The organism is Providencia sp. PROV197 (assembly GCF_028479625.1).
Classification (GTDB): Bacteria; Pseudomonadota; Gammaproteobacteria; order Enterobacterales; family Enterobacteriaceae; genus Providencia; species Providencia vermicola.
Genome location: NZ_JAMPNZ010000001.1, coordinates 1 through 57,671, shown reverse-complemented (window position 1 = coordinate 57,671; position 57,671 = coordinate 1). Strand labels below are relative to the sequence as shown.

Annotated in this window: 55 protein-coding genes and 1 pseudogene (1 of these 56 running past the window's edge); 36 read left to right on the top strand and 20 right to left on the bottom strand. The window is 40.1% G+C overall.

The window, feature by feature from the left end; all coding sequences use genetic code 11:
* The 3 genes in view from PR808_RS00280 to PR808_RS00270 are tightly spaced (at most 2 nt apart) and all read left to right on the top strand, a layout consistent with a single transcriptional unit that may run on beyond the window.
* Positions 1-173 carry the 3' portion of a DUF5682 family protein gene (locus tag PR808_RS00280; protein WP_272538515.1) on the top strand. It extends 2,374 nt beyond the left edge of the window, so the window shows 173 of its 2,547 coding nt (coding positions 2,375-2,547); its start codon lies off the left edge, out of view; its stop codon occupies positions 171-173.
* Between the two features lie 2 nt (positions 174-175).
* Positions 176-1,330 (top strand): VWA domain-containing protein, encoded by a 1,155-nt coding sequence (locus PR808_RS00275; protein ID WP_272538423.1) that lies wholly within the window; start codon positions 176-178, stop codon positions 1,328-1,330.
* On the top strand, positions 1,327-3,384 hold the full coding sequence (locus tag PR808_RS00270) for an SWIM zinc finger family protein (protein ID WP_272538422.1): 2,058 nt from the start codon (positions 1,327-1,329) through the stop codon (positions 3,382-3,384). The genes PR808_RS00275 and PR808_RS00270 overlap by 4 nt, the downstream gene beginning before the upstream one ends.
* Before the next feature lie 3 nt (positions 3,385-3,387).
* Here PR808_RS00270 and PR808_RS00265 read toward each other — a convergent pair whose 3' ends face one another.
* A complete protein-coding gene (locus PR808_RS00265; RefSeq protein WP_272538514.1) occupies positions 3,388-3,873 on the bottom strand; it encodes a MarR family winged helix-turn-helix transcriptional regulator in 486 nt (161 codons plus the stop codon).
* A gap of 84 nt (positions 3,874-3,957) precedes the next feature.
* On the opposite strand from PR808_RS00265, the gene PR808_RS00260 reads away from it, so the two are divergent.
* Both PR808_RS00260 and alkB read left to right on the top strand, forming a co-directional pair.
* Positions 3,958-4,815 carry an EamA family transporter gene (locus PR808_RS00260; protein ID WP_272538421.1) on the top strand — a complete coding sequence of 286 codons (858 nt, stop codon included), beginning with the start codon at positions 3,958-3,960 and terminating at the stop codon, positions 4,813-4,815.
* 60 nt (positions 4,816-4,875) lie between these two features.
* Complete coding sequence (alkB, locus tag PR808_RS00255; RefSeq protein WP_272538420.1) at positions 4,876-5,511, top strand: DNA oxidative demethylase AlkB; 636 nt, start codon at positions 4,876-4,878, stop codon at positions 5,509-5,511.
* Here alkB and PR808_RS00250 read toward each other — a convergent pair.
* Positions 5,480-5,644 (bottom strand): hypothetical protein, encoded by a 165-nt coding sequence (locus PR808_RS00250; RefSeq protein ID WP_272538419.1) that lies wholly within the window; start codon positions 5,642-5,644, stop codon positions 5,480-5,482. The two genes, alkB and PR808_RS00250, sit on opposite strands and share 32 nt — an antisense overlap.
* 501 nt (positions 5,645-6,145) lie before the next feature.
* On the opposite strand from PR808_RS00250, the gene PR808_RS00245 reads away from it, so the two are divergent.
* The gene (locus PR808_RS00245) at positions 6,146-7,171 is read left to right on the top strand and encodes a threonine aldolase family protein (RefSeq protein ID WP_272538418.1); all 1,026 of its coding nucleotides are present in this window, start codon (positions 6,146-6,148) and stop codon (positions 7,169-7,171) included.
* A gap of 120 nt (positions 7,172-7,291) precedes the next feature.
* Complete coding sequence (locus tag PR808_RS00240) at positions 7,292-8,053, top strand: DUF4184 family protein (protein ID WP_206086017.1); 762 nt, start codon at positions 7,292-7,294, stop codon at positions 8,051-8,053.
* Here the strand turns inward: PR808_RS00240 and PR808_RS00235 are convergent.
* Positions 8,050-8,631 carry a TetR/AcrR family transcriptional regulator gene (locus tag PR808_RS00235; protein WP_206086018.1) on the bottom strand — a complete coding sequence of 194 codons (582 nt, stop codon included), beginning with the start codon at positions 8,629-8,631 and terminating at the stop codon, positions 8,050-8,052. The two genes, PR808_RS00240 and PR808_RS00235, sit on opposite strands and share 4 nt — an antisense overlap.
* Before the next feature lie 109 nt (positions 8,632-8,740).
* Here PR808_RS00235 and PR808_RS00230 point away from each other — a divergent pair, with 109 nt between their 5' ends.
* The 4 genes from PR808_RS00230 to PR808_RS00215 all read left to right on the top strand — a co-directional run bounded on the left by PR808_RS00230 (position 8,741) and on the right by PR808_RS00215 (position 11,889).
* A complete protein-coding gene (locus PR808_RS00230) occupies positions 8,741-9,961 on the top strand; it encodes an MFS transporter (protein ID WP_272538417.1) in 1,221 nt (406 codons plus the stop codon).
* A 46-nt stretch (positions 9,962-10,007) separates the two neighbouring features.
* Positions 10,008-10,499 carry a GNAT family N-acetyltransferase gene (locus PR808_RS00225; RefSeq protein ID WP_206086020.1) on the top strand — a complete coding sequence of 164 codons (492 nt, stop codon included), beginning with the start codon at positions 10,008-10,010 and terminating at the stop codon, positions 10,497-10,499.
* A gap of 169 nt (positions 10,500-10,668) precedes the next feature.
* Complete coding sequence (locus tag PR808_RS00220; protein WP_272538416.1) at positions 10,669-11,127, top strand: YaiI/YqxD family protein; 459 nt, start codon at positions 10,669-10,671, stop codon at positions 11,125-11,127.
* A 117-nt stretch (positions 11,128-11,244) separates the two neighbouring features.
* Entirely contained in the window at positions 11,245-11,889 is a 645-nt protein-coding gene (locus PR808_RS00215; RefSeq protein ID WP_272538415.1) for a LysE family transporter, read from the top strand.
* A 252-nt stretch (positions 11,890-12,141) separates the two neighbouring features.
* Here PR808_RS00215 and PR808_RS00210 read toward each other — a convergent pair whose 3' ends face one another.
* From PR808_RS00210 to PR808_RS00185, 6 genes are all read right to left on the bottom strand, one after another.
* A complete protein-coding gene (locus PR808_RS00210) occupies positions 12,142-12,756 on the bottom strand; it encodes an ATP-binding cassette domain-containing protein (protein WP_272538414.1) in 615 nt (204 codons plus the stop codon).
* Positions 12,743-13,522 carry an ABC transporter permease gene (locus tag PR808_RS00205; protein ID WP_241016889.1) on the bottom strand — a complete coding sequence of 260 codons (780 nt, stop codon included), beginning with the start codon at positions 13,520-13,522 and terminating at the stop codon, positions 12,743-12,745. Before PR808_RS00205 ends, PR808_RS00210 begins: the two co-directional genes overlap by 14 nt.
* A gap of 17 nt (positions 13,523-13,539) precedes the next feature.
* Positions 13,540-14,289: a molybdate ABC transporter substrate-binding protein gene (modA, locus tag PR808_RS00200; RefSeq protein WP_272538413.1), complete on the bottom strand. Its 750-nt coding sequence runs from the start codon at positions 14,287-14,289 to the stop codon at positions 13,540-13,542.
* Between the two features lie 270 nt (positions 14,290-14,559).
* Positions 14,560-15,756 carry an MFS transporter gene (locus PR808_RS00195; protein WP_272538412.1) on the bottom strand — a complete coding sequence of 399 codons (1,197 nt, stop codon included), beginning with the start codon at positions 15,754-15,756 and terminating at the stop codon, positions 14,560-14,562.
* Positions 15,757-15,774: 18 nt separating this feature from the next.
* Positions 15,775-16,905 carry a cysteine desulfurase family protein gene (locus PR808_RS00190; protein WP_272538411.1) on the bottom strand — a complete coding sequence of 377 codons (1,131 nt, stop codon included), beginning with the start codon at positions 16,903-16,905 and terminating at the stop codon, positions 15,775-15,777.
* A 19-nt stretch (positions 16,906-16,924) separates the two neighbouring features.
* A complete protein-coding gene (locus PR808_RS00185; protein ID WP_272538410.1) occupies positions 16,925-17,281 on the bottom strand; it encodes a DsrE/DsrF/TusD sulfur relay family protein in 357 nt (118 codons plus the stop codon).
* A 193-nt stretch (positions 17,282-17,474) separates the two neighbouring features.
* Between PR808_RS00185 and PR808_RS00180 the strand changes: the two genes are divergently transcribed.
* Entirely contained in the window at positions 17,475-18,140 is a 666-nt protein-coding gene (locus PR808_RS00180; protein ID WP_206086029.1) for an ArsR/SmtB family transcription factor, read from the top strand.
* Positions 18,141-18,185: 45 nt separating this feature from the next.
* Here PR808_RS00180 and mnmH read toward each other — a convergent pair whose 3' ends face one another.
* Positions 18,186-19,274: a tRNA 2-selenouridine(34) synthase MnmH gene (mnmH, locus tag PR808_RS00175; RefSeq protein ID WP_272538513.1), complete on the bottom strand. Its 1,089-nt coding sequence runs from the start codon at positions 19,272-19,274 to the stop codon at positions 18,186-18,188.
* A 186-nt stretch (positions 19,275-19,460) separates the two neighbouring features.
* Between mnmH and PR808_RS00170 the strand changes: the two genes are divergently transcribed.
* The 5 genes and pseudogenes from PR808_RS00170 (at position 19,461) to PR808_RS00150 (ending at position 27,444) form a co-directional block, all read left to right on the top strand.
* Positions 19,461-19,724 carry a DUF3811 domain-containing protein gene (locus tag PR808_RS00170; protein ID WP_206086030.1) on the top strand — a complete coding sequence of 88 codons (264 nt, stop codon included), beginning with the start codon at positions 19,461-19,463 and terminating at the stop codon, positions 19,722-19,724.
* 104 nt (positions 19,725-19,828) lie between these two features.
* Positions 19,829-20,047, top strand: a pseudogene (locus PR808_RS00165) (RHS repeat-associated core domain-containing protein); the annotation flags it as partial.
* Positions 20,048-20,954: 907 nt separating this feature from the next.
* Positions 20,955-23,804 carry an RHS repeat-associated core domain-containing protein gene (locus PR808_RS00160; protein WP_272538409.1) on the top strand — a complete coding sequence of 950 codons (2,850 nt, stop codon included), beginning with the start codon at positions 20,955-20,957 and terminating at the stop codon, positions 23,802-23,804.
* 35 nt (positions 23,805-23,839) lie between these two features.
* The gene (locus PR808_RS00155; protein ID WP_272538408.1) at positions 23,840-26,695 is read left to right on the top strand and encodes an RHS repeat-associated core domain-containing protein; all 2,856 of its coding nucleotides are present in this window, start codon (positions 23,840-23,842) and stop codon (positions 26,693-26,695) included.
* 218 nt (positions 26,696-26,913) lie between these two features.
* Positions 26,914-27,444, top strand: a complete 531-nt coding sequence (locus tag PR808_RS00150) for a beta/gamma crystallin-related protein (RefSeq protein WP_206086049.1) — start codon at positions 26,914-26,916, stop codon at positions 27,442-27,444.
* 76 nt (positions 27,445-27,520) lie between these two features.
* On the opposite strand, the gene PR808_RS00145 is transcribed toward PR808_RS00150, so the two are convergent.
* Complete coding sequence (locus PR808_RS00145; protein ID WP_272538407.1) at positions 27,521-28,648, bottom strand: DNA alkylation repair protein; 1,128 nt, start codon at positions 28,646-28,648, stop codon at positions 27,521-27,523.
* A gap of 124 nt (positions 28,649-28,772) precedes the next feature.
* On the opposite strand from PR808_RS00145, the gene PR808_RS00140 reads away from it, so the two are divergent.
* Both PR808_RS00140 and PR808_RS00135 read left to right on the top strand, forming a co-directional pair.
* Positions 28,773-29,372, top strand: coding sequence for a TetR/AcrR family transcriptional regulator (locus tag PR808_RS00140; protein ID WP_272538406.1), 600 nt, complete (start codon positions 28,773-28,775; stop codon positions 29,370-29,372).
* Positions 29,373-29,425: 53 nt separating this feature from the next.
* Positions 29,426-30,526: an alkene reductase gene (locus PR808_RS00135; protein ID WP_206086052.1), complete on the top strand. Its 1,101-nt coding sequence runs from the start codon at positions 29,426-29,428 to the stop codon at positions 30,524-30,526.
* A 112-nt stretch (positions 30,527-30,638) separates the two neighbouring features.
* Here the strand turns inward: PR808_RS00135 and PR808_RS00130 are convergent, their stop codons facing one another.
* Positions 30,639-31,946, bottom strand: coding sequence for a type II toxin-antitoxin system HipA family toxin (locus PR808_RS00130; protein ID WP_206086053.1), 1,308 nt, complete (start codon positions 31,944-31,946; stop codon positions 30,639-30,641).
* On the bottom strand, positions 31,943-32,290 hold the full coding sequence (locus PR808_RS00125) for a helix-turn-helix domain-containing protein (protein ID WP_206086054.1): 348 nt from the start codon (positions 32,288-32,290) through the stop codon (positions 31,943-31,945). Before PR808_RS00125 ends, PR808_RS00130 begins: the two co-directional genes overlap by 4 nt.
* 188 nt (positions 32,291-32,478) lie before the next feature.
* On the opposite strand from PR808_RS00125, the gene PR808_RS00120 reads away from it, so the two are divergent.
* Complete coding sequence (locus PR808_RS00120) at positions 32,479-33,021, top strand: hypothetical protein (protein WP_206086055.1); 543 nt, start codon at positions 32,479-32,481, stop codon at positions 33,019-33,021.
* Positions 33,022-33,333: 312 nt separating this feature from the next.
* Here PR808_RS00120 and PR808_RS00115 read toward each other — a convergent pair whose 3' ends face one another.
* Complete coding sequence (locus PR808_RS00115) at positions 33,334-34,425, bottom strand: porin (RefSeq protein ID WP_272538405.1); 1,092 nt, start codon at positions 34,423-34,425, stop codon at positions 33,334-33,336.
* A 525-nt stretch (positions 34,426-34,950) separates the two neighbouring features.
* On the opposite strand from PR808_RS00115, the gene PR808_RS00110 reads away from it, so the two are divergent.
* Positions 34,951-36,096 carry a lactonase family protein gene (locus PR808_RS00110; protein WP_272538404.1) on the top strand — a complete coding sequence of 382 codons (1,146 nt, stop codon included), beginning with the start codon at positions 34,951-34,953 and terminating at the stop codon, positions 36,094-36,096.
* Positions 36,097-36,454: 358 nt separating this feature from the next.
* Here the strand turns inward: PR808_RS00110 and PR808_RS00105 are convergent, their stop codons facing one another.
* Entirely contained in the window at positions 36,455-36,862 is a 408-nt protein-coding gene (locus PR808_RS00105) for an ASCH domain-containing protein (protein ID WP_272538403.1), read from the bottom strand.
* A gap of 176 nt (positions 36,863-37,038) precedes the next feature.
* Between PR808_RS00105 and PR808_RS00100 the strand changes: the two genes are divergently transcribed.
* The 5 genes from PR808_RS00100 to PR808_RS00080 all read left to right on the top strand — a co-directional run bounded on the left by PR808_RS00100 (position 37,039) and on the right by PR808_RS00080 (position 40,739).
* A complete protein-coding gene (locus PR808_RS00100; protein ID WP_241016886.1) occupies positions 37,039-37,446 on the top strand; it encodes a hypothetical protein in 408 nt (135 codons plus the stop codon).
* 106 nt (positions 37,447-37,552) lie between these two features.
* A complete protein-coding gene (locus PR808_RS00095; protein WP_272538402.1) occupies positions 37,553-39,181 on the top strand; it encodes a DUF4139 domain-containing protein in 1,629 nt (542 codons plus the stop codon).
* Positions 39,182-39,255: 74 nt separating this feature from the next.
* Positions 39,256-40,005, top strand: a complete 750-nt coding sequence (gene ydfG, locus PR808_RS00090; protein ID WP_206086058.1) for a bifunctional NADP-dependent 3-hydroxy acid dehydrogenase/3-hydroxypropionate dehydrogenase YdfG — start codon at positions 39,256-39,258, stop codon at positions 40,003-40,005.
* Positions 40,006-40,086: 81 nt separating this feature from the next.
* The gene (locus tag PR808_RS00085) at positions 40,087-40,461 is read left to right on the top strand and encodes a DUF1283 family protein (protein WP_206086059.1); all 375 of its coding nucleotides are present in this window, start codon (positions 40,087-40,089) and stop codon (positions 40,459-40,461) included.
* Positions 40,462-40,505: 44 nt separating this feature from the next.
* Positions 40,506-40,739, top strand: coding sequence for a DUF1161 domain-containing protein (locus PR808_RS00080; protein ID WP_206086060.1), 234 nt, complete (start codon positions 40,506-40,508; stop codon positions 40,737-40,739).
* A gap of 64 nt (positions 40,740-40,803) precedes the next feature.
* On the opposite strand, the gene bioD is transcribed toward PR808_RS00080, so the two are convergent.
* The 3 genes from bioD to PR808_RS00065 all read right to left on the bottom strand — a co-directional run bounded on the left by bioD (position 40,804) and on the right by PR808_RS00065 (position 43,832).
* A complete protein-coding gene (gene bioD / locus PR808_RS00075) occupies positions 40,804-41,478 on the bottom strand; it encodes a dethiobiotin synthase (RefSeq protein WP_206086061.1) in 675 nt (224 codons plus the stop codon).
* Positions 41,479-41,618: 140 nt separating this feature from the next.
* Positions 41,619-42,830 carry an ROK family protein gene (locus PR808_RS00070; protein WP_272538401.1) on the bottom strand — a complete coding sequence of 404 codons (1,212 nt, stop codon included), beginning with the start codon at positions 42,828-42,830 and terminating at the stop codon, positions 41,619-41,621.
* Between the two features lie 96 nt (positions 42,831-42,926).
* Positions 42,927-43,832, bottom strand: a complete 906-nt coding sequence (locus PR808_RS00065; protein WP_206086063.1) for a LysR family transcriptional regulator — start codon at positions 43,830-43,832, stop codon at positions 42,927-42,929.
* Positions 43,833-43,947: 115 nt separating this feature from the next.
* Between PR808_RS00065 and PR808_RS00060 the strand changes: the two genes are divergently transcribed.
* The 3 genes from PR808_RS00060 (at position 43,948) to tus (ending at position 46,910) form a co-directional block, all read left to right on the top strand.
* Positions 43,948-45,219, top strand: coding sequence for an MFS transporter (locus PR808_RS00060; RefSeq protein WP_206086064.1), 1,272 nt, complete (start codon positions 43,948-43,950; stop codon positions 45,217-45,219).
* Between the two features lie 82 nt (positions 45,220-45,301).
* Positions 45,302-45,880 (top strand): lytic polysaccharide monooxygenase, encoded by a 579-nt coding sequence (locus PR808_RS00055; RefSeq protein ID WP_206086065.1) that lies wholly within the window; start codon positions 45,302-45,304, stop codon positions 45,878-45,880.
* Between the two features lie 121 nt (positions 45,881-46,001).
* Complete coding sequence (tus, locus tag PR808_RS00050; protein ID WP_272538400.1) at positions 46,002-46,910, top strand: DNA replication terminus site-binding protein; 909 nt, start codon at positions 46,002-46,004, stop codon at positions 46,908-46,910.
* A gap of 58 nt (positions 46,911-46,968) precedes the next feature.
* Here tus and fumC read toward each other — a convergent pair whose 3' ends face one another.
* Positions 46,969-48,366, bottom strand: coding sequence for a class II fumarate hydratase (fumC, locus tag PR808_RS00045; RefSeq protein WP_206086067.1), 1,398 nt, complete (start codon positions 48,364-48,366; stop codon positions 46,969-46,971).
* Positions 48,367-48,545: 179 nt separating this feature from the next.
* Between fumC and manA the strand changes: the two genes are divergently transcribed.
* From manA to add, 3 genes are all read left to right on the top strand, one after another.
* The gene (manA, locus tag PR808_RS00040) at positions 48,546-49,721 is read left to right on the top strand and encodes a mannose-6-phosphate isomerase (RefSeq protein WP_206086068.1); all 1,176 of its coding nucleotides are present in this window, start codon (positions 48,546-48,548) and stop codon (positions 49,719-49,721) included.
* A gap of 110 nt (positions 49,722-49,831) precedes the next feature.
* Positions 49,832-51,478: a YdgA family protein gene (locus tag PR808_RS00035; RefSeq protein ID WP_272538399.1), complete on the top strand. Its 1,647-nt coding sequence runs from the start codon at positions 49,832-49,834 to the stop codon at positions 51,476-51,478.
* 196 nt (positions 51,479-51,674) lie between these two features.
* The gene (add, locus tag PR808_RS00030) at positions 51,675-52,676 is read left to right on the top strand and encodes an adenosine deaminase (RefSeq protein ID WP_272538398.1); all 1,002 of its coding nucleotides are present in this window, start codon (positions 51,675-51,677) and stop codon (positions 52,674-52,676) included.
* A gap of 236 nt (positions 52,677-52,912) precedes the next feature.
* On the opposite strand, the gene PR808_RS00025 is transcribed toward add, so the two are convergent.
* On the bottom strand, positions 52,913-53,887 hold the full coding sequence (locus tag PR808_RS00025; RefSeq protein WP_206086071.1) for a bile acid:sodium symporter family protein: 975 nt from the start codon (positions 53,885-53,887) through the stop codon (positions 52,913-52,915).
* Positions 53,888-54,280: 393 nt separating this feature from the next.
* On the opposite strand from PR808_RS00025, the gene PR808_RS00020 reads away from it, so the two are divergent.
* From PR808_RS00020 to rsxC, 4 genes are all read left to right on the top strand, one after another.
* Positions 54,281-54,721, top strand: a complete 441-nt coding sequence (locus tag PR808_RS00020) for a DUF2569 domain-containing protein (protein ID WP_206086072.1) — start codon at positions 54,281-54,283, stop codon at positions 54,719-54,721.
* 88 nt (positions 54,722-54,809) lie between these two features.
* Positions 54,810-55,391, top strand: coding sequence for an electron transport complex subunit RsxA (gene rsxA / locus PR808_RS00015; protein WP_206086073.1), 582 nt, complete (start codon positions 54,810-54,812; stop codon positions 55,389-55,391).
* Entirely contained in the window at positions 55,391-56,005 is a 615-nt protein-coding gene (gene rsxB / locus PR808_RS00010) for an electron transport complex subunit RsxB (protein WP_206086074.1), read from the top strand. The genes rsxA and rsxB overlap by 1 nt, the downstream gene beginning before the upstream one ends.
* A partial coding sequence (rsxC, locus tag PR808_RS00005) for an electron transport complex subunit RsxC (RefSeq protein ID WP_272538397.1) occupies positions 55,998-57,671 on the top strand: 1,674 nt, incomplete at its 3' end. The genes rsxB and rsxC, both read left to right, overlap by 8 nt.

Genomic DNA, 57,671 nt, shown 5'->3' with positions numbered 1-57,671 from the left:
CACAGCATATCGCGCAAAACTTATCAATCGAAGCACAAGATTTGACGCTGCACCAAACAGAATTTAATGAGAAACAAATGCTGCAAGCGTTGCAATTAGAACAACGACTACAAAATCAGCTTGTTGAGCTTGGTCTACAACGTTGGTTCACTCACACGTCGGAGGCGAAATAACGATGAGCAAAAAAGAGATGCCATTGACGCCAGAACAACTGCAACTTGCTAAACGCTGGCGTTTAGTATTAGGCCAATATGCGGATAACGCGCTGGGGCAAGCGGCATTCAGTGCGGAAGAGTTAAAAATCGAGCGCTCATTGGATTTTTTATATCGCCGTGAATATCAACGGCGTGGACTGCGACAAGAAGGTGGTCGTCACGGTTCTTTAGATGCATCGCAACTTACCGCAGTGAATTGGTTAAACCAAGCGCGGAAGTTATTCCCAAATAGTACGTTTGAGCGCATGCAATCACAGGCGCTTGAGCGTTATGAAATCAGTAGCTTACTTAAAAACCCTGACGCATTGAATGCCATGGAACCCACGAAGGCATTAGCAAAAACGCTAATGAGTTTACGGGGAAAAATGAACGAAGATACGCGTGATGCAGTGAAAAATATCATTCGCAAAGTCGTGGATGATATTCTCAGCCAAATGCGTAATCAGTTCCGCCAAGCATTAACTGGGCGGAGGAACCGTTTTCGCCGTTCGTTAATTCCAAATAGCCGTAATTTCGATTGGCGTGCGACTATTGCTGCAAATTTAAAAAATTATGATCGGCAAAACCAACGGTTAGTCATCAAAACCCCGTATTTCAACTCGCGTCAACAGCAGCACTTGCCGTGGGATGTAATTTTGTGTGTTGACCAAAGTGGTTCGATGGCCAGTTCAATTATGTATGCGGCAGTCTGTGCCAGTATTTTAGCCGCATTGCCAACAGTCAGGGTTTCACTCGTGGTTTTTGATACGCAAGTTGTTGATTTAAGCCATTTAGCCCATGACCCTGTTGAGGTTTTAATGACGGTACAATTGGGCGGTGGAACCGATATTGCCAAAGCGATGCAGTACTGTGAAAGTTTGATCCGTAACCCTAAACGTACGGTTATCAGTTTGATAAGCGACTTTGAGGAAGGCGGGGCACTAAATCATCTACTTAACTGCACACAACGCCTACACGGTCAGCAAGTGAAACTTTTAGGCTTAGCCGCGTTAGATGACGATGCATTGCCTGTTTATGATCCTGAAATTGCCCAAAAATTGGCTGATAGAGGCATGCATGTCGCGGCATTAACCCCTGAGCACTTTGCTCAGTGGCTGGCGGAGGTGATGCAATGAGTTGGCAAACCATTTATTACCAATATGATGACGATGCGTTAGCGGTGTTTGCAAACGTGGGGTTATTACGCAGAGCGCGCAAAGATTTAGAGAACCAAAAGGTTAATCCTAGTGATCTGGTTGCTGGGCAGTTTGACAGTGATGGGCAAGCGGTGAAGTTAGATGCACAAGGTGTACAAAAAGCGACCTGTAATTGCAGTGCATCAGGTTGTTGTAAGCATATTTTGGCCGCAGTTCTTTGGGTTCAGAATAATGTGCCAGATGAAAATATTCAGGGTATTGAAGATAAGGGGATGCTTAGTGAGCCAGAACCATTATTGCCTGAATTACTCGTATTAGAACCGATGTCATTAATTAAACTCGCTTCTAAGCCAGATTGCCGCTTAGCTATCCGCTTGTTAGCTGAGTGGCAAGGGCGTGAGCTGACTTTTGATGATCAATGCAACCAGTTAAGAGTGATATTAGCCGAATATGATGAGCCAATCATTTACCTGAAAGGCAGTGGTTTTCAGGGGATGATCTCCTCGGTCCCCGAAAAACAGAAAAAAGCGGTTCACCTTGCGGTGATTGCTAAACTGTTGATGCAAAATGGTGTAGTTTGGCAATGGCCTGATGATTTAGCCCCTGCGCCTGATACTGCACTGTCATTAACTGATGATGATAAAATCGTTATCGCCACCATTGGGCAATTTATCCAAGATTTGTTGCGCCAAGGTTTGTCGCACATTAGCCAAAGTAGCGCCACGCAATTGCATCTGTTGAATATGTCGGCGAAAGCGGAAGGTTTACCTCGGTTAGCCAATTATTTGAAAAGGCTGAGCCAGCAGGTGAAACTGCTAGCAGGTAAGCACTTTACGATGGATGAAGGGCAAGTTTTGCGGTTAATCGCCGAAATTGCTGCCTATTTGCAGCAACTTTCAACGGCAGATGCAACACAGCTTGCAGTGCTTAAAGGTTTGCAGCGCCGCCAATACACTGACAAAATATCGGTACTTGATTTAACGCCAATTGATGCGAATTGGTGGCAAACCCAAAACGGCGCAATTGGTGCGACGTTTAGTTTTTGGGATAACCAAGAGAAAAAAATCATTCAATGTACACAAGGGCGTGCAAATAATCTGGACCCGATGTTCAACCGTTCAAGCCTCTGGCAAACGTTATCCATTTGGAAGCAAACTGCCGATAATTTGATGCGAACACCGTTTAAATTACATGATCCGCGGCTTTCGGACGAAGGTAAATTATCGGCCAGTGGTGACAGTTTTGCTGAAAAAAATAACCAAAAGCTGTTAGCAAACGATGATTACCAAACGCTTCAAAGAGAGTTGGGGTTTACCCACTGGCAAGAGGCTAGTGAATTTCTTTCAAACTTATCCAGCGAAAATGTTTATCAACCCGTTATCTTACACCTCGCTGATTATGAACAGTTATATTGGAATGAGACTGAACAATGTATTTTGTGGGCGATATCTGATAGTGAAAAAAATAGGGCGTTTTTGCGATTAAATTGGGAAGGGAATGAAAACCATAAAATCGAAGAGTTACGCTTTATTACCAAGGAAAAATGGCCTATTACCGCCGTGAGTGCTCTGGTCAATCATACTTCACAAGGTATTCAGTTAGTGCCTAAAACATTATGGTTGAAGAAAGAGCAAGGTATTGAACTGTTTTACCTTGATTTTGAATCAATCCCTCGCAAAAAACAACGTTCAGGTTTTTTTAGTAAGATAATGGAATATATGGAGAAAAAGCAGCAAACGAGCAATACTTTTGTGCCTGAAACAACGCTCGCAAGCCAATTGATTCGTCCAATTTTGTCAATACTGGAAACCCAGGCTTGTACGGGAAGGCAGCAGTTTTCTTCATCCCAACAAGCTGAAATTGGTTATGTCATACATGTCCTTGAGGATTTGGGCACGTTATGGTTAGCCAACCAGGTCAAATTGTTAACTGCTTCAGGGGAGATCCCCCCCGAAAACGTATTACGATTAGTGTACCTATGCGATAAATTTGAGCGCTTGCAAATGCCGTTACCGTTTCAATTTACACAATAGTACTTAAGATTCAAACGTCCCAAGAAATGTCCGTAATAGTTGGTTGAGCGCTTGTTGCTCTTCCAACGTTAATTTAGCGACTAGCCTTGCTTGGTTTTGCGTGTGAGCTTCAATGACTTGATTAATCAGATTCAGTCCTTCCTCAGTCAGTGACACTAAAAAGCCACGGCCATCATCTGGGTTAGTGTGGCGGGAGACTAACCCCGCTTTTTCCAGTTGATCAATGCGATTTGTCATAGTTCCTGACGTGACCATTAGCGTAGTTAGCATGTCCCCTGGGCTCAGGGTGTAAGGCGCACCAGAACGCCGCAAAGTTGCAAGCACATCAAAACTTGACCGATTAAGGCCAAATTCAGCGAAGACTTTTTCCATTTCACGAGTGAGATGATAGGCAACATTGCCTAACCGACCAATTAACCCCATTGGGCTAATATCAAGGTCTGGGCGCTCACGCTCCCATTGTTCAGTGATTTTATCGATTCTATCCATAGGTAAATAATGGGCGTTATTTATCTTGACGTCAAGGTAAATAAAAATTATCTTGATCTCAAGATAAATATTGAGAGTCATACTATGAATCGCTATGTTGTTTTAGGTTTAACAGCGTTAGCCCCCATTGTGTGGGGAAGCACTTATCTCGTTACAACCGAAATGCTACCTTCGGGCTTGCCGTTAACGTTGGCTGTTTTGCGTGCATTACCCGCAGGATTATTACTGATACTCTTTTTGCGCCAGTTGCCATCAGGGATTTGGTGGTTGCGTGTCGCCATTTTAGGGGCGTTGAATTTCTCACTGTTTTGGTGGTTATTATTTATTGCGGCTTATCGTCTGCCAGGCGGGGTTGCTGCAACCGTTGGCGCTGTGCAGCCGTTAATTGTGTTATTTTTAAGTCACTGGTTATTGAGTAACCGCTTATCAAGTGTTTCTGTCATTGCCTCACTCAGCGGTATTGTTGGTGTGGCGATTTTGCTGTTAACACCAACGGCTACCTTAGATTGGGTAGGGGTGATGGCTGGGTTGGCAGGGGCATTTTCAATGGCCGCTGGCACTGTATTAAGTCGACGTTGGCAACCTTCCGTAAGTGCATTGACCTTTACATCATGGCAATTAACCGCAGGTGGTTTGATTTTATTACCTTTTGCCTTGATCTTTGAGCCTGCATTACCCGCATTAACATCCGTGAATATTGTCGGTCTTAGCTATTTAACCTTAATTGGTGGGGCGTTAACATACGCGTTATGGTTCCGCGGATTGGCGTTATTAGGGCCGAGTTCAGTCGCATCCTTAGGTTTCCTTAGCCCTGTTAGTGCTGTGGTCTTAGGATGGTTTTACCTAGATCAGCAGCTGAGCACTTTACAATTTATTGGCATGATAGTGATCTTAGGGAGTGTTTGGGTGAGTCAGCGTGCAGAAGCACGTAAAGTACGGTGAAGTGGCATTTAATTGCGTATTATGCAAATTACCCTAGTTAAATTAATGAGATAAGCGCTTATGTTATTTTCTGATGACGAAAACATGATTGAGATAGCCCCTGATGCCTTCTTGCTAAAAGGTTTCTTACTGGGGAACAGTAAGGTGTTATTACAATCATTAAATAATATTTTTTCGCTATCCCCATTAAGAAATATGGAAACCCCAGGTGGGTATCGCATGTCAGTCGCGATGAGCAACTGTGGTGAGTGGGGTTGGGTGACTGACAAAACAGGGTATCGCTATATTAATAGTGACCCTGTCACTAATAAGCCCTGGCAGCCGATGCCTGGGATCTTTCGTCAATTAGCACAAGACGCAGCAGAAAGAGCGGGTTTTCTGGGGTTTGAACCCGATGCATGCTTGATTAACCGTTATGCAGTTGGGGCTAAAATGTCGCTTCATCAAGATAAAGATGAAGCGGATTTTTCACAACCGATTGTTTCGTTTTCATTAGGGTTGCCCTGCATATTTGATTTTGGCGGAGCCATACGTGAAGCGCCTAAAATAGCGCTGACACTGGAACATGGGGATGTGCTGGTTTGGGGAGGGAAGTCGCGTTTAAATTACCATGGTGTTCGAACCATCAAAGCGGGTGAACACCCATTGTTGGGGCCATACCGCTTTAATCTGACATTTCGCCGTTCGCAAAAATAACGCGTTTTTTACGTTGAGTTTGTTTACGTAATTTATACGTCAGGGCGAGTTCAATGCATATCCGTAAATCATTTTCTGGGGTTGGTTCATTGATTGGAGTGATAATTCCTCTGTTGCCTGAAAATTTGAGCATTGGAAATAACCCTCGGCACTCGTCAATTAATGTGGTCTGGCAATGTACAAATAATGCGACTTCATTTTTACTAAATTGATCAATGCGTACTGTCGTTCCTGATTGGCTGTGTGTTGCCAGGTAGCTAACTTGCCACCATTTTAACGGTTTCTTCTAATACAACTATGCTTGGGTGTTGCTGGGCAACGTCTACAATTAATGTTCGAAGTTGGATAAGTTTTGCTTTGATATCAGTGGAATAAGTATCAAAGCGTATTTGAACAAAATCAGGAATAGAATTATTCATTTTATGCATTAATTAATTGAGTGGTTGAAACAAATCTAATGCTTTTGAAGTAAACAAACCTTAAATAACTTTCTATTTGCCTTTTGCACAATCAAACCGCAGTTTGATTATATTGCATCCAATTTAGTGAGGGAAAATTTCCTTGAATAATAAATTAGTTACCCATATAACTATTGCCTAAGAATTTATATGACAGGGTATTGGTAGGTGAATTAATGTACAGCTTTACAAATGATTATAATGAAATTGCACATCCTGAAGTGATGAAAGCATTGAATGATTTAGCAGGGAAACGTTTTACAGGTTATGGTACAGATGGTCTATGTAAGAAAGTGGCAGATCAAATTAAACAACGTATTGGCCAGCCGAATGCAGATATCCATTTCTTTAATGGTGGGACGATCACCAATTTAACGACGATTTCTCATATTTTACGTCCACATCAAGCCGTTATTTCCGTTGTTGGTGGCCATATTGATGTTCACGAAACAGGGGCTATTGAAGCGTCAGGGCATAAAGTCATTACGGTAGAGTCTCCTTCGGGTAAGCTTACGCCTGTTCATATTAAAAAGGTGCTGGCCGAGCATCCAGATGAACATTCGGTTCAACCCAAATTAGTTTACATCAGTAACTCTACTGAAATTGGTACGGTGTATCGCAAAGCCGAATTGGTTGCTTTGCGTGAAATCTGTGACGCCCACGGTCTATTGCTATTTATGGATGGCGCACGTTTAGCATCCGGTTTGATGTCCACCGTGAGTGACTTAACCATTGAAGATATCGCACAACTAACGGATGTTTTCTATATTGGTGGAACAAAAATTGGCGCACTGACTGGGGAAATATTAGTGCTTTTAAACCCAGCAATAAAAACCGATTTTCGCTATAGCATTAAGCAAAAAGGCGGCTTGCAAGCCAAAGGCTGGTTATTAGCTGCGCAGTTTGAAGCATTATTTAATGATGACCTTTATTTCCAGTTAGGCCAACACATTAATGATACAGCAAACCAGCTTGCCGATTTCTTTACAGAAAAAGGATTCGGCTTTTTAGCGCCAGTGGAATCAAACCAAGTCTTCGTGATTTTACCTAATTCGCTGAGTGACAAGGTATTGAGTCATTATGTGGTCAGTAAAGTTTGTGAACCAACGGCAGATACAACGTGCTTACGTTTTTGTACCTCTTGGTCAACAACGTCACAAGATATTGAAAAGCTAAAACAAACTTTCAATTCGTTAATCTAATTTTCCTTAGATATATTGCCCGCATGAATTTGTGGGCAAATCTTTCCGATTTCTCGCATATCGTTTTCACAATTAAAACGGCACTATCCTGATATCTATTTAATTGTTCTGGTCGCGAGTATGCCTTGGACGTTTTCCCATCCTGCGGTGGTTTTTCCCATTAAACAGGCCAAATATTTTCGCTGGTTAAGTCTGCCTGCGCTTATTTTAGGTAGCTTGAGCCCAGATTTATACTATTCGTTGACGTGGTACCACGCTGCGTCACTGGCGCATGACTCTATTGGGTGGTTTTATACTGGGTTACCGCTATGTATATTGGTTTATTGTTTAACGCAAAAAATGGCACCAGCACTGAATAGAATAAGCCCTTTTATTATTCACACTATAAATGCACCATCTGTTCGACAAGGGGTAATTTTTGTTATTTCCTTGTATATAGGGGCATTAACCCATATTGTTTGGGACAGTTTTACGCATGAATCTGGGGCATTTGTCCGAGAAATTTCATTTTTGCAAATGAAATTATTTGCGATGTCTGACAGCCAAGAAATTGCTTTTTATAAATTATTACAGCACGTTGGCTCGGTGGGCGGCTTAGCCTACTTATGTTATCAATACTTTCAATTTCATCGTACGCTGCCCCATGAAATTAAAATCGAAAACAATAAAAAGCTAAAGCGATTAATCGTGCTTGGTGGCCTTGCATGTATATCGACGCTACCTTTGGCCTATTGGTTAACGCCGAAGACAAATGGTTTTAATTTCAATCGTTTTGTTTATTTAGAGTTAACACTAACGGTTCCTGTGTTTTTGATCATCGTATTGATCTTTGCATTTAGGCTCAATGTCTTATATCAACAAAACAGGGTAGATAGCGATTAGTTTTTTCGTAACCCATCAATCATTTTATCAATCGCATGAATGCTTTGCTGTAGGCGTTCTTGGCTATTGGCTTGAGAAATCCAATAAGCCGATTCGGCAAGTCCACCATTGATTAAAAAGGCAAGGGCGCGAGTATTAACATTGCCAATGATTTGCTTGCTCATTAATTCCTGTAACAAGAGGTCGACTTGCTCAGTACATTTAAGGTTTGATTTTGCAATGTCTTCAGCAATAACGGATTTGGCATCTCGTAAGATAATCTGTTGATAGTCAGTTTCTAACGCCATTTCTAAATAGGCATGACAGCGTAGGCGGAAGTTATTCCAAAGGTCAGTGGAATCAGCAGAAATTTTTTGTAATCGGCCATTCATTTGGTTATCAATTTGTTCGACAACAGCTGCAAATAAGCCTTTTTTATCGCCAAAATGATGATAAAGGGCACCTCGCGTTAAATCAACGCTTGCTGCAATTTCATCCATGGACGTTGCGGCAAACCCCAAACGGCTAAAATGTTCCCGTGCCGTGGTTAATAAAAGCTCGCGGGTCTCTTCCATTTGAGCTTGAGTTCTTCTTGCCATAAAACCTCTTACAAACACTGAATATAGTTATTTACATACACTATGTATGATTATATCATCATTATACATACTCGTTGTATGTATAATGAATTTATCACATGGAGCTTACATGCTAAGTCGCTATCAAGAACTCTTTCAAGCTGAAGGAAGCCAACGCTTTGTTATTGCAGGGTTACTGGCTCGTCTAGCGTTACCGATGATGGGCATTGGGATTATCACTATGCTGGCACAATTAAGGGATAGCTATACTTTAGCAGGGCTAATTTCGGCAACGTTTGTACTTACTTATGCATTATTATCACCACAAATTTCCCGATTAGTTGATAAACTTGGACAGTATCGCGTGTTACCTGTGGTCACGCTTATTAGTTTATCTGGGGTTTTGTTGCTCGTCACAACAACATGGTTTGCATTGCCCGATGCTGGGTTATTTATTGGTGCATTTTTAGCAGGTGCTATGCCCAGCATGTCTGCCATGATTAGGGCACGGTGGACGGAATTGTATAAAGGTCAGCCCATTTTACAAACGGCTTATTCCCTTGAAACTGTTTTTGATGATGCGACATTTATTGCAGGGCCTCCACTGTCTGTGGGATTGACGGTTATTTTGTTTCCACAAGCGGGCTTATTAGTTGCCGCTGTTTTATTATTGTTGGGTGTGATACTCCTTGTACAACAACGTAGTACGGAACCCAATGTTACCGTACATGAAACCTTATCACCGAAGCAAAAGCCGATTTTGTCGATGATAAGCTTACAACTGCTGATCGCATTAATGATTGCATTAGGGATCATTGTTGGGTCAGTGGACATCTTAAGTGTCACACTCGCGCAGATACAACAACAACCTGCTGCGGCAAGCGTAGTCTTGTCAGCTTATGCAATTGGTTCTTGTGCAATGGGGCTCGTTTTCGGGGCGCTCAATCTAAAAATATCGTTACCGCGTTTACTGGTTATTAGCGGGTTAATGACATTCTTATCTATTGTACCGATGTGGTGGGTGAGCGGCGTTTATTCCCTCGCAATTGTGGTGTTTATTTCAGGTTTATTCTTTGCACCAACAATGATTATTGCGATGTCATTAGTGGAAAATATCGTTCCACCAAATCGATTAACGGAAGGGATGACTTGGTTACTCGCCGGACTAAACATTGGTGTGGCTATTGGAGCCATGATGACGGGGAAAATGGTTGATACTTATGGGCTGAACGCGGGGTTTCTCGTGGCAATTGTTGGGGGCACTTTGGTCGTGTTATCCACCGCATTAAGTTACGTCCAACTCAATGCGCAACAAAAAATGACGAAAAAGTGCGAAACCGAGTGCCTATAGTACTAAAAGTTTAATAAAATAAGCATAAACAATAAGAGGTTATAAAATGCACAAGCCAATATTTAGGCAAGCAACACTTGGTGATGTCGATACGTGTTTCGCGATTGAAATTGAATCGTATGAAGGCGACGAGGCAGCGACAAAAGAAAAAATCGCAACACGTATAACACAGTATCCTCAAGGTTTTTTATGCATGGAAGTGGCTGGCGAAATCGTTGGCTTCATAAATGCAGGCTGCGCGTGGGATGTGGTGATGTCCGATGAAGAATTTAAAGAGCTTATCGGCCATGATGCACAGGCTCCGAATGTGGTCATTATGTCTGTTGTAGTTCACCCAAACCATCAAGGAAAGGGCTATTCATCCATGTTGATGACCGAATTTATTGCATTAATGCGAAAAAATAACAAAGAAACTATTCATCTAATGTGCAAAGAACGTCATGTGGATCTGTACAAGCATTTTGGCTACCAATATGTCAAACCTTCTGAGTCAGATCACGGTGGAATGACATGGCATGAAATGGTCATGGTGCTTTAGCTATCAAATGAAAACCAAGTTTATTTCAGATTAATTGTTAATATTATCAGTGATAAGCTTGGTTGATGTAACTTTAAATTAAACCCTACCAAAATCACTTCAGTACTGTTTCTTGCCGTTATCGTGTTATGATATCTCCATAATATACCGCTAAGTTTTGGATAAAATAATGGAAATATGGGTTGATGCGGATGCGTGTCCTAAGGTTATCAAAGAAGTTTTATATCGCGCAGCTGACAGAGAAAATGTGCAAATTACATTTGTTGCCAACCAACGCTTGTCGGTTCCGCCATCTCGTTTTTTAAAAACCTTACAAGTTCCTGCGGGCTTTGATGTCGCAGATAATGAAATCGTTCACCGTGCCCAAAAAGGGGATTTAGTGATTACTGCGGATATTCCCCTTGCTGCCGAAGTGATGGAAAAGGGGGCTTCTGCATTGAATCCTCGGGGTGAGCGTTACAGCGAGGCGACTATTCGCGAACGCCTGAATATTCGTGATTTTATGGATACGATGCGGGCAAGTGGTGTACAAACAGGCGGCCCTGCAAGCTTAAATCAACGGGATCGCCAACAATTTGCAAATGAATTAGATAAATGGTTATTGCAACGAAAAAAATCGTTAAGCTAAGCATATTTGATATCGACTAAATACCCTGATTTTGCGCAGTAAATCTGTATTTTAAAATAGAGTTGATAATAATTTCGTGTCTATAATAGAAAACCCTAAATTTTCGAAGACAAAATTATGGATCCGTTACATAGCATTATTATCACTCTATTTTTATTTATACTGACGTTTTTTAATCCTGGTGCCAATTTATTTATTGTTGTCCAAACCACACTTAGTTCAGGAAAAAAGGCAGGGCTCACTTGCGGTTATGGCGTCGTTTTAGGCAACGCTATCTATTCAGGGTTAGGATTATTTGGGCTTGTGACCTTAATGTCTGAATTTGGTGCTTTGTTTTCGTTAATTAAAATACTTGGCGGATTATATTTACTGTATTACGCGATTAGCGTTTTTAAAAATAAAACCCAACTAAATTTATCCACTGAGAATATGACTGAATACTTCCCTAAAGGTGTGTATTTTCGCCGTGGCTTAATTTCTGATCTTTCGAACCCGCAAACGGTGTTATTCTTCATGAGCATTTTCTCAACCACTATTTCCCCCTCAACGCCGCTATGGGCAAAATTGGTGATCTGGCTGGGGATCGTGTTGGCTTCATTGATATGGCGAATTATTCTCTGCCAAACATTTTCTCTTTCATCTGTTAGACGGCGCTATTCCCGTATTCATAAAGTGGTTGGGAAAGTGGTCGGGTTGATTTTAGGTACATTAGCAACAAGACTTATCTATCAAGGTGTTACAGAACTAATCATTAAAAAGTAGAGGGGATTAGGCTTCATTTGACTTTGCCTGATAATTGCATTTGCAATCATTGCAAGTGCAATTAAATAAGGCAAAGCGCTAATTTTACTTCGAGCCGCTTTATTTCCATTGATAAAAGCGTGTTTTGCAGGAAATAGTGATTTATTTTGGTATGTCAGCTCGTCCGTGTGTTTTGTGATGGGGATGCTGTATTTAGTCGGTGTGGTTTTTATCTAATCGAGAAAGACAAAAAGAGGCTTAAGCCTCTTTTTGCTAACTCTGGAGTATATTGCCGTTTTCTATGGCAACGTGGTATTCCGCCAACGCTGCCGCTTCTTTCGGTTCATGAGTGACTAATAAAATAGTGACACCATCGCGTTTTAATTGATTCACTTGCGACCAAAGTTGCTCTCTTGTTTGCCAATCTAAGCTGGAAAACGGTTCATCTAATAAGAGCAAAGATGGCGATGAAATCATCGCGCGAGCAAGTGCAACCCGTTGTTGTTCACCTCCTGATATTTCATGGGGGTAACGCTTGGCCAAGTGAGCAATATTCATCTTATCTAACAAAGCGATAATGTGTTGCTTATCTCTGGGGATTTTAGCCGCGTACTGGGCTAAACGGAGGTTGTTCATTACGTTCAACCACGGAAATAAATACAAACGCTGATTGAGATAACGGCAGGGGCGCTGCCATATGGGCAATTTATTCAATATGTTACCTTGGTAATAAATATCGCCTTGATAATGTTGGTAACCTGCAATGCAATTGAGCAGCGTGGTTTTCCCGCTACCAGAAGGGCCACAAATCGCGGTACAGCATCCCTCTCTAAGTGACAGTGTCACGTTCTTTAAAATCCCTGCATGAATATTCTCAAGATTTAGCATGGGTTTTCCGCCTTTTTAAACGGTGAAGTGCTAGCAACAGCACAACCGCTAATGCCATTAAAATTAGAGCACACCCGAGCGCGAGTGAAAAATCACCGCTGGCAATATTCAAATAAATTGCCATGGGCAAAGTTTCTGTTTTAAAGCGAGTTGCGCCAGCCAACATTAAGGTGGCTCCGAATTCCCCCAAAGCCCGTGAGTAGGCCAATATGCCGCCACTCATTAGCCCTTGCCAACAAAGAGGGATCTCAACCAAGATTAATGTTTTTGCAGGAGATAACCCCAAATTTAACCCTGTTCTGACAAAAGCAGGGTCAATGGCGGCAAATGCCCCTTGTGCAGAACGATATAGCACCGCACTTGCCACATAAGTTTGCGCAATGATCACGCCAAGTGGGGAAAATAACCAACGGCTTAGTTCTGGGAAAATCACAGAAAAAGGCCCTTGGCTACCCAAAAGTAGCAATAAGCCTATCCCAATGACTAACGGTGGAGTGACGAGGGGCAAGTCAAACAGTGCATCTACCGCACGTTTACCGAAAAATTCGCTGCGTGTCATCACCCAAGCCGCAGGAATGGCAATTAAGAATGCGAAAAATAATGACGTCAAGGATGTAGCAAGGGACATTAAAATCGCGAAATGAAACTCAGGCTCAGCAATTAATTGTGAAAGTAGGGATGGAGTGAGCTGAAACAACAGCGCCGTCAATGATCCGACAATCAAGAGTAATAAGAGCAATAGGGGCACAAGTGCCCACTTCATGATAGGGTACATATTGATAATTATTTTTTCGCGGTAACAGGTAAAAAACCATAATCTGTAAAGGCTTTGATACCTTCAGGCGCAGCAAAATACTCAGCAAGTAATTTAGCCTCTTTTGGCGCAGCGCTAGTGCTTAGTACTGCAATAGTGGCGATTTCTTCAGGGCTACCTTCTGGGGATGGCAACACAAGCAGTTTATCTTGGTTCTTCATCGCATCAGCTCGGCCAATAATTGCGGCATCCACTTCGCCATTTAGCAAATACATGGACAGGTGCTTAATCGTTGCGGCGCGAACAATGACTTTATCGCGTAATTGGTCACCATAACCGCTGGCATCAAGTAACAGTTCACCACTGCGGCCTAAAGCGATAGCTTTCGGATCGCCCATACCTAGCCGCAAATTACTTTTGGCGAGATCTTCAATACTGGCTATTCCTTGAGCTTTGTCTTTTCGTACGGCAACAACTGGGATATGGCGTACGATAGGGTATGCATCTGTTGCTAAAGATTTGGCTTGCAGTTTTTCAACATAATCTTCAGATCCCGGGAAAAACAAATCCCCTTGCTGAGTTAACTCAAAGCGCGTCAAAATTTGCCCCGAACCGCCATATTCAACAGTGACAGTATTGCCTGTTTCTTTTTCGAATTTTTCGACCACTTTTTCAATCGGTGGGCGCAATCCTGCTCCTGCGTACATGTGTAGCTGAGCAGCCATCGCTTGGGGTAATGTAAAGCAGATAAATAAAGAAGAGAGTAATAGGCGGCGCATGAGTACCTCGTTATCGTTATATAAAAAAACACATAATGAGGAATCAGGTTAAATTACGCAAGGCGCAACTGCGTAAGTTTTGATATTCATTAAGCTATTTGAGAATTTAATGATGAGTTGGCTTATCAGTCGAATGAACTTAAAGCCAAATCTGATTTGCTGGAGAGATAATTTGAAAGGGTTTCACACTCCCTGTTATAGAGAGAGTGGAAGCTAAAATTAGCGCTCTTCTAACACCTAACTGTAGAAGGCTGACAAGCCAAGAGGAATTTAATTAATGCGTGCGGTTTTACGTTGAATGTAAATCAACCACACAATGGCAAGAACAGCACACGCTAACCATGGTAACAACATGATATTTAAGGTTTGCCAACCTAGGTAATTTAATAGCCCGCCAGCAGCTAACGAACAGGCAAGGCTAACCATAAAGATACTCATGTCATTAGTTGCTTGCGCTTTAGCCTTTTCTTCTGGCGTGTAAGTTGAAGTCAAAAGTGCTGTGCCACTGATATACATAAAATTCCAACCAGTTCCCAATAAAATCAATGCACTAGCGAATGATGCAAAAGAAACACCTGAGAGTGCAAATAGAATATGCCCAATAAACATGGCAATACCCGCAAACATGATCTTAAGCACACCGAATCGCGTGATAAGGCTACCAGTAATAAAAGAGGGTAAAAACATACTTAATACATGAAGTTGCATTACGGTCGTGGTTGCACCTAATGAATGCTGATGGCTCATCATTGCAATCGGCATTGCTGTCATCGCAAGTACCATTACGCCGTAGCTGGTCATCCCAATAAATACTGCGACCAAATAGGTAGGTTGTAAAACGAGGGTTTTCCATGAGCGAGTTGATATAGGGGCGTGAGCCACCGTTTTTGGCTCAGCCATTGGGATATCTAATTTGCATAAAACGGCGATAGCACCGAGGGAAATTACCGCTAATAATAGAAAGGTACCTAAATATTGTGCATCAAAAAAGCTGGCGCTAGAACGGGCGAGTAAAGGCCCTAAAAGCGCAGCGACTACGCCACCAGTCATCACTAACGAAATTGCTTTTGGGCGATACAAATTATCGGCTACTTCACTGGCTGCAAATCGATAAAATTGCGCAAAAGCTTGGTAACCACCAATTAAAATCGTTCCAAAGCTAAGAACATATAATGATTGGATGACTATTCCATATGCTGCAATTAGCCCACCTATTATCCCTAAGAGTGCACCGACCAAAAAACCATTTCGTCGCCCAATTTTGGCCATCCAAAGAGATGCGGGAAACATCATCGTGGCCGTTCCCAAAAACATACCTGCAATGGGTAATGTAGCTAATGTTGGAGATGAAGCCATCTGGGCTCCCGCAAGGGCTCCGATGGTCATCACCATGACAGAGACAATTTGAAATAATGCTTGGGCACTCGCTAGCAGCCACACTTGTTGGTACATTTTTTTGGGGTGCATAAAATATGGCCTTAGAAATTAATTAGAGGGCAGAATATGTTTGAGCTTTTGAATTACCAAGTTTATGTCTTGTTGGGTTACGCCAAGGCCAAGACTAAAGCGGATAGCACCAAGACCATAACTAGAGTCAACGTTCATCGCCGAGAGCACAGGTGAAAGGGTGGCTTGACCTTCGTGGCAGGCAGACCCTGTCGACGCAGCAACACCCGATAATTTACCTAGAAGATCAGCGCCTTGTTGGTGTTTGAAACCCACATTTAATGTGTTTGGCAAACGGTGGGTTTCATGGCCGTTTAGTAAAACCTGGTCACCATAAAGGTCAACAAGTTGCTGCCAAAAATTGTCGCGTAATTGTCTTATGTCAGCGTTTTTATTTTGTGTTTGTGCAATTTCGCATGCAAGGCCAAGCGCCGTGGCAAGTAACAAGCTTTCTGTACCAGCACGAAGGCCATTTTCATGCCCAGCACCGTGGTTAATGGGTTCTAACATCGTGCCGCGGCGTACATATAAAGCACCAATCCCTTTCGGGGCATAGACTTTATGTCCAGCAATACTTAACAAATCTACATTCAGCTGATTAACATCGATTGTGACTTTTCCAATGGATTGTGCCGCATCAGTGTGAAAGCAAATGTTGTTTTGTTTAGCAATATAACCAATTTCTTCAATGGGTTGGATAGTACCTGTTTCATTGTTGGCGTGCATAATACTAATGAATGTCGTGTTAGGCGTGATTGCATTACTCACATCTAGCGGCGACACACGACCAAATTGATCAACAGGAAGATAAGTGACTGTTGCACCTAATTTCTCAAGAAATGCGAGAGGGCTTAAAATTGATGGATGTTCAGTGATTTGCGTAATTATATGTGGATTAGGATGGCGTGATAACTGATTAAAAAAATGCCCTTTGAGTGCGAGATTATTTGATTCAGTTCCGCCACTGGTAAAAATAATTTCATCGGTATGTGCACCTATTAACGATGCAACTTGTGCACGGGCATGTTCCAAACGCGATTTTGCATTATCGCTAGCCCAATGCTGGCTTGAAGGGTTGCCATACAGTGAATTCAATAGCGGCTGCATTGAGGCTTGAACTTCAGGGTGAATCGGTGTGCTTGCATTAAAATCAAAATAGAGAGATGGCATAGTTAACCCAATTAAGTAATTAGAATGTTAATAACTTATCACTAGTCATGACCCAAGTAGAGAGATCTTGCATGGTTGCTTTCTGCACCCCTACAAAATAAGGCTCATTTTTATAAATACCGCAGCGAGTTTGGCAAGTACCACACACTTTGACAGAAGCACCTTGGGTGATTAAGTCTTTTAAATTTTGGCTAAGATCTTGGTCGTAGTCTGTCGGTGGTTTGCAGATATCACGGGCAAGATCCACTGAGTCATTCATTAAAAAAATGCGGATTTCACATCCATCTGATAATAACTGTTTTGCTAAACGCAAAGCATTCCATGTGACATCGGTTCCATCGTAGGGTTCACGGTTTAATATTATTAAGGCTTTCATGGTATTTTACCTGTATTTAGATTATAGTAACAATCGAAACATTCAATTAATATCGATAATGATTGATCGTAAAGTTGCCTATGTCAATATGTTAAACGGAAATTTGCGGTGTAGGGGAAAGCGATAAGATAAGGTACAATTCAATGCAGATGAGCATGACAGGCGAAAAGAAGTGGGATTTTCGGAGGAAAATATGGCCAATATCGACCCTAAACAGCGTATTTATGCCAATTTGGCAGAAATAGCGCAAAGTATCAGCCATCCAAGCCGATTAGAACTTTTAGAGTACTTAGCACAAGGAAAAAGAAGTGTTGAGGAACTTGCTACACTTTGTGGTATTGAATTTGCCAACGCTTCCCGTCATTTACAAACATTACGTCGTGCGCGGTTAGTTGAAACGGAACGTAAAGGAAAACATGTTTATTACTCAATTGTGAACCAAGATTCGGTGATAGAACTCCTTAATGCTTTAGGCATTGTTGGTAAGCAAAACAATGCTGAAATTAAGCAAATCATGGCAGATTATTTTGAAGCAAGAGACAAACTAACACCAATTTCTCGTGAGGATTTGCTGGCTCAATTAACGGATGGCAGTGTCACTTTATTAGATGTTCGTCCTGAACGCGAATTTAACCAAGGTCATCTACCTGGTGCACTAAATATTAGCGTGGAGAAGCTTGCAGAGCAGTTGTCCCAACTCCCTAAAGAAATGGAAATTGTGGCGTATTGCCGTGGCCCGTATTGTTTGTTATCACTTGACGCCATTGAATTACTTACAGCCCAAGGATTTAAAATTAGGCGGCTTGAGGAAGGTTTCCCTGAATGGAAAGCAGCAGGCCTGCAAATAGAAAATGCTTAAACTTTTAAATGAGAAAAGGCCCACAGCGTGGGCTTTTAACGTCTATTAACGGAGGTTTAGCCACTGTTCAACTTCTTGATATGTACCTTGAAAAACAATTCTCTCTTGTTTCTGGCTTAATTGATAACGATACATTGGGTCATAATATTCATGTAGTAATGGGCAAAGCCAAGAAAAATGTGATTGGGTTTCGCCCGTCACTTGCTGGTGAATTAATGCAGTATCTAATAACGCCGTTAATTCAGCAGCCCGTTGAGAGCCCAATCGCTTTCGAATTGCAAACAGGCCATGATGTAAATACTCACTGTAAAATTGCCAGCCTTTCTCTTCACCGTATGCACCAAGGAAATCATGTGTCATCTGGTCAAAATATTCATTTTTAAGGCGTTCAAGACGTAATTCAAAAGGGTCATCAATAACAGCGATAGCCGCTGTTTCCATTTGAGAACGTAATGATATAGGCAGGCTATTTGCACCAATTGCTCGCCCTTCATCTTCAAGTACCCAACGCGTATGATTTGAAGACTTTTTGAGCATATCGACAGCAAGATGATTTTCAAAAGTCGCTTGGGAAAATTGTGCTTGCAAAGTGCGACCGAAAGACGAGCCGCGGTGATGGGCAATACCTTCTAAATCAATCCCATCTGGTTGGTTATGAACCAGAGTTGTTTTACCATTTCCTGTGCATCCACCGATTAAAATAGTCGGGCGTAGGGATAACTCATTAATGGCATCAATAGTGGTTTGACGAAGTTTTTTATAACCGCCATTAATTAGAGGGTAGTCTATGCCATTCTCTTTAAGCCATGCTTGTACAATATGTGAACGCATACCACCGCGAGCACAACAAATAAAACCACTTGGATATTGTTGGCAAGCCGTTTGCCATGCAGTGATACGGTTGGCTTTGGTTTCACCACTCACTAATTGATGACCAAGCTCAACCGCTTTATGTGACCCATACTGTTTGTAGCAAGTACCAACAGCAGCGCGTTCTTCATCATTCATTAGTGGAAGATTTACCGCGGCAGGCATTGCACCTTGTTGAAACTCAATGGGAGCACGGACGTCAATAATGGGGGTATCAGAAACAAGTATCTGGTGAATATTTTGCAGTGAAGGGATTAATTCCATAATAGTAAAAATACGCTTATCCAAGTAGCAATACCGAATACTATACGCCTAATTCCGTATTTTTACAGCTATCGCTGAATCAAAAAAGGCCTATTAAGGTATAACGATTGTTGTTTTTCATATTATGGTGTTGCGAATAGTGTTATATTGTAAATCGGAATTTGAACATGAGTAAGGGGCTGTACGATGAAAATGTTAACTATCCAGGAAATGACAGAGACACAAAAAAACCGAGTGCGAACACGACTTGCACAAGAACGTAAGAAATTAGAACGTGAATTAACCAATTCTGAGCAAACGAAAGTCAAAAAAGAAATTATTGCGGAAATTTCTAAAGAAGTTGATAAAGAAACTAGAAAAATTCGAGCGCAACAGAAAAAAGATAAACTAGTTCCAAGCGATACAACATACAGTTGGTCTTCGAGTAATCATCGACGGGGTTATCGCTAAATTAAATGAATGAGTAATATATTTTTTAATTGTTAGTATAAAAGAATCGCGTATTTCATTAAATATGAAGTACGCGATTCTTTTATTAGATACTAAATACTAATTGGGCAGCACGCAGTGCGCTTGAAGGGGAAGATAAGACACATCGTTATTCAGGTAAAGAACGGGATGCAACAGGGCTTTACTATTATGGTTATCGCTATTATCAGCCATGGTGTGGGCGTTGGTTAAGTGCCGACCCTGGTGGAACTGTCGATGGATTGAATTTGTTTCGAATGGCAAGGAATAACCCACTGAAATATAAAGATAATAATGGGCTAAATCCGTTTAATCAAATTGTTGAATATTATCATCGGCGCATTGATGAAAAGGCTAAAATAAGAGCCAATGAAAGCTATAAAATCATGTCGACAGGTACAGATTGGGTTTCACGCTCTGATGATTCAATCCCGTTTATGGATCTCGATTCTTTCAATGCAATGACGCAGGATAATATGCAGAATTTACGCCTTGCTGTGGGTGAAATCAGGGGCGATTCGTTAGAATTTGTGAATAATTTCAACGAATTAAAATTTGACTTAATTCATTTCACAGATAAACGATTTTTAGAACGTGGTAGTCATGCCGTTTTTCGTTCCCGAGATAGCTTGCTAGACAAAATGCTGATCCGCTCTGACCACACGAACACCACAGATTTCGATTTTGTGGGTTTAAAAACAAAAGATTTTGTTTTTTTCTCTCTCGGTGTTGAGGGAGTGACAGGGAAAATGGGTAGCCGATTTGGTGATTTAAAATATGTTACCCCACTAAATTCAGTGCGTGATTATAAGTATTTAAAATATGGGCATATGGCAATTAATGATACGATGCTGTTTGATAAAAGAATGACATCACAAGGTAGGCTTGTTGACAAATTTCGAGGTGATCTGTGTGCTGCCGCAACATTAACTCATGAAAAAATTGCAACAAAACCCAGTGATACGCTTTATCCGTATAGTGATTTTAAAGAAGCACTTGCATTACGCATCGTCAAATCAACGCGATTACTCAACAAACATTCGCAACAAATTGTTTTCTCAACAACTTCAGACGCAGAATTCGATAATTTAATTTCCCTTTTTTACCGCCCTCAAATTCTTGTCCCTAAAAAATTACATTCGAAGAATACTCGAATTGTACAAGGGCAGAGAATGAATATTCATTAATGATTTGAATATAAAGGAAAATAATATGAATTTGTCTTTGTTTACATCAACACCATTAGTGGTTGTAAGGGATAATCGAGGAAATAAAATCCGGAAAATTGACTATTATAGGCATCCTAATTTTGCAGAACAGACCGAGGAGCGTATTGAGTTTTATCAATTTAACACTCATGGTTTCTTAGCAACCGTTGCTGACCCGCGACAATATGTAAAACAACAAGTTAATTTCAATTATAGATATAACCTTTTGGGGTTTTCACTGCAAACTCAGGGAATAGATAACGGTACGGTGAGGGTTCTTAATGATTCTGCAGGACGTTTGTTATTAAGTCTTAATGCCAATAATTTATGGCGTACTTTTGTTTATGAAACGTCAGCGTCTTTAGGCCGGTTAACGCATATTTGGGAAAAAACTGCCGAGCAGGGGGAGCGTATTAGTGATTACCTTGAATATGCAGGGAACTCACTTCACGAGCAAAATGCTAATTTGTCTGGTCAATGTATTCGTCACTATGATACGGCTGGCCTATTGCAAATAGGCCAAATCTCTCTCACTGGGGAGGCAATTCACATTACAAGAAAGTTAATTCAATCACTTGATAATCAAGATTTTTATGTTAACTGGAATACAAATGACCGAGATGGGATGTTAAATCCTGAGCCTTTTTGTACAGAACTAAAAAATGATGCAACTGGGGCTAACATTCTTAGTATAAACGCAAAGGGGCATCAACAGCGTTTACATTATGATATCGCAGGGCAGTTACAATTTTGTGGGTTAACCATAAAAGGCGAGATTACACAATGCATGATCAAATCAATAGAGTATTCCGCAGCTGGGCAAAAACTGTATAAAAAATTGGGAAATGGTGTTGTGACATATTATGAATATGAACCACAAACACAACGGCTTATTCGGTTTAGCACTGAACGAGCAAATAATCACGAATTGGGTTTTAAATGTTTTCAGGATTTGCGTTATCAATATGACCCCGTCGGAAATATATTATGTATTCGTAATGATGCAGAGCAAACACGTTTTTGGCAAAATCAAAAAATAGAGCCTGAACAAAGGTTTACATACGATACACTGTATCAGTTAGTGAGTGTAACAGGCCGCGAAATGGCGAATATTAATCAGCAAAGGCATGCATCTCCTCAACGTTTTATGTTCGATAGTTCGATGTACACCTATTACAATCGCACATATCATTATGATAAATCAGGTAATTTAATCGAATCCCGCCATCGCACTCCAGCAATACATAGCGGCTATACAATAAAAATGACGGTCAGTGATAGAAGTAACCGCGCAATAGATTATTCATTGGCGATGGAAGCTAAAGATGTTGATGCATTTTTCACGCAGAGTGGACAGCAAAAGCAATTAATGAAGGGCCAAACGCTGGATTGGACTGTACGTCAAGAATTACTGAGTATGAGGGGGGAAACGATTTACGAACAATACCGTTATGGTAGCGACCACCAACGAATTTTTAAACTCACCGAACATAATCAACAAATAGCGACTGTCATTTACTTACCTAATCTCGAACTAAAAAATATTAACCATCAAGAGAAACTTCAGGTTATCCATATCAATGAAACCAATGGAGTGCGGGTTCAGGTTTTGCATTGGGAACAAGGAAAACCTAAAGAAATAGATAATAATTCAATACGTTATTCTATTGATTCATTTAATGGCAATAGCGGATTAGAGCTAGATAGCCAAGGTAACTTAATTAGCCTAGAAGAATACTACCCCTATGGAGGGACTGCAGTATGGCTTGTACGTAATGACGTTGAAGCGGATTACAAAACGATACGCTATTCAGGAAAAGAACTTGATGCAACAGGGTTATATTACTACGGTCATCGCTATTATCAACCATGGTGTGGTCGTTGGCTAAGTGCAGACCCTGGCGGAACAGTCGATGGTTTAAATCTTTTTAGAATGACGAGAAATAACCCATTAAAATACCAAGATAATGATGGTCTTAACCCAATTGACCGCGTTGTAGGATATTACCAGCAGTATAATAATTACCGGGCAAAATCACGTGCCAACCAGAGCTACCAGATTATGTCTTTAGGTGAACGATGGTTAGATAATAATAGCTATCGCCCTGTTTTTAATAACTTAGAGACATTTTTTGCGCATACTCAGGAAAATATGGTTCAGATTAGGACTAAGGTAGGTGACCTGAGTGATGATGAGAGAGGTTTTGTTGATAACTTTACTAAGCTAGATTTCACCTTACTGCATTTTTCAGACCAACAATTTCTTAAACCCCATAACCGTGCAACGTTTCGTTCAAGAAATGAGCTCATCAAGAAAGGGATCTTATCTGCGTGTGAAACCAATACCACACCAAGCGATGTACTGAACTTGAAAACGGTTGATTTTGCTTTTTTCTCATTAGGGATCAGAGGAGTGCGCGGAAAAACACGGAGTGAATTCGGTGATAACCTGTACGTCACTTCTGTAGATGATATCACGGGCTATAAGTATATGAATTATAGCCATATGGCTATCAATGATACCTTGGACTTTTATCGCAGAGAAACGGATATAAAACGTTTAACAGCACGCTTTCCTGATGACTCATCAGGTGTCGCCGCACTAAAAAGTGAAACGATCGCAGAGAGTGCGATTAACACGTTGTATTCATTTCAAGATTTTAGAACAGCACTTGCTTTAAGAATCGTGGACTCAGCACGTTTGCTTTCTTCTGAGTCACAGTTAAGTGTTTATGAAACCTCAACCAATGACAGTTTTGACCAATTAATTTCGTTATTTTACCGTCCTCAAATGCTTGTTCCTAAGAAATTAAAATCCAAGGCAACGACGGTGTCTAATGTTCGGCTTAACTAATGGGGTCAAATTAAACGTTTTTTAAAGGAGGAAAAATGGATGAATTTTCAATGGGGAAAACACCTTCAATAACGATTACTGATAATCGCGGGCTCAATATTCGGTTAATTGAGTATTATCGCCACCCAGAGACCCCCGAAATAACAGATGAAAGACTCACCTTTCAGTCAGTTGATATTCGTGGATTTCTGCTTGGGATAAGTGATCCTCGTTTACAGGAGAAAACGTCTTTCAATTTTCGTTTTAAAGCAGATTTGTCAGGCCTTGTATTGGTGAGTGAAGGCGTAGATAACGGACAAACGGTGACGATTAACGATATAGAGAGTCGATTATTAGTGAGTATTGATGCTAATGGTGTTACCCGTACTTATGACTATGAAGATAGTACTTCCTTAGGTAGGCCATTGTGCTTGAAAGAAAAATTGGCTGGTGGAAAGACTCGAGTAACCGAATGTTTCGAATATGCGGATAATTCCATTATTTATCAAAATATTAATTTATGCGGCCAATGCATTTTCCACTACGATACGGTAGGATTATTGCAATTAGACCAAGTCTCATTATTGGGAAAAGCGATTTCACAAACTCGACGTTTAATCCAACATGCTGAAGATGCTGAATATGAGGTGGATTGGCAAACTGATGAAAGGGAGGAACAACTTGCGGTTAGCCAATTTGTCAGTTATTGCATCACGGATGCAACAGGGGCAAACTTAGTGACTGAAGACACTAAGGGCAATCAACATCGGCAATCTTATGATATTGCAGGGCAATTAAAAACCTACAGCTTAAAAATTAAAAACGCGTTAGAGCGGTGGGTTGCAAAAGAGATACAGTATTCTCCTTCAGGTTTGAAAACCAGTGAAGAACTTGGTAATGGCATTGTTGCAAACTACGAATATGAAGCACAGACTCAATATTTAGTTCGTGTGAAAACCCAAAGGCCAACGGATCATTTATTGGGGTTTAAATTAATTCAAGATTTAATTTATCAGTATGATCCCGTGGGCAATGTTGTTTGTGTTCGTGATCAGGCGGGGCAAACACGTTTTTGGCACAACCAAAAAGTTGAGGCAAGACAAGAGTTTCAGTATGACTCATTGTATCAATTAGTCAGCGCGTCTGGGCGTGAAATGGCAAACCAAGTTTACCAATCTTCAGCACCTTCCCGTTGTATTTCGTTTGATAATGCAACCTATACGCGATATTTTCGTACTTATTGTTATGATAATAGCGGTAATTTAACGAAAATTTCCCATCGCTCACCTGCAACAAACCAACGTTATTCAACACAAATAATCACTAGCAATCAGAGTAATCGCGCAGTATTAAACGAATTGGCTTCAAGCGCAGAAAAAGTCGATGAGTTATTTACTGCAGCGGGGCAACAGAAAACACTGCTTCAAGGCCAACACCTTAACTGGACAACTCACCAGGAACTTCGCTCTGTCAAAAGCGCTGATGCTATAGAACATTACTGTTATGACCATCAATACCAACGAACAGTGAAAGTGACTGAACGTTCGGGACAAAAAATGAAAGTGATATATTTACCGAACTTAGAGTTAAGAAATCGCAACGATGATGAAATATTACAAGTGATTACGGTTAATAGCTTGATTGGGGTACAGTTTCAAGTATTACATTGGGAATGTGGCAAGCCAAAAGGGGTTGCCAATAATGCCATGCATTATTCACTTAGTTCATTAACGGGAAACCAAGGAATTGAACTTGATAACGAAGGAAATATCCTTAGCCAAGAAGAATATTATCCTTATGGCGGAACAGCAACTTGGTTGGCAGATAATACCTCTTTAGCAGGTTATAAAACGCGGCACTATGGTAATAAGGAACTTGATATGACAGGGTTATATTATTATGGTCGCCGTTACTACCAACCATGGATTGGGCGCTGGCTGAGTGCTGACCCTCTGGGTGCTGCTGACGGGAATAATTTATACCGTATGGCGCGCAATAACCCAATGACATATTATGACGAACAAGGGCAATACCCTAAAATTGCTCATTATATTTGGCTTGGTCACAAAGAACTTCCCGCTGATGGCATCAGTAATATTGCCAGCTTTAAACATAATAACCCTCAATATCAGATTAATTTGTGGAGTGATAACCCAACGAAGTTGAAAAATAAGCTCATTGAACGAGGTTATAGCCAAGCGATATTCAATGTTATCAATGTTCAAAAACCTGCCCCATTTGATTATCAATATCAAGCAGCGATTAACCGAGAATCGACTAATACAACCTATGCGAATTATGCGGCTGCATCAGATATGTTAAGAATCGGTATTTTAAGGCGGTTTGGTGGGTTATATATGGATATTGATGTTATGGTCGATGGCCCAATTGGGGAAATTAGACCACTTTTAGACAACCAAGACGAACTTCCCGATCTGCTAATTCATCATGGGAGGGATTACAAAGGAAAAACTGCCTTAGGTAATGCCGTTATTGCCGCCAAAAAGAATGCATTTAGTCTACACAGTGTAATGCGTTATATTCGCTATCTTTATACGCATAATGGGGTAGAGCCTTTTCTTGACGTTGTGCCCCAAAGCAAATTTGATACCTTGACGGCTAAAAAGAATTATTATTACCCTAATATTCCTTGGTCAGTTCTCATGTGGCAAGGAAAGCGTTTAATTCCACATATGCGCCGTAATATTACAGTCGATGGTACAGGCCCTGGTATGTTTGTCAGTTGGATCCGCTCCAGTTGCCCATTTGATAAAAGCATGCGAGCGCGAAAACTCATCAATCAGTCAGGCTTTTTTGGTCATAGAGCATCACTAACAAGTTGGGGGTTTGGGCTTAATGCAGATGGGCAAACATGGTATAAACCCCGCAAAGCTCGACGCGCTTCTATCTAAAATTTAACCTCAATCTGGATAAAAAATAAGTGAGATTGGGGTTATCAACTTGTTTGGCGAGCATCACCGCTTGTGCTGCATTTAGTCACGGGGGGATCTTGAACTAATATAGATAAGTAAAATTCACTAAGTGACTGTTTATCAGAGTGTTCTACTAGAAAATTTAGCTTATTTACCGTAATTTGGCTGAATACATTTCCGCCAAAGATGCTTTTACGATGAAAAAACGTATTTTATTGCTGATTTTGTTTACCAGTTTTAGCTATGCAAAATCCAATTATCATAATAATTCCTCCCGTCATGATACACAAGTTGTGCATATCTGTGCATTATCACCATTTTCTGAATTTTATGCAGAAGCTGCGTTTTCAGAACAAAATGCACGGCAAAAAACGTCTCGTCGCTGTGAGTTAGGGCAAGGGAAAGGCAGTATTTTTTGTAAAGCCAAAGATGCGAAATGTAGCACCAGCAAAATATCATTCAATGGTGATTATCTCGAAGAGAGCATGTTTGTATACACAAAAACATGGCAAAAGGGAGAGTATCTTGAAATTGATGAAAATATTCCTAACTTATCCCGTTATGATTTTGCAGATAAAATTGCCTCTTACAGTATTCCTGATGGCTGGACAGTGCGTTTTTATGAAGGGGTTAATTATACAGGGAAATACCACACAGAATCGGGTGGCGAGCACAACGCATTAGGTTATGGTGAGAAAATACGCTCCATTAAAATCATACGTCGTTGATTATGTGAGTACATAAGGTCAGAGAACCTGACCTTATTCATTATTTAAGATTCTAACATATTAACGAATTGGCTGTTTATTCAATGGCTAACAGCCAGTTTTGTTCCGCCATTACCTTACCATTAATTTGCAACTGTATTTGCTGTTTTCCTGCATAATATTGTCTTGTGGTGATGGGCTTAACCGTGTGTTTTTTTTCTAGGGTGAGGGTTTCATAGGCACCGAGCGTCATTGTGCGTAGCTTAAATACTTTTGGCGCTGTTTTTCCGTTCGCTTTCATAAAACCAATAATATAATCGATCACCAAATTTTGCGGTTTATCACTGAATGAACGTAGAGAAAGCTCAAGTATTAAATTTTCACCGAGTTTAATATTTGGAGTGACATTAAATCGTTCAATAGAAACTTGCGCCCCATGTTCCACACCAATAAGTGCCAACGCGTTGTGGTTTCCTTGTTTAATTAGCGTTCTTAATGCTTGTTTAGTGATCCATTTGATATATTGCTGTTCTTGTGGTGTATTGGCCTGTTGTTTCCATTCAGTCAGTAGTTGTGTCACGTAGCTAGGGTGGTCTTTCGAAATATCATTAAGGTGGTTGGCCACGCTTTTGCGGACATATAACTCACTATCAAACTTAAGTGCATCTAAAATTGGGCGAGTGATAATAGGGTTTTGGATAAACGCATGTAATTTCTCACCCCAAGGGAGGCGAGAACGAGTACCTTCAGATGCCCAACGGCGCACATGGACATTATCATCAATAGTGCATTTGGTTAGAAAGCTCATGGTTTCATTAGGGTATTGCTTGATAAAAGGGCGAATGGCCCATTCAGAGGTAAAATAGGTGGTGAGTAATTTTAAGGCATCGAGTGAAATGTCGTAGTGTGCTAAACCTTGTACTTGAATAAACTCAGCCAATGGCCAAATAGCAAATCCTTGTAATTGATTTTGTTTTAGCACCGAAATAATGATTTTAAGTGCGCTAGGGTAATCAGATGGCAGTGCGGTAATTAAAACGTCTCGGATCGCATGGACTCGTGCTTTCATTTCAAGTTGGGACATTTTAGAGGCTAAATCATGCAATGTTTTTGCATTAAATTCTGGGTATTCAACACTAATGAGTTCAGCAAGTCGCTGTAACATCGCTTCATTAAAATGGTGCTTAAATGCTTTATCATTTTGTTCTTCGATTACACTCGTCATACCCATTCCCACCTCGCTATTTAAAGGAATATATTGCCTGAAATTGCCTTGGCAGAATATGCTATTTTTGTATTTTAGCAGGAAAAAACTTGTACTAGACCAATCAGTCCAGTACAGTAGTGCCATGAATAAACACACAGAACACGATACACGTGAACATCTTTTAGCTACGGGTGAGCGCCTTTGTCTGCATCTTGGTTTTACGGGGATGGGGCTTAGTGAACTTTTAAAAACTGCACAAGTACCTAAAGGATCGTTTTACCATTATTTTCGCTCTAAAGAAGCGTTTGGTGTTGCGATGTTAGAACGTTATTACACAGACTATTTACAACGCCTAACAAAGCACTTCGAACAAGGGGCAGGGAATTACGGCGACCGATTTTTAGCTTATTATGGTGAAATGCTGCAACAGGTCTGCCAGGTGGGTCATATTAATGGTTGCCTCACGGTAAAATTATCAGCTGAAGTGTGTGACTTATCTGAAGATATGAATAAAGCGATGGATGAGGGTGTTCGGCAAATTATTGGTTTGCTTGCGGATGCCTTAGAAAAAGGTCGCCAAGAAAAATCGCTTTATTTTATGGGTGATCCTTTATCAAACGCTCAAGTTTTCTATGCGCTTTGGTTAGGGGCAAATTTACAATCAAAAATTACACGTAGCACGGTTCCATTGGAAAACGCGTTGGAACATGTAAAGAATACACTTCAGACGCCAAATAGTTAAATGGCGTTTTTATTTCTCTAATTACTAGTCGACTGGTCTAATATGGAGCTGTTATGTCGCAAAAACAATTATTCACACCACTTAAAGTTGGTGCTTTCACTGCAGCAAATAGAATATTCATGGCACCATTAACGCGTTTGCGTAGTATTGAGCCAGGTGATGTCCCTACAGAATTAATGGGGGAGTATTATCGTCAACGTGCTAGTGCAGGGTTGATCATTTCGGAAGCGACACAAATTTCAGCGCAAGCAAAAGGCTATGCAGGGGCTCCAGGGTTACATAGCCCTGAGCAAATTGTCGCTTGGAAAAAGATCACAGAAGCGGTACATGATGCAGGTGGTCATATTGCCGTACAACTGTGGCACACGGGGCGAATTTCCCATGATACGTTACAACCTGAGAATCAATCACCTGTTGCACCTTCGGCACTAAGTGCTAACACACGTACGTCTTTACGAGACGAGCAAGGTAAACCAGTGAGGGTTGAAACCTCAATGCCGCGAGCGCTAACATTACAAGAAATCCCTCAAATTGTTGATGACTTTCGCCAAGCGGTAGAAAATGCGCGCCAAGCGGGATTTGACATGGTGGAATTACATGGTGCTCACGGGTATTTATTGCACCAATTTTTATCGCCAGATGCAAATCATCGTGATGACCAATATGGTGGTAGTATTGAAAACCGCGCACGTTTTTTGTTGGAAGTGATTGATGCCGTATGTGAACAATGGGCACCAGAGCGCATAGGTATTCGACTCTCTCCAATTGGTAGTTTCCAAAATACAGGAAATGGCCCCGATGAAGAGTCAGACGCATTATATGTGATTGATGCGTTAAATCAGCGTGGGATTGGTTATTTACATCTTTCTGAGCCTGATTGGGCAGGCGGTAAGCCTTATACAGAGGCATTTCGTCAAAAAGTTCGCCAGTGTTTTGATGGTGTAATTATTGGTGCTGGTGCTTATACTATTGAAAAGGCAGAAGATTTAATCGAAAAAGGATTAATTGATGCCGTAGCTTTTGGCCGTGATTTTATCGCAAACCCTGATTTAGTTGCGCGCTTGCAGCATGGTGCACCACTGAATCCTCAGCACCCTGAAACATTTTATGGCGGTGGTGCAGAAGGTTATATTGATTATCCATTTATGAAATAGAAATATAATAGATATAGGCGCAAGCAACGGATGACTACTAATTTTTCTTGCGCCAAATTGTAATGTATATATTGCAATATTGACTTTTTTTATACTATTTGGAATATATACGTTACCATTTTAATCTGAGTGTATTCCAAACACTCTCCCTCAGTGCAGCTGGAACACCATGGTGTTCAGCAAGCTCTCGCCACGTTGAGACCACGGCAATTGTCTCATCAATTATTTTTTTTGCTTTATTTCTACGTAGGTGTGTAATTTGTTCTGTGATTGACAATAAGTCATCATGGGTAAAATTATCACGTTTACCCGCTAATGACAGTTGGTGAGATTGTACCCATTCTGAGTCTTTTTTATAACTCCAAGCGAGGTCATAAGCAGGCGCTAACTGCCATTCGTATTGGTCGTTCACCATAAATGACCAATTCTTAGTGTGGTCATCATGGTTACGGGCGATGATATTAAACACCATTCGGCGATATATTTGCTCTTGCTCTTTATTTGATAAACCCAACTGCCTTGCAGTTAACAGTAGCTCTTCGTAACTAAATGCACCTGGTTTTCTAAAGTCTGCATGCGCTAAGCCACATAAACTAAGGACGTGATATTTTAAATTTCCCACTCTGTCAAAGCGCTTAGTCATAAAATGAGCACGTCCACTCTGTGCTTCCCTTAATAACTCACATTCTGACATTTCAATACCCACTTGTGTGGCCATCAGGTAATAAACATACTCCATCACCCCAAATCCTTTTGGGTCGCCAAAGGTTTCTTTATTGCTTTGGTGCTCTACAACACCATCAAATTTAAGTAAGTAATGTTCAAACCCTTCTGGGACTTTTACTTGGCCTGAGCGGATTTCTGTACGGTCTTTATTGACTGCGACTACGGCTTTAGCACGTGCACCACCTGCAGAGGTGCCGATTTGTAGCAACTTAGACATCGAGGATTCTTCACTATCCGTTAAATGCAAATCATCTCGCGCATCCAACACTTTTTGGGCGATATTGACCAATTCTTCAATCAATATTGGGGTATCTTCTTCAATGTTCGGGTAATTCGTCGGTTGGTATTCAAGTGCGCCCATACCCCGAGTTCCAGTATAGAGTAATCGGTCTAAGGCTAAAAATTGTGATTTGTCTTTACCTTGGCGTGCCAGCCACGCATTGATCAAGGCGTTTCCGAAATCATCGGGTAAGGAGTCTGCAAATACAGCAGGTAAACCGCGATAGGTATCAACAGGTAAACTGCGGAAAGTATAGGTTTGTGAACTCAACGGTAAGTGAAGTGGGGAGAGACTAAAACCCTCTTTTTGCCACTCTTTGGTATATTCGAACGTCGCAAAGCCGCTATCATCTGTATAGGCCAAATAGCCCGTGGGTATATTATCAAAAAAGACAGTGCAAGATTTGGCTATCATATCGAACCTTTATTTTTTCGGTTAGCTAACATTTCTTTGACAGAGAGTTTGGTCTGTATTTGATTACGCCTAACATTTTGTTGTTTAACTATTTCTGAAGGACGTAAAGACGGAGGGGGGATCAATGTGTCGAACCCTTCCAATAAATTCAGCTCGCGTAATACGCTGATAAATGTTCCAAGGCTGCAAGTGCCTTTTTGTATTCGTGCGTAGGTTGGTCGGCTAATACCTAGATTTTCGACAAGCTCTTCCTGTGACAGCCCCCTAGATTGCCTATAATATTCAAGGCGGTTATAGAGTTCTTGTGTTATTGCTAAATCTGACATTGCCATTGAAATTTTCATAACGGCCTCTTTTGTAATATATATATTACAATATAGTGTTTTTTTTGGCGATCTGCAACGTATACGTTACGGTTTATATCAGGGTTAAAAATTAGATGAATTAGGTTGATGAATAAGATAATTCACTCTTTTCTTTATATAGGTAAACCTCGTACAGTAAAGGTACATTTATTCTCGTTGAGCCACTTATGAAACGTATCCTTTCATTAATCACGGCGGGGTTTATCTCACTTTGTAGCATAACAAGTGCTTTTGCAGGTGATCCTGGTCCATACCGCTTAGTGTTTCTCGATATATCCCAAGACCCATATAAAGATGGACAAAAATTAGTGATAGAGCTGCGCGAAATGAACGCGCTTTCTGACGCTCAGGATCACAACTGTTTTATTTGTGATGGCAATGATGGCAGCTATTCTGTTGAGGTGCTGTATGTTTACTCCGCTCCCGTTGGCCTATTAACGGAAGACTTACGCAAAGCCGTGGAAGGGGATAAGCAAGCGAAAACCCGCATGCAAAAGGTATTAACTGAGTTCCATGATAAGCAAGGTGAGGGTGTTGATGGCTTATTATTATATGAGCATGTTGCTGGTAAAGTGAATATCTATACTATGGATAAAAAAATTGGATCTAAACTGGAGGTTGAAAGCAAAGCGGTGAAAAACCACTTACTGCATTCCAGCTTAGATAGTTTGTTAGAAAAAGCGGCCAATAAAATAGATAGGCCTGTTTGATTAAAAACGCCTCTTACTTATGTTAAGGGGTTTCAAATAGCGTTAAGGCGTTTGAAAACCTCTCAATCAACATCTTAAAGACGTCGATCTCATCATCACTCCATTGATTAAACATTTGTTGGTAAAACTGGTAGCGTGTTTGGTCTATGTTGCGAAAGATAGGCCTATATCCCTGGCTACTGTAACCGAAGATTTCACAAAAACTATGTGTGGAAAAGATTTTTATAAAAAATATAAAGGCTAATTTTTTACTTGTAACAGGGTCTAATAAGAGAAATAGGGCTAAATAAATCAGCCCTATTTTTTATTTTATTAGAATTGGTAAAGTAATCCTAAGCCCAGTACATTATCAGTATTGATACCGTAATCACGGGTGAAATCATTGTCGTTAAGTAAATTAATTTTATAATCAATCACTGCAGACATATTATTGTTAAAGTCATATGCTGCACCAACAGCAATATATTTGACTAAATCTTTATTACCATTTACTCCTAAGTTTTTACCTTTTGATTGGTTGTAGCCAATGGATGGAGTAAGCCCGAAATCAAAAGAATATAACGCAACAACCTCTAAATTTTCTGTTTTGTTAGCAATCGATTCATTATCTGAGCCAAATCTTGTCGTATTTAGAGCTTGGCCGTACATTGCAGCTAAATAAAATTCATCGAGCTCCAATTTACTGCCGATATTCCATGCTTCAGCACGTTTACCTGTCGCGCCAGTTATCACATTATTTTGGCCCGATGTCCGTTTTGAGTTTGAATATCCACCTCCAAACGTGACGCCGTAACCTAAATCATATGCCGCTGAGAAACCATAACCGTCACCATTATTACTTAAAACATCATCGCTGGATGATAAGTTTTGGTCGCCATTTTTACCTTGATATTGAAGTGCAAAGTGTAGACCTTCAATGTAACCAAACCCATTATTATTACGATAAGTCAGTAAGTTACGGTTACGGCTGGTCATGAATGTATCTTCCTGATCCATTGTATCCGCCCCCCATAAAGGCAGAACATCGGTCCATGCGTTAGTATCATAAATAACACCATAGTTACGTCCATAATCAAGAGAACCAAAATCGCCTAATTTCAAACCAGCATAGGCCAAACGGTTTTGATTATTATTAGTACTTTCAGACTGATTAGTCGCAGTTTCCCACTCAAAGCGACCAAAGCCTATCAGCTGATCTGTAATCTGTGTATCACCTTTTAAACCTAAACGCACTCTTGAATCATCACCATCTTCGCCACTTTTAGAATTGGCAATATGATGGCGGACATCAATTTGTCCATAAATATCCATTTTATTACCTTGATGGTTATAAACTTCAGCGCTATAGGCTGTTCCCGTCACGATTAACATCGTGCTAAATATTACTAATATATTGAGTTGCATTGGAATTTATCCTTAAAGTCTATTTAATTGGAATACTTGGTTAACCCTTACAACAAGTAACAAATAGGTATTATCAACTATAGAAAACACTTTGGGCAATTCTTAATAAGTAAGAAAAGATGTCATTTAGGCAGATATAGAGCAGAACAAACTATTATTTCCTTATTAATAAGTACGTTATTGCAAGAACAAAGTAGAACAATATTTTTTAGGATAAATAAATTATTCAAGATGATTTTAATATCGCGATCGATATCCCAAAAATAGTAATGATTACTTAGTCTAAATTTAAGCGATCTCATAATGGATAACACTATAATTTCTAGTAAAAACCAATTTTCATCTTGATGAATAGATATGTGGAAAAGGGATGTCCTAGCGTAGGTATTATTTCCACGGCGAAATGGAAATTCACTGTCTGCACAGCATTAAGTCAATCCAGTATGGTGTCTGAGTAGTGGTTAGATATCACAGACATCATCAATATGATGCGACTTTATTAATGGCTTAATTTAGGTGCTTATTATGTCAATGAAATTATCGTACTGGGCATTATCCTTAATGTTTGCTAGCTCGTCATTATTTGCTGAATCACAGTTTGCGTGGATAGGGACTTATAGCCCAAATGGGGAGGGTGTCTATCGTTTTGATTTCGACAGTCAAACGGGGCAGCTAACGAATAAGAAATTAGCGATTCCGTTAACCAATGCAGCACAGTTAGTACTTTCCAAAAATGGTAAAGTACTATATGTGGGCAGTGAAACTGAAAAAGGTACCATTCATGCTTGGTGGGTCAAAGATAATGGTGAACTTGAGGCTATTAATAATGTACTTTCAGGGGGAGATGGCCCAGTCTACTTATCCTTAACACCAGATGAACGCTTTTTATTAGTGGCAAATTACCATAGTGGTTCGGTTGCAGTTTTACCTATACGTGAGGATGGCGGGTTAAATGTCGCAAGTGAAACACTTCAAAATAAAGGGCCTGCGGGAGATTCGCAACCAGAGGCTGCTGCAGAAGGAAGCTTTGCGATTAGCGATCATAATGGACCCCATGCGCACATGATAGGAACTGATCCATCTGGAAAATTTGTATTTGCCACCGACCTCGGTTTAGATCGTATTTATCAATATAAATTTGATGATAAAAATGGAAAACTAATACCGAATAATCCACCGTTTATTATGTCATCCTCAAAAGGTTCTGGACCGCGGCACTTTATCTTCTCCAAAGATGGTAACAATGTATGGCTGGTCAACGAAGAAGCTTCAACACTGACGCAATACCATTTTGATAAACAAAAAGGGACATTGAAAGAAGGGTATTCAATCTCAACATTGCCTAAAAACTACAAAGGAACCAGTTTCATTTCAGGTATTGTTGAAAGCAATGATGGCAAACAGTTGTACGCTGCAAACCGATTACATAATTCAATAGTCCATTTTAAGGTAAAAACAGATGGCACCTTGGATGATGCGACATACACATGGACTCGAGGTGATTACCCAAGAACATTAACACTTTCGCCTGATGGCCAATATCTATATGCATTAAATCAGCGTAGTGACAATATCACACGTTTTAAGGTTGCCCCAAATACAGGTGAGTTAACCTTTGTCGATGAGTATGTGGCAGTAGGCGCACCATCACAAATGGTCATTGGAAATTAGTCATTGAGAAAACGGTATGTTTAATCATACCGTTTTTAATAAAATCAACATGTTAATAATACTATTCAGCATATAAGCAATAAGAAAGAAAATATACACGGATGGTAATATCATCCATTTGTTCTTAAATGCTGATAAAGATAAAGTCATGAGTATGAGGTCTTAGCTGATTCAGATAAACCATAGTTATGTTTAAGGGGAGGGAGAGCGTTTTTCATTTATAAATATTGGGTTAAGTTGAATTTCCCACCTTAATATTGAGTTGATCTCAAGAAACATAAGTCTAGCGTAATGGAGAGAAGGATCGTGAACTAATGAACCCTTATAGCTTATTTAACATAATATGCATTATGCGAACCTAAGTGCGAAATGAAGGAGTCCAGCGTTCTGGCTGGTTAATTCCCCGTAAATCGTAAAAATTGAATTTCAACTCAACTTCATAAATCTTACGTTTTGCTATCATTTTTATTGGCGTTTCAATCGCTCGGATGTCTGTTAGCTCCCAAGCTAGCCAACCTGCTTCATAGTAGGATGCGCAGGCTGCATCAATATCACTTTCAACGAATGGCCTCACGTTTTTCACTTTAACAATTGCGACAGCTTTCCCCATTTCTTCATTGCCATCTTTTAAAAGATAATTGTGATTTTCAACAATCAGTAAGTCTTCATTACAACCGATGCTTGGTGCCCATTTTCTTATTTCTAACGTTTTTTTTCCTAACGCAATATTTTTACCTGCTGGAGAGACTACAGATATGGTTTTCATTAATGAGATGTTTTTCCTGTTAAATTGATGTGTCCTTTATAAGGTTGATTAGTCCAATGCAAACGAACGGTTGTGCCATCAAAATTAGCGTGGTTAAATATTTTCATTTTTAACCGTTGAGCCATTAATGATAGATTAATATAGCTTTACTTCTTTTTGTTTTACAAGGAAATTTTATGAGTAAAAATGGACGGCATTACACAAAAGAAAAAATCGAGAAACGTAAGGCCTTGGAGCGAAAAAATAAACACCCTATTCGTCTATTTATCAAAAGTTGGGATTTTTGGGGTAAATCGTGCTTTGGATTTATGATCTTTGGAATGGCTATTTATTCGTTAAGTGAAAATGCGACAGCACACCTGTTATGGATAATCTATGCTTGTATTTGCCTGCCTTTATTTCCTTTTGCTAAAAAATGCAGTGATGATGTTCTTCTTCACTATTTTTCAGAGCATACATTTGAAGAGATAATTAATGGGGGGGGCGCTAGAGGCTTCGGCGCTTTGTATTTAATTGCGATTATTCCATTTATCATCCCTTTAGCGACTGGATACTTTATCTACCAAATGAAAAAGTACAAATAAAATATTTTAGGCTTTATCTGTTATCAAGTGACAAACGGATAAAATATGATGAGTGAATCGCCGATTTATCAATTTTTTGCTCATTATATATTCTTGGAGTTTCACTATGACGGTTTCCATTCGTATTGTAAGTGGCCTACTTTTAACATCACTTCTTGCTGCAGGCCATGCTCTAGCGGAAGCAGAAAGTACTTTAAATCAAAATGTTAAATTGAATCATGCGACAATATTTTTACGTGGGGCTGAGTTGGATAATGATGTGACACTGTCACTTAAGCCGGGCCAAAATGATGTTATATTGACCAATATTGCAGCAAATATAGACCCACGAACCCTGTCCGTTAGTTTGAAAAATAATGATGTTATTATTCGTTCAATCAATGTCCAAAAGGTCGCTGTTCCCCCTATTTATTCACCTGAAATAATTACGCTTCAAGAACAACAAAAACAAAATAATCAACAAATTGAACGCTTAAATATTGCAATTAAAGTGGGAGAAGAACAATTATCGTTGTTGAAAGATCAACGTTTTTTTGGTGAAAGCAATAGCCAGACAATTGAGCAATCATCACAAAAATTGAATTTTATTCGTCAACAGATGACGCAAATATTGCAAGAACAGCAGCAGAACCAAACGTCAGTGGGTGAGCTTGAAGAAAAAAACATGTTGCTACAAGCTCAAATTGATGAAAACTTGCCTGCGGTTGTCGGGCAGCAAACTCAAGTGGTGATGGTCATTGATGCGAAAAACGCAACCACAGCACAAATGCAACTTTCTTACCTTACCCCTGATGCCGCCTGGTCCCCAAGTTATGATTTTCGTAGTGAAGATGTTGAATCCCCTATCGTTCTTACCTACAAAGCCAATGTTGTGCAAAACACAGGGATTGATTGGCGAGATGTCAATTTAACGTTATCCTCTGTGAATCCGTCTAAAAATATTACGCCATTTAACCTGCAACCTTGGCGCTTATCGGTTTATGATGACAGTATACAGTACGAATCCCAAGCCTTAATGCAACAGGCCCCTGCTCCCGTCGCAATGACGGACGCCAGTATGCGTGCAAAAAAAAAGCGTGATAGCTCAGGTATTGCCGATTTTGTCACTGCATCAAACAATGGCATCAATTTAAATTACGATATTTCATTACCTTATAGCCTAAAAAGCAGCACAAAACCCAACTCGTTAACCATCAAACAAACAGATATTATAGGGAAATACCAATACACGACGACACCGAAATTGGCGGAAGATGTCTTCTTACAAGCCGATATCGATAATTGGCAGGCGCTGAATTTACTGAATGGTAACGCCAATATTTACTATGGCAATACGTATATTGGTAATTTCCAAATTGATACCACTCAGTTGAATGATACTCTCTTTATTCCTTTTGGCATTGATAAAAACATTCAGATTTCTCGTGAAAATAACGAAAAAATGAAGAAAAAACCAAGTTTTATTGGTTCAACTATTGAACAGAAGGAAGGATATTTAATTAAAGCCAAAAATATGCATACTAAGCCAATTAATTTAACAATTGTTGACCAATTACCGATTAGTCAAGATAGCGAAATTAAAGTCTCTGAAATTGATAATAAACAGGCTGTTGTCAATAAAACAACAGGAGAATTAACTTGGGATGTCACTTTAGAAGCTAACCAACAGATTGAAATTCCATTTAATTATACGTTGAGCTACCCAAAAGATAAGCATATCGTTGGTCTTGAATAGTAACTTTTGTAGTTCCCTTTCGAAGGCGTTAGAATAAATTTACGCAAGACAACTATAATAGCTTAGAGGTTTTCATGATTATATTAGTGACTGGTGCATCATCTGGATTTGGCGAATCTATCGCGCGTAGATTCATTCAGCAAGGTCATACCGTTATTGGTACAGGGCGTCGAACTGAACGTTTAGAAGCGTTACAACGTGAATTAGGCAATAGTTTTCATCCTCTAACATTAGATGTTCAAGATAGAAAAGCGATTCAAACTGCCGTCGCTAATTTACCTACCTCCTTGAAAAATATTGATGTTCTTGTCAATAATGCAGGTTTAGCACTTGGTTTGGAACCTGCGTTTAATGCAAACCCAGACGATTGGGCAGTAATGATTGATACCAATACCAAAGGTTTGGTCAATATGACCTATGAAGTCCTACAAGGCATGGTGGCAAAAGATCATGGTCATATTATTAATATTGGTTCAACCGCAGCAAGTTGGCCTTACAAAGGTGGTAATGTGTATGGCGCCACTAAGGCATTTGTTAAACAATTTTCATTAGGTTTACGTGCTGATTTACAAGGTAAAAAAATTCGGGTGACGGATATTGAGCCAGGTTTAGTCGGTGGAACTGAGTTTTCTAACGTACGTTTTAAAGGTGATGATGATAAAGTTGCAAACACCTATAAAGGTGCTGAAGCATTAACGCCTGAAGATATCGCTGAAACGGTATTTTGGGTTGCAACGCTGCCTGCGCATATGAACGTGAATACTCTGGAATTAATGCCTGTTTGCCAAACATTCGCTGGTTTAACCGTTCATAAACAACTTTAATTTTCGTACTATTCTCTACAGACGAAATGGTTTATCTTTGGCTATACTCAAGATATTGGCCCTGTTTAGTAAGGAATTTACATGAGTACTCAGAATATTTTGAAGAAAAGCGTAGCAGCTATGTGTGTCTGTTTACCATTACTTTGGACAACAGTTGCACCCGCTGCTCAGGGAAATACAACAACGTCATGCACTGCAGGCAGTACTTGTGTTTCTGTTGGTAAAGGTGATGATACTTTAAATAAAGAACAAGCTCGCCAAGAAAAAGAACAATGGGATAACACTCGAATGTTACGCAATAAAGTGAATACGCGTACTGAAAAAGAGTTCGATAAGATTGACGCCGCATTTGATGCAAAAGATAAGTGTGAAAAAAGCTTGAATCTGAATGCCTATTGGGAGCCTAGTACAAAGCGCTGTTTAGATGTTGGTACTGGTCGTCCAATTAACCCGTAAGTTGTTAACTTGTTCGTTATGGAGTCATTTACCAAGGAGGATCGATGCGAAAGAAATTGTTAGTTCCATTATTTTTAGTGATGTTGGCCCCTGCTTTTGCTCAAGCTTCATGTGAAAGTGTGATAGAAGAAATTAAACAGAAAATTATCAATAATGGCGTACCTGCCGATAGTTTTAGTTTAGTTGCAGTTCCTAATGATGAAGTTGACCCATCAAAAGGCCAAGTTGTCGGTCACTGCCAAAATGATTCATATAAAATTATTTATACTCGCCATTAGGCATGGATAAATAACACAAAAAGGGCGAATAAATCGCCCTTTTTATTTGTTTATTTTCAAATAATTACGCTGGTACAGTAATAAATTCCTGCAATTTTTCGATATGCAAATAGCGTCCTAAATCCCGCTCTTCTGGCCGTAATAAATACGGAATTTCACCAATTAGTGGCGCTTTAATGTGGTGCTGTAGACGGTCAATAATTTGTGCGTAATGAGCAAGACCTGGATTAATTCGGTTTGCCATCCAGCCAATTAGCGGTAAACCATCGGCCCTAATTGCATCCGCTGTTAACAAGGCATGATTGACACAACCGTGCTGAATACCCACCACTAAGATGACTCCGACAGATTGTCCTTTGAGCCAATCGGCATAAAAAGTATTATCATCAAGTAAATAGCGCCAACCGCCATTTCCTTCAATAACGACCATGTCGCATTGTTCATGTAAATGCTCTAAACCTTGTTTGATTTTACTAAAATCAATACTGTTCTCATGGCTGTAGTTGTCAGTGATGCGAACTGGATTAACTTCATCATAAGAAACGAGGTCTTTAGACACACTGTGAATCAATAATGCATCTTTATTCCTGACTCCTTCAGGGGTATCAATGCATTGATCTGCAATAGGTTTGTATCCTACGGCTTTAATTCCTTGTCCATTGAGTGCTTGCAAAATAGCAAGTGTCGATACTGTCTTCCCGACATCTGTATCTGTCCCGGTAATAAATAGATTGATCATGGTCTTTTTCTATCCTGAAGTGACAGACTATCAGCAATAAGCTGTAAAAATGATATGGATTCAGTTTATGGGAATGGGAAAGTGATAAGTTTGCGTTAGCTCAATTTTGTGGTCGATAGTCAAAAGTTTATCTAATTGTTTTAGCCTTGTAGCAATTGTAGTAGCAGTGAACCATCATATAAAGCGCGCTGAATTAATGTGGATTCACTTTCTTTTACTGAAAAATTAGATTTTTCTATTAATAAATGAGAACTATACAGAGGAGATGCGTATTGATGTATATAATGATGCAACCGCTCAAATAATCTCTCTGATGCTATATTTAAGGGGGAGTTAATAAGAATAAGTTCAGTACCAAATAGGCTTACCATTAACGATAATGGTTTGGCCAATTGTTTTGCTACCATTTCTATTAGATAAACACAAAGGGGATCGCCTAATATTGCGCCAGCGCAAATTTTATCGATTGATATTTCATTTTGGAATAAGACGCTATCAGGGTAATGACAAGATAAATTACTGGCTTTTTGTAATACCACTGGAATGGAAATATGCGTTTCCAAGCAACCCTCACCACCACAATAACAGGCAACTTGATTCGATTCACCTAACTGACTATGACCGAATAGAAGCGGTTTTTGTGTATTGGCATCTAATGTCACGCCACGGTTTAGTACAGTGGCATTCACCACATCCTGTATTTGAAGGTAAATAATATTTGTGGCTTGTCGTTTTGCTGAAAGCGAAAAATGATCCATTAATGCCAGTGCATCAACGGTTGAGTGTAAATAAACAGGTAAACCTGTCTGTTTAGTCAGATATTGTGCTATTGGTAAAGAATTAATATTGAAACCCGTAAGTTGGAAAACAATCCCTTGGTAAGGATCTATGATACCTTCTGCAAGGATGCTGATCGCAGTAAGCCGCTCAATTAACATTTGATGATCAGCAAAAAACTGGCTGATTAACTCAAGCAATTCATGAATAAAAGCATCATTACTACACACATCAAATGGGTATGTGTTTTGCGCTAGCGTCACCCCATTAATTTCCTTCAAAGAAACCGTGATTTTACGTGGCTCAATAACCATCGAAAGAAACTGCCACCCTTCACTTTCAATGACCAGACCAATTGCGGGGCGACCTCGCAAACCCAATACTGGAAATTCTAGCTCTTTAATAAGGTGGGCATCCATTAGCTCACGGGTAATTTTAGTGATACTTGCAGGGGCTAATGAAGCTTGCTTAGATAAGGCAATACGCGATATTGGACCATGTTGATCAATTATTCGATACACAATACCTGTGTTTAATTGTTTTATTTGGTCAATATGACCCGTTTGGTTCAGCATAGCGATTGTCAAATCCTTTATAAAGCAATTAGTTATTATGCCTTATTCTGTATATGAATGATTCTGCATACATACCAAGTGTGATTTCGGTCACGTTTATTTGCCGACAATATTGGAAATCAAAATTTGAGTCAATTTTTTAGCGACTGCAGGTAAGGTTCTACGGGTATTGTAAACTAACCATACTTCAGATGATGCCTCAATATTAATTAATTTTACATATCTTACACCATCAATTTTCATGCGTGTGAATGATTCAGTAATAATAGATATTCCCATTCCTGCGGAAACTAACCCAAGTATTGTCATGGCTTCCCCAGCTTCTTGTGAGATTTTAGGGACGATCCCTGCGGAGGTTAATAACTGACTGATCTCATCATGTAACGCCGTTCCTACTTCACGTTCAAAAAAAATTAGAGGGTAATTAGCCAACAATTGAATATCGACGCCTTGCTCTTCGAATTCTAACAATGGGTGCCCTTCATAAACGGCAACCATAAATGATTCTTTAAACAGCAATTGATAGTCAAGTTGCTCAGGCAAAATAGTATTTCGCATAATCCCCATGTCAATGCGCCCAGTTACTAAAGGAGCAATTTGTTGTTTTGTATTCATTTGGTGCATGTGAATAGAGACTTCAGGGTAAGTTTCACGGTATTGCCTTAAGCTCATTGTGACTTTATGCATAAAGGGTGTTGTGGAAGTAAAACCAATAGATAATTCACCGAGCTCACCTTTTTCCATTCGAGCTGCTTTAGTTGCAGCCGCATTAACTTGAGCAAGTATTTGATAAGCCTCTTTTAAAAACATGGTTCCTGCCGGTGTTAGAGCGACATTTCGATTATTTCGCTCCAATAATTTAGCATGAATTTGTTCTTCAAGTGATTGTATTTGTTGGCTTAATGGAGGTTGTGATATATGTAGGCGCTCAGCGGCTCGCCCAAAATGGAGCTCTTCTGCTACCGCAATAAAATAGCGTAAATGCCTCAGTTCAATGTTCATAAGTATATTGATATCTTTAAAGTATCATTTTAGATAATTAATATATTAGACAAAAAACTTAGGAATTTCTATTCTTTGATCAAAATCAAATGAGTTAGTATGACAAGGAATACACATGGAACACTCATCCAATAGCCTGACTACTGAGCAACCTGCTGAAAGGGAAGAAACTGACTCCGCGGTACATGTCGCACCTAAAAAACATTATATTCAAAGAGATGACGCTTTATACCTACGTGTCACCCTCTCCTTTTTTACAGTTGGTTTTGCAACATTTGCGCTGCTGTATTTTGTGCAGCCTATCCTGCCTTTATTATCCACAGATTTTAACGTATCTCCTGCAACAGCCAGCCTAGCCCTTTCATTAAGCACAGGCTTAATGGCTTTAGGTTTGTTAATCACAGGGCCAATATCAGATGCGATTGGTCGTAAAAACGTGATGGTGATAGCGTTGACATGTGCGGCATTATTTACGTTATTAAGTTCAGTGATGCAAAGCTGGCAAGGTATTTTGATTGCTAGAGCCTTAGTTGGCTTATCCCTTAGTGGCGTTGCCGCTGTAGCCATGACTTATTTAAGTGAAGAGATACACCCAAGTTATGTGGCTCTTTCTATGGGACTTTATATCAGCGGGAATTCCATTGGTGGAATGAGTGGACGATTAATGACAGGGGTTGTTGCTGATTATTTTTCATGGCGTGTCGCTGTCGTGATTTTAGGGACCTTGGCTTTGATTGCTGCGATAAGTTTCTGGCGTTTATTACCCCCTTCCCAACACTTTCGTGCCAGCTCGTTAAAACCGAAAAATTTATGGGTCAATTTACATCTTCATTTTAGGGATAAAGGCTTACCTTGGTTATTTGTTGAGGGTTTTGTTCTCATGGGCGGGTTCGTCACCATGTATAATTATATTGGTTACCGCTTATTAGAAGCACCTTATAACTTATCACAATCTACCGTTGGTTTTTTATCTGTTATCTACTTAACAGGTACATACAGTGCGACAAAAACAGGCAGTCTCACCCAGAAATATGGATTAGGTAACATATTGATTGCTGCTATTTCATTGATGTTATTAGGTATTTTAATTACATTACATTCAAATGTCTGGATTGTTTTATTGGGAATGACCTTATTAACAACTGGTTTTTTCGCGGCACACTCTGTTGCTAGCAGCTGGGTTGGACGTCGAGCTAAACGGGCTCGAGGGCAAGCATCTTCACTGTATTTATTCAGCTATTATGCAGGCTCAAGTATTGCGGGTACAGTTGGTGGGCTATTCTGGGCTAATTATGGTTGGAACGGCGTTGCTTTATTCATCGCAGGAATATTATTGGTTGGTGTTATGATTGCATGCCGATTGAAATCAGGCTGTTATGACCATTAGCTTAGACACTGATAAAGGTTAAAATTTTCTCCCCCTCGTTATTACTGGATGATACACGCTCTTTTAATAACGAGGAAATGAGATGAAACCGTTGTTGTTTGCCCCAGTTCTTTTCTGTTGTAGTTTTCTAGTTTGGTCCCATGGATATGTCGAGTCTCCTGAAAGTCGAGCTTATTTGTGTAAAAAACAAGAAAACAAAAATTGTGGCCCTGTTCAATATGAACCCCAATCAGTTGAAGGACCGAAGGGGTTTCCAGAAAAAGGCCCGCTTGATGGTCAAATTGCGAGTGCAGGACTACCCCAGTTTAAACAGCTTGATGAACAAACTCCTCTTCGTTGGAAACGCTTGACACAATCCTCCCCTGAAATTGATTTCAGATGGCGGTTAACAGCGATACATAAAACCACGAAATGGGAATACTTCATCACCAAATTAAATTGGAATCCAAATGCACCGCTATCTCGTGCGCAATTTGAGTTAAAACCTTTTTGCAAATACGAACGCGTTGAAATACCACAGGAAGTTGTTCAACATAACTGTGTCCTTCCATTATCACATCAAGGGTACCATACCATTTTAGCAGTATGGACAATCGATGACACAGGTAATGCATTTTATCAAGCAATTGATTTAAATATACATTTTGTGAAATCGAACTGAAAATAGTGCTAAAATAAGGGGAGTCATCCCCTTTTTACGCTAGTTAACACTATGGAATTGAAAAACACTGTTGCTAATGTTAATTTATATTTAAACAAACTGTATGTTGTAACTAATTCATATGAATAAAAAACAAATATTAATCGAATTTTTTAACCAATTAGAATGCCAGATAAAACAGTTATCTGGGTTATTGTCTGAGCAGAAACAATATATAGCTAAAGTTTATACATTACCCGATGTCATTAAAGGTGATGAAAACAATGAGGTCAACGAAATTATTGTTGATGAGATTACTGGTAATAATGCAATAAAAGAAGTCATTGCCCTACTCAACCTACTGTTTATACATAATAAATCTACTGAAATTAGTAACAAAGCCGCTATTCGGCTACCAGGTGTCATTTGTATTCAAATAGACAACCAGGGTTATCAGCGGTTTAACCAATTAATAGATGAAATCAATCAGCTGAAGATATCCATTAAAACCCTTGTTACGCAGATAGATGAGACTCAACGATTTGAGTTTATTAGAGAAAGTTTGCATGGCCTACTCACGTTAAATACTTACCGTACTATCACAAGCTTAGTGGATGTAGATACATTAGGCTTTGGTTGGGCAAATAAAAAAGTGATCAATAAAATCACTAAAGAAACATTGCTCGATAAATTACAATATAGTTTAGAAAATGGCCGTTGCCCTGCTCATTTACCGCGAGAGCATTGGCAATTGCAATTAAAAACAGAAATACAATTGATTGAGTCCCTTCCCCATGATGCCATTTTAAAAACCCAGCGCCCTGTAAAAGTGCAGCCAATTGCACGCGTTTGGGATAAGGCTCAGCAAAAACAGACTCAATTTGCCTGTGCAACACCATTATTCGTTTTTGCTGTAGAGAAAACATTGGCTGAAATCAAAATTGGGGAGTTGCCTGACTACCATGCAGATAATATCGCATTACGTAATCGCCCACGCGCAAAACCTGTTGAGTTATTGATCCCTCGATTAAATCTTTACATTGAGCGATAAAAAAACACCCGCTAGTTTAACCATGCGGGTGCCTTAAGATTTAATCTTAACGTTTAGATTAAGATTTCATACTGCCAACCATGTCCTCTGGACGAACCCAATCATTAAACTGCTCTTCAGTTAAATAGTTCAGCTTTAATGCAGACTCTTTTAATGTTAGGCCTTCTTTATGCGCTTTTTTCGCAATTTCAGCTGCTTTATCATAACCAATGTGCGTATTTAATGCGGTTACTAACATTAATGATTCATGTAGTAATTTCTCAATGCGCTCACGGTTTGGCTCGATACCCACAGCGCAGTGTTCGTTAAAGCTACGCATACCATCAGCTAATAAACGTACCGATTGCAGGAAGTTATCGATTAACATTGGACGGAAAACGTTTAATTCAAAGTTACCCGAAGCACCTCCTATATTCACAGCAACATCGTTACCCATGACTTGTGCGCACAGCATGGTTAATGCTTCACATTGTGTTGGGTTAACTTTACCTGGCATGATTGAACTGCCTGGTTCGTTTTCTGGAATTGAAATTTCACCAATACCACAACGAGGGCCAGAAGCTAACCATCTAACATCATTAGCGATTTTCATTAATGATGCCGCTAAGCCTTTTAACGCACCGTGAGCATGAACCAAGCTATCGCATGTTGCTAATGCTTCGAATTTATTCGGTGCAGTGATGAATGGTTGCCCTGTTAATTCTGCAATTTTTTTAGCAACACGAACCGCATACTCTGGGTGAGTATTCAGACCTGTACCGACTGCAGTACCGCCTAATGCTAATTCACAAACATGAGGAACCGCGTTCTCAATGTGTTTTTCGCTGTGAGCTAACATCGCAGCCCAACCTGAAATTTCTTGGCCTAAAGTCAGCGGTGTTGCATCTTGTAAGTGGGTACGACCAATTTTAACAATGTCTTTAAATTCTTTTGCTTTTGCATCTAGAGTTTTATGCAAAATTTTCAATTCTGGGAGCAGATGTTCACGAATAGCTACAACGGCAGCTACGTGCATCGCGGTAGGAAAGACATCATTTGAACTTTGGCTTTTGTTAACGTCATCGTTTGGGTGGATCAGACGGTCATTACCTCTTTGACCACCTAAAATTTCACTACCACGATTTGCTAACACTTCATTCATGTTCATGTTACTTTGTGTACCAGAACCCGTTTGCCAAATAGCTAAAGGGAATTCTGTTGGGTGTTTACCCGCTAAAACTTCGTCAGCAGCGGCAATAATTGCATCGCCACGTTCTTTAACGAGTAGTCCCAAATCCATATTCACACTTGCTGCCGCTTTTTTAGTAATCGCAAGTGCGTGGATAAGCGCGACTGGCATTTTTTCTACAGATATACGGAAATGTTCTAAAGAACGCTGCGTTTGCGCGCCCCACAACTGGTCAGCAGGTACTTCGATAGGCCCCATTGAGTCTTTTTCAATGCGAGTGGCTGCCATTACTATCTCCTTAGGTACATACACAGAATAATTAATTTTAGAATCGTCTGCTTGCAGGTAAGCAAATAACCGAGCAGTATAATGCCACAAATTGAATTTAATTTATGAGACTTGGTCGAGCTTATTGTACCCTGATGTTAAGGAAATGAGTTGATTTTTACAAAAAAGAGAATTTTGCTATGCTTAAAATGATAAACAAAGTCCAAAATTATGATTGGGGAAGTAAAAACGCCCTAACACAGCTGTATGGAATCGCAAATCCAGAGAATTTGCCAATGGCTGAACTTTGGATGGGAGCGCATCCTAAAGCTAGCTCCGACGTTATCGATAGCCAAAATAATCAAATTACTCCGTTAAATACATTGATTGATAGTCATCCTGAGTTGTATTTAGGAAAAAAGGTGGCGCAAACTTATCACCGATTGCCTTATCTTTTCAAAGTACTTTGTGCGGCTCAGCCGCTGTCAGTTCAAGTTCATCCCAATAAGAAATATGCTGAAGTTGGCTTTGCCAAAGAGAATGCGGCAGGTATACCACTCGATTCACCTCTCCGTAATTACAAAGACGATAATCATAAACCCGAATTAATCTATGCATTAACGCCTTTCAAAGCGATGAATGCGTTTCGTCCCCTGAATGAAATTGCAGCTTTACTTGATTTTGTTTCTGCAGCTCATCCTGACATTCAGTTATTTGTTCAATCTCCTTCTGAAGAGAAGCTTTCTCGATTGTTTGCACAACTTCTGAATCTAACTGGCGCACAAAAAGAGTTGGCTCTAGGGGTATTAAAGGCGGCCTTAAATAGCCGTCAGGGAGAACCTTGGGACTCAATAAAACAAATGGTTAGCTTATATCCTGAAGATAATGGCTTATTTACCCCTCTTCTTTTAAATGTCATTGAATTGCAACCTGGCGAAGCAATGTTTTTATATGCGCGAACACCACATGCTTATTTAGAAGGTGTCGGTTTAGAAGTGATGGCCAACTCCGATAATGTGCTACGCGCAGGCTTGACAAATAAGCATATCGATATACCTGAGTTAATTGCGAATATTGATTTCAAACCTACGCCTGCGCATGATTTGTTAAATATCCCCGAAAAATCTGGAAATATCTGGAAATATCATATTCCAGTAGAAGATTTTTCATTTAATATATATTCTATTAATCACTCGGGGATTACCCTAACTAACGATACAGCCTCAATTTTATTCTGTATTGAAGGCGAGTTAGTTTTAAACTCAGGTGATAAAGAAATTAGCATTGATTCTGGTGAGTCTATTTTTCTGCCTGCGTATGAGAAACATGTTTCCATTAAAGGTAATGGTAAACTTGCTCGAGTGTTTAATCTTTAGTGTCATATTCTGTATTAGCCGTCTTTCTTACGCAGCATTAAGACGGTTATATAAAACTTATACAAATTTATAAGTGCGTTAGAAACGTACTGAAAGGATGGATGTTTATAATGAAAAAGTCATTAGTCGCGGTTGGTGTTATCGTTGCTCTGGGCGCAGTGTGGACCGGTGCATCATGGTATACAGGTTCTAAAGTTAAAGATGAACTTGATAGAGTCATCCTGAAAACCAACGATTTTTTTGCTGTAAATGTGCCTGAATCAGGTGTGAACTTTAAATTAGAAAACTACAAAAAAGGCGTTTTCTCTTCACAAGCAGATATCGTAATTACGTCAGCAGATTCGACTACACCTGATGAATCAATCGTATTTAAAGCAAATATCGACCATGGCCCATTCCCTATTTCACAGGTTGCCAAATTTAATTTAATGCCTAAATTAGCAGCGACCCAAGTTGAATTAGCCAATAATGCTACAACTAAAGAATTATTTGAAGCAACCAAAGGGAAGCCATTCATTCATGGTAACGCTGTTATCGGTTACAGCAAAAGCATTGATACTAATTTAGAGTTAATCCCTGTTGAATACTCTAAAGATGATGCTACCGTTTCTTTCAGTGGTTCTAAGTTTGATATTTCAACAACGGCTGACCTTGCTGCGGTTGACGCTTCTTTAATTACTGACAGTTTAGTTATCGGTAAGAAAGATAAAACTGAATCCATGACATTAAAAGGCTTAAAATTAGTCTCTAATGTGACAAAATCTCAGTACGGTTTCTATACAGGTAAACAATCGTTTATTATTGCAGACACTGACTTTAACATCCCTGATACCAAATTCTCATTTAAAGATTTCAAAATCTCAAGTGATACAGCTATCACAGGTGAAGATGTTAAAGGGAATATCTCTTACAGTATCGCTGACTTAAAAGCATTAGAGCAAAACTTAGGTTCGGGCGAATTAACTGTTGCAATTGAAAAGTTAGATGCAAAAGCATTGGGCAAATTTGTTGAGCAATACAACGAAGCATTGGCACAAGGCTTAGCAAATGGCGATCCAACTGAAGCAACAGAACGTTTAGCGATGGAAATGATGTCTACTACATTACCTGAGCTGATGAAAAGCAAACCTGTTTTCACTGTTAGCCCGTTCTACTGGAAAAACGAAGCAGGTCAAAGCTCTGTTGACTTGAACATTACGTTTAACAAATGGAACCAAGACGAAATTACAGCCTTAGCAATGTCTAACAAAGTTGATGAAGCTGTTAAGCAATTGATTTCATCTTTCGACTTCAACCTGAAACTGAACAAACCAATGTTAATCGAATCTATGACGCAAGCCATGATCATTGACCAAGGTACACCAGTTGATGCTGATACGAAGAAAGAAATGAAAGGCATGGTAACGTCTGAGTTCGAAGGCGTGCAGCAAATGTTAACGTCTGACATGTTCTCTTCCCCATTCGAAGAAATGTTCATGACAGATGAAGAACGTGCTGAAAAAGCAAAACAGAAAAAATCACCTTGGATGATTGATAGTGAAAATGATTTAACGATGACTATCAAGTTTGCAGGTAATGACCTCACATTCAACAATGATAAGTATACATTAGCTGAATTCCTGACTAAGATGAAAATTATGTCGAATCCAGATGATGCTTTAGAGTACGAAGCTGTTCCAGCGCCTGATGCAGAGCCCGCTCCAGAAATGGAAGCACCAGAATTAGCGCCTGCTCCGCAAGAAGCTCCAGCTAACTAATTAATTTCTGTTACCTAAAAAATTTAAAGCGCCAGTCAATTTGATTGGCGTTTTTTTTTACCTCACCTAATAAATGTGATTTGAATCACAATTATTATGCAATAATTGAATGCGTTTCACATTTTTCGTGACTTAAGATTGCCTTTGGCGTTGTAACAGCCAAAATAAGGGAAGAAAATAGATAAAGGAACATTCCGTGATAAAAACAAATCTCCCTTTAACCGATTTACATCGCCACCTTGATGGTAATATCCGTCCAGAAACCATTCTTTCTTTAGCTAAAGAACACAATATTCAATTACCAGCCACGGAACTTGAAGCTCTTCGCCCTCATGTGCAAATTATAGGCCAAGAAGCCGACTTGGTGGGTTTCTTAACAAAATTAGATTGGGGTGTGGCGGTTCTTGCTGATTTAGATGCATGTCGTCGTGTTGCGTTTGAAAATGTCGAAGATGCATTCAATGCAGGTATCGATTATGCAGAATTACGCTTTTCACCTTATTACATGGCGATGAAGCACCAATTACCCGTTGAAGGTGTGGTAGAAGCGATTGTTGATGGTGTTAAAGCGGGTTGTCGCCAATATGATATTAAAATAAATCTGATTGGTATCTTGAGCCGTACGTTTGGGCAAAAAGCTTGTACCACTGAATTACAAGGTTTGCTTGCACATCGTAACCAATTATGTGCTTTAGACCTTGCAGGTGATGAGTTAGGTTTCCCTGGTGAGCTATTTGAAGAGCATTTTATTAAAGCTCGTGATACAGGTTTAAACATTACCGTACATGCAGGAGAAGCCGCTGGTGCTGCCAGTATTTGGCATGCAATCAAAGTATTAGGCGCACAACGCATCGGCCACGGTGTAAAAGCTATTGAAGACCCTGCTCTGATTGAATATTTAGCTCAACATCAAATTGGTATGGAAAGCTGTTTGACGTCGAATATCCAAACTAGCACTGTGCCTTCATTGGCTCAGCACCCACTCAAAACCTTTTTGCAACAGGGTGTGTTAGCATCAATTAATACTGATGATCCTGCCGTTCAAGGCATTGAACTACGCCATGAATATGAAGTCGCCGCACCACAAGCAGGTTTGAGCGTTACAGAGATAGAACAAGCACAGCGTAACGGCTTAACAATGGCATTTTTATCGGATAGTGAGAAAGTCGCGCTAGCCCAAAAAGTGGCCAAACGTTAATTAGTGAGTTATTGAGGGCACAGAATGATGCCCTTTTCCTTCAGTTCCTTCTTCCAGACAAACCCACATTGTTTTCAATCACGCCTGTAAAGCTGCTAACATGTTAATTACAATGCTAAGGTACTTTATTTAATAATAACAAATAGTATGTTGTAACTAAAAGTTAGAGTTAGAGAGACTGAAAAGAACAAAAACAGCTTAAATAAACATGTTATTCAAGCTATTCGATACAACGATTACTTCACTAAGCGTTTTGCATAACGCTGTGCCAATACCGCACTCACCATCAATTGGACTTGGTGGAAAATCATCAGTGGCAATAAAATCACGCCTACCGTGGCTGCGGGAAATAACACATTCGCCATTGGAACGCCATTTGCTAAGCTTTTCTTTGAACCGCAAAAAACAATCGTGATTTCATCTTCTTTGCTAAAGCCAAGTAAACGAGCCGCTAACGTGTTTATCACTATCACAACAAATAAAATAATGCATGTCACAACAACAATCATCAATAGTGAATAAACATCAATTTTCTGCCAAATCCCCTCAACCACTGCTTCACTAAATGCAACATAGACGACAAGTAATATCGAAGATCGGTCAGTGATATTCACTAATTTACGATGACGATTAATCCAATTAGCAATTAATGGGCGAGATAAATGCCCCACAACGAAAGGCAACATTAATTGCATAAGAATAGAACCAATAGCATTGAGTGTGTCAACGGCTTGGCTACCATCTGCATCCATCAAAAGGCCAACTAAGATAGGTGAAAGAAAGACACCTAAAATGCTAGATGCAGAAGCACTGCAAATCGCAGCGGCGATATTCCCGCCTGCAACAGAAGTGAATGCAATGGCAGATTGGACGGTTGCTGGTAATGCACATAGATAGAGGAAACCCATATAAACCGTCGGCGACATCCATGCAGGCACAATAACGGCTAAGCCGAGACCAATAATGGGGAATAAAATAAATGTACTTGCAAATACCAGTAAATGTAATCGCCAGTGCCCTATCCCAGCCATTATTGACTCGCGTGATAACTTAGCTCCATGCATAAAAAACAATAAGGCAATCGCCGCAGTTGTTAGGTATTGGAAGCCCGTTTTAATATCTCCTTCACAAGGAAATAAGCTTGCCACGCCCACAACACAAATCATAATCAGTAAAAAAGGGTCAATTCTTAATTTTGCAAGTAAGTTCATTTGCTTATCCATAACAAAAGGCAGTGCTTTAATTGGCCTTAAAATCGGTTTTAGCCTTAAAAGATAGCCGTAATAATTCATTTTTCAATGGAAAAAATCTCAGCTTCCCTGAAATTTATTAAAGTGACAGTGTCACTCCATATTACCGTTTAACAACGCTTATTTAATAAGTTCGCTAAAAAAGCCTGTTTACAGTACAAAACAGCCAGTTATTATGAAGATCCTCGCTAGATCTTAATCGATCACGGGTTAATCGTCGTTATGCCTAAGCTTTTTCATCGCTGTAGATATAAATAAGCCTCGAAAAGTAGCATTAGAAGGAATGAGTTGGCAAATAAATCTATGATAGAATTGTTAAATCGATTGCGATTGGCTAAAAATGGATAATTATTTATGAGTTCAGTTTATGACGCTAACCGCCTGACGGGTTGGCTTTTGGTTCCTGCAATCTACTTGCTACTCACTTTCTTGGCAGTTTGTAGTATGACGGTGATGTATTGCATCAAGCTGTATGAAATTGTCTCCACGGTAGAGGGTTGGATAACGTTTATTCCTGCTGCGTGGTATTTGTCATTTGCAATCTCGATTGGTATGACAGTATTTAGTGTTCATGTGCTTCAATTAATGTTTTCTCGTTCAAAGCACTTCCCTCGCCGCTTTACGATTTGGTTACTTATTTTATTATTATTAGGACTAAAAACATTTGCATTTTCACCCATTGATGACAAAACGGCTCTGCAAGTCCTTGCTTGGCCCCTGTTAGGCGCGGGGTTCTTTGTCCCTTATTTAAAACGTTCTCAACGAGTTAAAATGACTTTCACACAAGATCGATAAGCATCACAAAAATTGCTTGATATCATAATGGCTGTTTAGCTGGCTTCGGCCAGTTTTTGTTCTTTATATTTTCATTTCAGGCAATAGCATGACTGATTATCTATTACTCTTTATTGGTACGGTGCTGGTTAACAACTTCGTCCTTGTTAAATTTCTTGGGTTATGTCCATTTATGGGGGTATCAAAGAAACTTGAACCTGCCATCGGTATGGGATTAGCGACAACATTTGTCATGACATTAGCCTCCATTTCTTCATGGCTAATTGATACACTGATCCTCGTTCCCCTTGACCTACTTTATCTACGTACACTCAGCTTTATTCTTGCAATCGCTGTGGTAGTACAATTTACAGAAATGGTTGTAAGAAAAACAAGCCCTACACTTTATCGGTTATTAGGTATTTTCTTGCCTTTAATTACAACAAACTGCGCAGTATTAGGTGTGGCATTGTTGAACATTAATATGTCCCATTCGTTCCTGCAGTCAGCCGTATATGGTTTTGGAGCCGCTATTGGCTTTTCCCTTGTGATGGTTCTGTTTGCAGCGATCCGTGAACGACTCGCTGTTGCCAATGTCCCTGCCCCATTCCGTGGCTCTTCCATTGGCCTGATCACTGCAGGGCTTATGTCCCTCGCATTTATGGGCTTTAGTGGTTTGGTGAAATTCTAATGATGTCTGTATGGATTGCCATCGGTATATTAGCCGTATTTGGTTTGATTTTCGGCCTAATTTTAGGCTACGCGTCGTTACGTTTTAAAGTCGAAGCTGACCCAATTGTCGAACAAGTGGAAGCTATTTTACCTCAGAGTCAATGTGGGCAGTGTAGCTATCCAGGTTGCCGCCCTTACGCAGAAGCGGTCGCTAACAATGGTGAAATGATCAATAAATGTGCCCCTGGTGGCGAGCAAGTCATGCTAAAGATAGCCGAATTGCTGAATGTTGACCCACAACCTATTGATGGTGATGAAGCAGCGCAGAACCCTGTTCGTAAAGTTGCCATTATCGATGAAGAAAACTGTATCGGTTGCACGAAATGTATCCAAGCTTGCCCTGTTGACGCCATTGTCGGTGCCACCCGTGCAATGCATACCGTAATTGAAGATTTATGTACTGGATGCGATTTATGCGTCGCCCCCTGCCCAACTGACTGTATTGAACTTGTCCCCGTGAAAACCACAACCGCCAATTGGAAATGGGATTTAAACACTATTCCAGTGAAAAATATTTCTGTTGAACCTATTGAAAAAACTGAAGTGAAATCAAGGGAGAACTCCCATGCTTAAGTTATTTAAATGGTTGAAAAAAGATAATATCTGGGATTTTGATGGTGGCATTCACCCACCTGAAATGAAGTTGCAATCCAGCCGTACCCCTATGCGGGTTGCAACCATACCTAATGAGCTGATTATCCCATTGCAGCAGCATTTAGGCCCTGAAGGTGAACTTATCGTTCAAGTCGGTGATTCTGTGCTTAAAGGCCAGCCGTTAACTCGTGGTCTTGGTCGTACCGTACCAGTACATGCTTCAACCTCTGGAACGATTACTGCAATTGAACCTATGGTGACTGCACATCCATCGGGTTTGAAAGAATTATGTGTGCGTATTCAATCTGATGGTAAAGATACTTGGTGCCCATTAGAGCCAAACCCTGATTACTATCAATTAGCCAAACCAGATTTATTGCACAAAATTGAGCAAGCTGGAATTGCAGGCTTAGGTGGAGCGGGCTTCCCTACTGCCTCTAAATTGGCGGGAGGTAAAGATGCGATTAAAACATTGATTATCAATGCGGCTGAATGTGAACCTTATATCACCGCTGATGATAGGTTAATGCAAGAGCACGCCCAAGAAGTGATTGAAGGCTGCCGCGTCTTACAACATTTATTAAATCCAGACCAAGTATTAATTGGCATTGAAGATAATAAGCCAGAAGCTATTCAATCTCTGAATAAAGCCATCACTAAACAAGACTCAAACATTTTCGTCCGTGTGATCCCAACTAAATACCCTTCAGGTGGGGCCAAACAACTAACTAAAATTTTAACCGGTCAAGAAGTACCATCGGGTGCCCGCTCATCCCAAATAGGCGTGTTGATGCAAAACGTGGGCACTGTTGTGGCAATTAAACGTGCAGTCATTGATGGACAACCTTTAATTGAACGTGTTGTCACCGTAACAGGTGAAGCGATTTCCCAACCGGGAAATTTCTGGGCACGTTTAGGTACCCCAGTAAGGCACTTACTACAACAATCTGGATTCAACCCAGAACCTGAACAAATGGTGATCATGGGGGGGCCATTGATGGGCTTTACCCTACCCGACCTCAATGTTCCTGTTGTCAAAATTTGTAACTGTCTTTTAGTTCCTACAATGGAAGAAATGGGGCCAAAAGCCCTTGAAGAAGCGTGTATTCGTTGTGGATTATGCGTTGATGCCTGCCCAGCAGCTTTATTACCGCAGCAACTTTACTGGTTCAGTAAGGGTGACGAGCACGAAAAAGCGCAAAAGCACAATTTATTCGATTGTATTGAGTGCGGTGCCTGTGCGTATGTTTGTCCAAGCAATATCCCGTTAGTACAATATTACCGCCAAGAAAAAGCAGAAATTCGTGAAATCGCACAAGAAGAGCGCCGTGCCGCAGAAGCGAAATTGCGCTTTGAAGCGAAACAACAACGAATGGAGCGCGATAAACTGGCCCGTGAAGAGCGCCATAAGAAAGCGGCTGTTCAAGTTGAAAGTGCTGATAAAGACGTAGTAAATGCGGCATTAGCAAGAGTGAAGGCAAAACAAACTGCAAGCCAAGAGCCGATTAAAATTGTTTCTGGCGAATTGCCTGACAACAGCGCAGTTATTGCGGCACGTGAGGCACGAAAAGCCCAAGCTCGTGCTAAACAAGCTGAGAAATTGGCTAATGTGCAAGCTAATGCTCCTGTTAGTGGATCTGATGAT

What these genes read in the sequence shown, in the direction of transcription:
- PR808_RS00160 (WP_272538409.1), top strand. Translation starts at nt 20,955, where the DNA reads ATGAATTTGTCTTTGTTTACATCAACACCATTAGTGGTTGTAAGGGAT.
- PR808_RS00155 (WP_272538408.1), top strand. Translation starts at nt 23,840, where the DNA reads ATGGATGAATTTTCAATGGGGAAAACACCTTCAATAACGATTACTGAT.
- modA (WP_272538413.1), bottom strand. Translation starts at nt 14,289, where the DNA reads ATGCGCCGCCTATTACTCTCTTCTTTATTTATCTGCTTTACATTACCC.
- PR808_RS00080 (WP_206086060.1), top strand. Translation starts at nt 40,506, where the DNA reads ATGCGAAAGAAATTGTTAGTTCCATTATTTTTAGTGATGTTGGCCCCT.
- PR808_RS00125 (WP_206086054.1), bottom strand. Translation starts at nt 32,290, where the DNA reads ATGAAAATTTCAATGGCAATGTCAGATTTAGCAATAACACAAGAACTC.
- PR808_RS00070 (WP_272538401.1), bottom strand. Translation starts at nt 42,830, where the DNA reads ATGCTGAACCAAACGGGTCATATTGACCAAATAAAACAATTAAACACA.
- PR808_RS00215 (WP_272538415.1), top strand. Translation starts at nt 11,245, where the DNA reads ATGGATCCGTTACATAGCATTATTATCACTCTATTTTTATTTATACTG.
- tus (WP_272538400.1), top strand. Translation starts at nt 46,002, where the DNA reads ATGAATAAAAAACAAATATTAATCGAATTTTTTAACCAATTAGAATGC.
- PR808_RS00245 (WP_272538418.1), top strand. Translation starts at nt 6,146, where the DNA reads ATGTACAGCTTTACAAATGATTATAATGAAATTGCACATCCTGAAGTG.
- PR808_RS00120 (WP_206086055.1), top strand. Translation starts at nt 32,479, where the DNA reads ATGAAACGTATCCTTTCATTAATCACGGCGGGGTTTATCTCACTTTGT.
- PR808_RS00110 (WP_272538404.1), top strand. Translation starts at nt 34,951, where the DNA reads ATGTCAATGAAATTATCGTACTGGGCATTATCCTTAATGTTTGCTAGC.
- rsxB (WP_206086074.1), top strand. Translation starts at nt 55,391, where the DNA reads ATGATGTCTGTATGGATTGCCATCGGTATATTAGCCGTATTTGGTTTG.
- PR808_RS00240 (WP_206086017.1), top strand. Translation starts at nt 7,292, where the DNA reads ATGCCTTGGACGTTTTCCCATCCTGCGGTGGTTTTTCCCATTAAACAG.
- PR808_RS00250 (WP_272538419.1), bottom strand. Translation starts at nt 5,644, where the DNA reads ATGCTCAAATTTTCAGGCAACAGAGGAATTATCACTCCAATCAATGAA.
- PR808_RS00275 (WP_272538423.1), top strand. Translation starts at nt 176, where the DNA reads ATGAGCAAAAAAGAGATGCCATTGACGCCAGAACAACTGCAACTTGCT.
- PR808_RS00195 (WP_272538412.1), bottom strand. Translation starts at nt 15,756, where the DNA reads ATGCACCCCAAAAAAATGTACCAACAAGTGTGGCTGCTAGCGAGTGCC.
- PR808_RS00145 (WP_272538407.1), bottom strand. Translation starts at nt 28,648, where the DNA reads ATGACGAGTGTAATCGAAGAACAAAATGATAAAGCATTTAAGCACCAT.
- PR808_RS00225 (WP_206086020.1), top strand. Translation starts at nt 10,008, where the DNA reads ATGCACAAGCCAATATTTAGGCAAGCAACACTTGGTGATGTCGATACG.
- ydfG (WP_206086058.1), top strand. Translation starts at nt 39,256, where the DNA reads ATGATTATATTAGTGACTGGTGCATCATCTGGATTTGGCGAATCTATC.
- PR808_RS00085 (WP_206086059.1), top strand. Translation starts at nt 40,087, where the DNA reads ATGAGTACTCAGAATATTTTGAAGAAAAGCGTAGCAGCTATGTGTGTC.
- PR808_RS00210 (WP_272538414.1), bottom strand. Translation starts at nt 12,756, where the DNA reads ATGCTAAATCTTGAGAATATTCATGCAGGGATTTTAAAGAACGTGACA.
- mnmH (WP_272538513.1), bottom strand. Translation starts at nt 19,274, where the DNA reads ATGGAATTAATCCCTTCACTGCAAAATATTCACCAGATACTTGTTTCT.
- PR808_RS00270 (WP_272538422.1), top strand. Translation starts at nt 1,327, where the DNA reads ATGAGTTGGCAAACCATTTATTACCAATATGATGACGATGCGTTAGCG.
- PR808_RS00235 (WP_206086018.1), bottom strand. Translation starts at nt 8,631, where the DNA reads ATGGCAAGAAGAACTCAAGCTCAAATGGAAGAGACCCGCGAGCTTTTA.
- PR808_RS00020 (WP_206086072.1), top strand. Translation starts at nt 54,281, where the DNA reads ATGAGTTCAGTTTATGACGCTAACCGCCTGACGGGTTGGCTTTTGGTT.
- bioD (WP_206086061.1), bottom strand. Translation starts at nt 41,478, where the DNA reads ATGATCAATCTATTTATTACCGGGACAGATACAGATGTCGGGAAGACA.
- PR808_RS00185 (WP_272538410.1), bottom strand. Translation starts at nt 17,281, where the DNA reads ATGAAAGCCTTAATAATATTAAACCGTGAACCCTACGATGGAACCGAT.
- PR808_RS00065 (WP_206086063.1), bottom strand. Translation starts at nt 43,832, where the DNA reads ATGAACATTGAACTGAGGCATTTACGCTATTTTATTGCGGTAGCAGAA.
- rsxA (WP_206086073.1), top strand. Translation starts at nt 54,810, where the DNA reads ATGACTGATTATCTATTACTCTTTATTGGTACGGTGCTGGTTAACAAC.
- PR808_RS00095 (WP_272538402.1), top strand. Translation starts at nt 37,553, where the DNA reads ATGACGGTTTCCATTCGTATTGTAAGTGGCCTACTTTTAACATCACTT.
- PR808_RS00140 (WP_272538406.1), top strand. Translation starts at nt 28,773, where the DNA reads ATGAATAAACACACAGAACACGATACACGTGAACATCTTTTAGCTACG.
- PR808_RS00230 (WP_272538417.1), top strand. Translation starts at nt 8,741, where the DNA reads ATGCTAAGTCGCTATCAAGAACTCTTTCAAGCTGAAGGAAGCCAACGC.
- PR808_RS00100 (WP_241016886.1), top strand. Translation starts at nt 37,039, where the DNA reads ATGAGTAAAAATGGACGGCATTACACAAAAGAAAAAATCGAGAAACGT.
- PR808_RS00105 (WP_272538403.1), bottom strand. Translation starts at nt 36,862, where the DNA reads ATGAAAACCATATCTGTAGTCTCTCCAGCAGGTAAAAATATTGCGTTA.
- manA (WP_206086068.1), top strand. Translation starts at nt 48,546, where the DNA reads ATGCTTAAAATGATAAACAAAGTCCAAAATTATGATTGGGGAAGTAAA.
- PR808_RS00170 (WP_206086030.1), top strand. Translation starts at nt 19,461, where the DNA reads ATGAAAATGTTAACTATCCAGGAAATGACAGAGACACAAAAAAACCGA.
- PR808_RS00260 (WP_272538421.1), top strand. Translation starts at nt 3,958, where the DNA reads ATGAATCGCTATGTTGTTTTAGGTTTAACAGCGTTAGCCCCCATTGTG.
- PR808_RS00060 (WP_206086064.1), top strand. Translation starts at nt 43,948, where the DNA reads ATGGAACACTCATCCAATAGCCTGACTACTGAGCAACCTGCTGAAAGG.
- fumC (WP_206086067.1), bottom strand. Translation starts at nt 48,366, where the DNA reads ATGGCAGCCACTCGCATTGAAAAAGACTCAATGGGGCCTATCGAAGTA.
- PR808_RS00055 (WP_206086065.1), top strand. Translation starts at nt 45,302, where the DNA reads ATGAAACCGTTGTTGTTTGCCCCAGTTCTTTTCTGTTGTAGTTTTCTA.
- PR808_RS00220 (WP_272538416.1), top strand. Translation starts at nt 10,669, where the DNA reads ATGGAAATATGGGTTGATGCGGATGCGTGTCCTAAGGTTATCAAAGAA.
- PR808_RS00130 (WP_206086053.1), bottom strand. Translation starts at nt 31,946, where the DNA reads ATGATAGCCAAATCTTGCACTGTCTTTTTTGATAATATACCCACGGGC.
- PR808_RS00180 (WP_206086029.1), top strand. Translation starts at nt 17,475, where the DNA reads ATGGCCAATATCGACCCTAAACAGCGTATTTATGCCAATTTGGCAGAA.
- alkB (WP_272538420.1), top strand. Translation starts at nt 4,876, where the DNA reads ATGTTATTTTCTGATGACGAAAACATGATTGAGATAGCCCCTGATGCC.
- PR808_RS00115 (WP_272538405.1), bottom strand. Translation starts at nt 34,425, where the DNA reads ATGCAACTCAATATATTAGTAATATTTAGCACGATGTTAATCGTGACG.
- PR808_RS00025 (WP_206086071.1), bottom strand. Translation starts at nt 53,887, where the DNA reads ATGAACTTACTTGCAAAATTAAGAATTGACCCTTTTTTACTGATTATG.
- PR808_RS00150 (WP_206086049.1), top strand. Translation starts at nt 26,914, where the DNA reads ATGAAAAAACGTATTTTATTGCTGATTTTGTTTACCAGTTTTAGCTAT.
- PR808_RS00035 (WP_272538399.1), top strand. Translation starts at nt 49,832, where the DNA reads ATGAAAAAGTCATTAGTCGCGGTTGGTGTTATCGTTGCTCTGGGCGCA.
- PR808_RS00190 (WP_272538411.1), bottom strand. Translation starts at nt 16,905, where the DNA reads ATGCCATCTCTCTATTTTGATTTTAATGCAAGCACACCGATTCACCCT.
- PR808_RS00135 (WP_206086052.1), top strand. Translation starts at nt 29,426, where the DNA reads ATGTCGCAAAAACAATTATTCACACCACTTAAAGTTGGTGCTTTCACT.
- PR808_RS00265 (WP_272538514.1), bottom strand. Translation starts at nt 3,873, where the DNA reads ATGGATAGAATCGATAAAATCACTGAACAATGGGAGCGTGAGCGCCCA.